Origin of the sequence: Labrenzia sp. R5_0 (assembly GCF_017743835.1) — a bacterium.
Taxonomy (GTDB): domain Bacteria; phylum Pseudomonadota; class Alphaproteobacteria; order Rhizobiales; family Stappiaceae; genus Roseibium; species Roseibium algicola.
Window position 1 is genome coordinate 226765 of record NZ_JAGHRK010000001.1, and the last position, 55329, is coordinate 282093.

Annotated in this window: 57 protein-coding genes, 1 tRNA gene and 1 riboswitch (2 of these 59 cut by a window edge); of the genes, 27 read left to right on the forward strand and 31 right to left on the reverse strand. The window is 59.3% G+C overall.

The genetic code is table 11. From position 1 onward, the window contains the following. The 4 genes from J7447_RS01040 to J7447_RS01055 all read left to right on the forward strand — a co-directional run. Positions 1–941: the 3' portion of an FAD-binding oxidoreductase gene (locus J7447_RS01040; protein WP_209168494.1), read on the forward strand. It extends 385 nt beyond the left edge of the window; the window shows 941 of its 1326 coding nt (coding positions 386–1326); its start codon lies beyond the left edge, outside the window; its stop codon occupies positions 939–941. A gap of 1 nt (position 942) precedes the next feature. Beyond that, entirely contained in the window at positions 943–2265 is a 1323-nt protein-coding gene (locus J7447_RS01045) for an FAD-binding oxidoreductase (protein ID WP_023001837.1), read from the forward strand. Between the two features lie 51 nt (positions 2266–2316). Beyond that, positions 2317–2949 carry a GNAT family N-acetyltransferase gene (locus J7447_RS01050; protein ID WP_286188853.1) on the forward strand — a complete coding sequence of 211 codons (633 nt, stop codon included), beginning with the start codon at positions 2317–2319 and terminating at the stop codon, positions 2947–2949. 69 nt (positions 2950–3018) lie between these two features. After that, on the forward strand, positions 3019–3564 hold the full coding sequence (locus J7447_RS01055; protein ID WP_209168495.1) for a ClbS/DfsB family four-helix bundle protein: 546 nt from the start codon (positions 3019–3021) through the stop codon (positions 3562–3564). Here J7447_RS01055 and J7447_RS01060 read toward each other — a convergent pair. The 5 genes from J7447_RS01060 to J7447_RS01080 all read right to left on the reverse strand — a co-directional run bounded on the left by J7447_RS01060 (position 3546) and on the right by J7447_RS01080 (position 6865). Next, the gene (locus J7447_RS01060; protein ID WP_286188854.1) at positions 3546–4274 is read right to left on the reverse strand and encodes a GNAT family N-acetyltransferase; all 729 of its coding nucleotides are present in this window, start codon (positions 4272–4274) and stop codon (positions 3546–3548) included. The two genes, J7447_RS01055 and J7447_RS01060, sit on opposite strands and share 19 nt — an antisense overlap. Next, positions 4255–4575, reverse strand: a complete 321-nt coding sequence (locus tag J7447_RS31200; RefSeq protein ID WP_075281439.1) for an antibiotic biosynthesis monooxygenase — start codon at positions 4573–4575, stop codon at positions 4255–4257. The genes J7447_RS01060 and J7447_RS31200 overlap by 20 nt, the downstream gene beginning before the upstream one ends. Next, complete coding sequence (locus J7447_RS01070) at positions 4572–5102, reverse strand: MarR family transcriptional regulator (RefSeq protein WP_152507432.1); 531 nt, start codon at positions 5100–5102, stop codon at positions 4572–4574. The genes J7447_RS31200 and J7447_RS01070 overlap by 4 nt, the downstream gene beginning before the upstream one ends. 174 nt (positions 5103–5276) lie before the next feature. Further along, positions 5277–6254: a J domain-containing protein gene (locus J7447_RS01075; protein WP_023001831.1), complete on the reverse strand. Its 978-nt coding sequence runs from the start codon at positions 6252–6254 to the stop codon at positions 5277–5279. Positions 6255–6451: 197 nt separating this feature from the next. Then, positions 6452–6865, reverse strand: coding sequence for an RT0821/Lpp0805 family surface protein (locus J7447_RS01080; RefSeq protein WP_023001830.1), 414 nt, complete (start codon positions 6863–6865; stop codon positions 6452–6454). A 134-nt stretch (positions 6866–6999) separates the two neighbouring features. Here J7447_RS01080 and pdxH point away from each other — a divergent pair, with 134 nt between their 5' ends. After that, a complete protein-coding gene (gene pdxH, locus J7447_RS01085) occupies positions 7000–7635 on the forward strand; it encodes a pyridoxamine 5'-phosphate oxidase (RefSeq protein ID WP_209168496.1) in 636 nt (211 codons plus the stop codon). A gap of 43 nt (positions 7636–7678) precedes the next feature. Here pdxH and J7447_RS01090 read toward each other — a convergent pair whose 3' ends face one another. From J7447_RS01090 to J7447_RS01100, 3 genes are all read right to left on the reverse strand, one after another. Next, positions 7679–8653 carry a magnesium transporter CorA family protein gene (locus tag J7447_RS01090; RefSeq protein WP_055658081.1) on the reverse strand — a complete coding sequence of 325 codons (975 nt, stop codon included), beginning with the start codon at positions 8651–8653 and terminating at the stop codon, positions 7679–7681. A 276-nt stretch (positions 8654–8929) separates the two neighbouring features. After that, positions 8930–9073 (reverse strand): hypothetical protein, encoded by a 144-nt coding sequence (locus tag J7447_RS01095; RefSeq protein ID WP_023001827.1) that lies wholly within the window; start codon positions 9071–9073, stop codon positions 8930–8932. A gap of 287 nt (positions 9074–9360) precedes the next feature. After that, positions 9361–9798: a hypothetical protein gene (locus J7447_RS01100; protein ID WP_023001825.1), complete on the reverse strand. Its 438-nt coding sequence runs from the start codon at positions 9796–9798 to the stop codon at positions 9361–9363. 189 nt (positions 9799–9987) lie between these two features. Here J7447_RS01100 and J7447_RS01105 point away from each other — a divergent pair, with 189 nt between their 5' ends. Beyond that, a complete protein-coding gene (locus tag J7447_RS01105) occupies positions 9988–10986 on the forward strand; it encodes a DUF1499 domain-containing protein (RefSeq protein WP_209168497.1) in 999 nt (332 codons plus the stop codon). Between the two features lie 12 nt (positions 10987–10998). Here J7447_RS01105 and J7447_RS01110 read toward each other — a convergent pair whose 3' ends face one another. After that, positions 10999–11901: an MBL fold metallo-hydrolase gene (locus J7447_RS01110; protein WP_152511717.1), complete on the reverse strand. Its 903-nt coding sequence runs from the start codon at positions 11899–11901 to the stop codon at positions 10999–11001. A 170-nt stretch (positions 11902–12071) separates the two neighbouring features. On the opposite strand from J7447_RS01110, the gene J7447_RS01115 reads away from it, so the two are divergent. The 9 genes from J7447_RS01115 to phoB all read left to right on the forward strand — a co-directional run bounded on the left by J7447_RS01115 (position 12072) and on the right by phoB (position 21911). After that, positions 12072–12557, forward strand: coding sequence for an SRPBCC family protein (locus tag J7447_RS01115; protein WP_209168498.1), 486 nt, complete (start codon positions 12072–12074; stop codon positions 12555–12557). A 244-nt stretch (positions 12558–12801) separates the two neighbouring features. Then, positions 12802–14157, forward strand: a complete 1356-nt coding sequence (locus tag J7447_RS01120) for an ATP-binding protein (protein WP_286188855.1) — start codon at positions 12802–12804, stop codon at positions 14155–14157. Positions 14158–14360: 203 nt separating this feature from the next. Then, positions 14361–15311 carry a substrate-binding domain-containing protein gene (locus tag J7447_RS01125; protein WP_228866124.1) on the forward strand — a complete coding sequence of 317 codons (951 nt, stop codon included), beginning with the start codon at positions 14361–14363 and terminating at the stop codon, positions 15309–15311. A gap of 354 nt (positions 15312–15665) precedes the next feature. Further along, positions 15666–16706: a substrate-binding domain-containing protein gene (locus J7447_RS01130; protein ID WP_023001818.1), complete on the forward strand. Its 1041-nt coding sequence runs from the start codon at positions 15666–15668 to the stop codon at positions 16704–16706. 65 nt (positions 16707–16771) lie between these two features. Further along, entirely contained in the window at positions 16772–18241 is a 1470-nt protein-coding gene (gene pstC, locus J7447_RS01135) for a phosphate ABC transporter permease subunit PstC (protein WP_023001817.1), read from the forward strand. Further along, complete coding sequence (pstA, locus tag J7447_RS01140; protein WP_075281429.1) at positions 18241–19593, forward strand: phosphate ABC transporter permease PstA; 1353 nt, start codon at positions 18241–18243, stop codon at positions 19591–19593. The genes pstC and pstA overlap by 1 nt, the downstream gene beginning before the upstream one ends. A gap of 47 nt (positions 19594–19640) precedes the next feature. Further along, positions 19641–20402 carry a phosphate ABC transporter ATP-binding protein PstB gene (gene pstB / locus J7447_RS01145; RefSeq protein ID WP_228148061.1) on the forward strand — a complete coding sequence of 254 codons (762 nt, stop codon included), beginning with the start codon at positions 19641–19643 and terminating at the stop codon, positions 20400–20402. Between the two features lie 31 nt (positions 20403–20433). Continuing rightward, the gene (gene phoU, locus J7447_RS01150) at positions 20434–21129 is read left to right on the forward strand and encodes a phosphate signaling complex protein PhoU (RefSeq protein WP_023001814.1); all 696 of its coding nucleotides are present in this window, start codon (positions 20434–20436) and stop codon (positions 21127–21129) included. 80 nt (positions 21130–21209) lie between these two features. Next, a complete protein-coding gene (gene phoB / locus J7447_RS01155; protein WP_209168499.1) occupies positions 21210–21911 on the forward strand; it encodes a phosphate regulon transcriptional regulator PhoB in 702 nt (233 codons plus the stop codon). Between the two features lie 326 nt (positions 21912–22237). Here phoB and J7447_RS01160 read toward each other — a convergent pair whose 3' ends face one another. Further along, positions 22238–22774, reverse strand: a complete 537-nt coding sequence (locus J7447_RS01160) for a GcrA family cell cycle regulator (RefSeq protein ID WP_023001812.1) — start codon at positions 22772–22774, stop codon at positions 22238–22240. A 441-nt stretch (positions 22775–23215) separates the two neighbouring features. Between J7447_RS01160 and J7447_RS01165 the strand changes: the two genes are divergently transcribed. Genes J7447_RS01165 through J7447_RS01175 form a run of 3 tightly spaced genes read left to right on the forward strand, consistent with a single transcriptional unit; the run spans position 23216 to position 26338 of the window. Further along, on the forward strand, positions 23216–24412 hold the full coding sequence (locus J7447_RS01165) for an aspartate aminotransferase family protein (RefSeq protein WP_075281428.1): 1197 nt from the start codon (positions 23216–23218) through the stop codon (positions 24410–24412). After that, positions 24412–25341 carry an ornithine carbamoyltransferase gene (argF, locus tag J7447_RS01170; RefSeq protein WP_023001810.1) on the forward strand — a complete coding sequence of 310 codons (930 nt, stop codon included), beginning with the start codon at positions 24412–24414 and terminating at the stop codon, positions 25339–25341. Before J7447_RS01165 ends, argF begins: the two co-directional genes overlap by 1 nt. A 10-nt stretch (positions 25342–25351) precedes the next feature. Continuing rightward, the gene (locus tag J7447_RS01175) at positions 25352–26338 is read left to right on the forward strand and encodes an Hsp33 family molecular chaperone (RefSeq protein ID WP_023001809.1); all 987 of its coding nucleotides are present in this window, start codon (positions 25352–25354) and stop codon (positions 26336–26338) included. Positions 26339–26455: 117 nt separating this feature from the next. Here J7447_RS01175 and J7447_RS01180 read toward each other — a convergent pair whose 3' ends face one another. Beyond that, positions 26456–27103 (reverse strand): alpha/beta family hydrolase, encoded by a 648-nt coding sequence (locus J7447_RS01180; RefSeq protein ID WP_209168500.1) that lies wholly within the window; start codon positions 27101–27103, stop codon positions 26456–26458. Positions 27104–27218: 115 nt separating this feature from the next. Between J7447_RS01180 and J7447_RS01185 the strand changes: the two genes are divergently transcribed. Next, positions 27219–28064, forward strand: coding sequence for a sterol desaturase family protein (locus J7447_RS01185; protein ID WP_209168501.1), 846 nt, complete (start codon positions 27219–27221; stop codon positions 28062–28064). A 31-nt stretch (positions 28065–28095) separates the two neighbouring features. On the opposite strand, the gene J7447_RS01190 is transcribed toward J7447_RS01185, so the two are convergent. Beyond that, complete coding sequence (locus tag J7447_RS01190; RefSeq protein ID WP_209168502.1) at positions 28096–28977, reverse strand: transporter substrate-binding domain-containing protein; 882 nt, start codon at positions 28975–28977, stop codon at positions 28096–28098. Positions 28978–29157: 180 nt separating this feature from the next. Next, on the reverse strand, positions 29158–29607 hold the full coding sequence (locus J7447_RS01195) for an Lrp/AsnC family transcriptional regulator (protein WP_031269661.1): 450 nt from the start codon (positions 29605–29607) through the stop codon (positions 29158–29160). 150 nt (positions 29608–29757) lie between these two features. Between J7447_RS01195 and J7447_RS01200 the strand changes: the two genes are divergently transcribed. Next, positions 29758–29964 (forward strand): DUF1127 domain-containing protein, encoded by a 207-nt coding sequence (locus J7447_RS01200; protein WP_055658103.1) that lies wholly within the window; start codon positions 29758–29760, stop codon positions 29962–29964. A gap of 40 nt (positions 29965–30004) precedes the next feature. On the opposite strand, the gene J7447_RS01205 is transcribed toward J7447_RS01200, so the two are convergent. Further along, positions 30005–30078: transfer RNA gene (locus J7447_RS01205), tRNA-Gly, on the reverse strand. A 169-nt stretch (positions 30079–30247) separates the two neighbouring features. Here J7447_RS01205 and J7447_RS01210 point away from each other — a divergent pair. Next, entirely contained in the window at positions 30248–31048 is an 801-nt protein-coding gene (locus J7447_RS01210) for an ion transporter (protein WP_031269660.1), read from the forward strand. A gap of 232 nt (positions 31049–31280) precedes the next feature. On the opposite strand, the gene J7447_RS01215 is transcribed toward J7447_RS01210, so the two are convergent. Both J7447_RS01215 and J7447_RS01220 read right to left on the reverse strand, forming a co-directional pair. Then, positions 31281–31829 (reverse strand): YigZ family protein, encoded by a 549-nt coding sequence (locus tag J7447_RS01215; protein WP_209168503.1) that lies wholly within the window; start codon positions 31827–31829, stop codon positions 31281–31283. Between the two features lie 6 nt (positions 31830–31835). Next, positions 31836–32972, reverse strand: coding sequence for a 2'-deoxycytidine 5'-triphosphate deaminase (locus tag J7447_RS01220; RefSeq protein WP_051990224.1), 1137 nt, complete (start codon positions 32970–32972; stop codon positions 31836–31838). 138 nt (positions 32973–33110) lie between these two features. Further along, a riboswitch (SAM riboswitch) is annotated at positions 33111–33190 on the forward strand. Positions 33191–33235: 45 nt separating this feature from the next. On the opposite strand from J7447_RS01220, the gene J7447_RS01225 reads away from it, so the two are divergent. Beyond that, on the forward strand, positions 33236–34435 hold the full coding sequence (locus tag J7447_RS01225) for an O-succinylhomoserine sulfhydrylase (RefSeq protein WP_168691215.1): 1200 nt from the start codon (positions 33236–33238) through the stop codon (positions 34433–34435). Here J7447_RS01225 and J7447_RS01230 read toward each other — a convergent pair. Further along, positions 34432–35049 carry a CDP-alcohol phosphatidyltransferase family protein gene (locus tag J7447_RS01230; protein WP_209168504.1) on the reverse strand — a complete coding sequence of 206 codons (618 nt, stop codon included), beginning with the start codon at positions 35047–35049 and terminating at the stop codon, positions 34432–34434. The genes J7447_RS01225 and J7447_RS01230 overlap by 4 nt on opposite strands. Positions 35050–35259: 210 nt before the next feature. Here J7447_RS01230 and apaG point away from each other — a divergent pair, with 210 nt between their 5' ends. Beyond that, on the forward strand, positions 35260–35661 hold the full coding sequence (gene apaG, locus J7447_RS01235; protein WP_023001798.1) for a Co2+/Mg2+ efflux protein ApaG: 402 nt from the start codon (positions 35260–35262) through the stop codon (positions 35659–35661). A gap of 13 nt (positions 35662–35674) precedes the next feature. On the opposite strand, the gene J7447_RS01240 is transcribed toward apaG, so the two are convergent. The 3 genes from J7447_RS01240 to J7447_RS01250 form a co-directional block, all read right to left on the reverse strand. After that, positions 35675–36079, reverse strand: a complete 405-nt coding sequence (locus tag J7447_RS01240; protein WP_023001797.1) for a hypothetical protein — start codon at positions 36077–36079, stop codon at positions 35675–35677. A 109-nt stretch (positions 36080–36188) separates the two neighbouring features. Continuing rightward, positions 36189–37289, reverse strand: coding sequence for an alpha/beta fold hydrolase (locus J7447_RS01245; RefSeq protein ID WP_209168505.1), 1101 nt, complete (start codon positions 37287–37289; stop codon positions 36189–36191). Positions 37290–37307: 18 nt separating this feature from the next. Then, positions 37308–37721 carry a tellurite resistance TerB family protein gene (locus tag J7447_RS01250; protein ID WP_023001795.1) on the reverse strand — a complete coding sequence of 138 codons (414 nt, stop codon included), beginning with the start codon at positions 37719–37721 and terminating at the stop codon, positions 37308–37310. Positions 37722–38043: 322 nt separating this feature from the next. Between J7447_RS01250 and J7447_RS01255 the strand changes: the two genes are divergently transcribed. Next, positions 38044–39702: a lysine--tRNA ligase gene (locus tag J7447_RS01255; RefSeq protein ID WP_023001794.1), complete on the forward strand. Its 1659-nt coding sequence runs from the start codon at positions 38044–38046 to the stop codon at positions 39700–39702. 82 nt (positions 39703–39784) lie between these two features. On the opposite strand, the gene J7447_RS01260 is transcribed toward J7447_RS01255, so the two are convergent. The 4 genes from J7447_RS01260 to J7447_RS01275 all read right to left on the reverse strand — a co-directional run bounded on the left by J7447_RS01260 (position 39785) and on the right by J7447_RS01275 (position 44661). Beyond that, a complete protein-coding gene (locus tag J7447_RS01260; RefSeq protein ID WP_023001793.1) occupies positions 39785–40588 on the reverse strand; it encodes a pyrroline-5-carboxylate reductase dimerization domain-containing protein in 804 nt (267 codons plus the stop codon). A 226-nt stretch (positions 40589–40814) separates the two neighbouring features. Continuing rightward, complete coding sequence (locus tag J7447_RS01265; protein WP_209168506.1) at positions 40815–42791, reverse strand: methyl-accepting chemotaxis protein; 1977 nt, start codon at positions 42789–42791, stop codon at positions 40815–40817. 226 nt (positions 42792–43017) lie between these two features. Beyond that, positions 43018–43959, reverse strand: a complete 942-nt coding sequence (locus tag J7447_RS01270; protein ID WP_209168507.1) for a thermonuclease family protein — start codon at positions 43957–43959, stop codon at positions 43018–43020. Between the two features lie 18 nt (positions 43960–43977). Continuing rightward, complete coding sequence (locus J7447_RS01275) at positions 43978–44661, reverse strand: helix-turn-helix transcriptional regulator (protein WP_062489987.1); 684 nt, start codon at positions 44659–44661, stop codon at positions 43978–43980. A 152-nt stretch (positions 44662–44813) separates the two neighbouring features. Here J7447_RS01275 and J7447_RS01280 point away from each other — a divergent pair, with 152 nt between their 5' ends. Together J7447_RS01280 and J7447_RS01285 are read left to right on the forward strand one after the other, a co-directional pair. Continuing rightward, positions 44814–45158 (forward strand): DUF952 domain-containing protein, encoded by a 345-nt coding sequence (locus J7447_RS01280; protein ID WP_209168508.1) that lies wholly within the window; start codon positions 44814–44816, stop codon positions 45156–45158. Further along, positions 45155–46249 carry a quinone-dependent dihydroorotate dehydrogenase gene (locus tag J7447_RS01285; protein ID WP_168686009.1) on the forward strand — a complete coding sequence of 365 codons (1095 nt, stop codon included), beginning with the start codon at positions 45155–45157 and terminating at the stop codon, positions 46247–46249. The genes J7447_RS01280 and J7447_RS01285 overlap by 4 nt, the downstream gene beginning before the upstream one ends. A gap of 12 nt (positions 46250–46261) precedes the next feature. On the opposite strand, the gene J7447_RS01290 is transcribed toward J7447_RS01285, so the two are convergent. Further along, a complete protein-coding gene (locus tag J7447_RS01290; RefSeq protein ID WP_209168509.1) occupies positions 46262–47614 on the reverse strand; it encodes an MATE family efflux transporter in 1353 nt (450 codons plus the stop codon). 182 nt (positions 47615–47796) lie between these two features. On the opposite strand from J7447_RS01290, the gene J7447_RS01295 reads away from it, so the two are divergent. Further along, positions 47797–48744 (forward strand): histone deacetylase, encoded by a 948-nt coding sequence (locus tag J7447_RS01295; RefSeq protein WP_209168510.1) that lies wholly within the window; start codon positions 47797–47799, stop codon positions 48742–48744. 11 nt (positions 48745–48755) lie between these two features. Here the strand turns inward: J7447_RS01295 and J7447_RS01300 are convergent, their stop codons facing one another. The 6 genes from J7447_RS01300 to J7447_RS01325 all read right to left on the reverse strand — a co-directional run. Beyond that, on the reverse strand, positions 48756–49802 hold the full coding sequence (locus J7447_RS01300; protein WP_209168511.1) for a hypothetical protein: 1047 nt from the start codon (positions 49800–49802) through the stop codon (positions 48756–48758). A 123-nt stretch (positions 49803–49925) separates the two neighbouring features. Continuing rightward, positions 49926–50201: a DUF6460 domain-containing protein gene (locus J7447_RS01305; protein WP_031269649.1), complete on the reverse strand. Its 276-nt coding sequence runs from the start codon at positions 50199–50201 to the stop codon at positions 49926–49928. Between the two features lie 560 nt (positions 50202–50761). Continuing rightward, on the reverse strand, positions 50762–51886 hold the full coding sequence (locus tag J7447_RS01310) for an AraC family transcriptional regulator (RefSeq protein ID WP_209168512.1): 1125 nt from the start codon (positions 51884–51886) through the stop codon (positions 50762–50764). 149 nt (positions 51887–52035) lie between these two features. Beyond that, positions 52036–54246: a 3-hydroxyacyl-CoA dehydrogenase NAD-binding domain-containing protein gene (locus J7447_RS01315; protein WP_209168513.1), complete on the reverse strand. Its 2211-nt coding sequence runs from the start codon at positions 54244–54246 to the stop codon at positions 52036–52038. Between the two features lie 18 nt (positions 54247–54264). Then, a complete protein-coding gene (locus J7447_RS01320) occupies positions 54265–54648 on the reverse strand; it encodes a cupin domain-containing protein (protein WP_023001781.1) in 384 nt (127 codons plus the stop codon). A 2-nt stretch (positions 54649–54650) separates the two neighbouring features. After that, positions 54651–55329, reverse strand: the 3' portion of a protein-coding gene (locus J7447_RS01325; protein ID WP_209168514.1) for an acetyl-CoA C-acetyltransferase. It continues 530 nt past the right edge of the window; the window shows 679 of its 1209 coding nt (coding positions 531–1209); the start codon falls outside the window, past its right edge — the gene reads right to left on this strand; its stop codon occupies positions 54651–54653.

Below are 55329 nucleotides of genomic sequence, written 5' to 3' on the forward strand. Positions count from 1 at the left end.
TCGCCTGCGACTACACGCCGGGGATACTGCATGCCGATCACCGCAAGAGTTTTGTCGAGGAAAGCCGGGACTATGTCGAGCATCTCAGGCTCGTCTACGGCTATGAGGACATTCGCTTTGTCGGTCCGGATGAAATCGGCGAACAGGTCGGCAGTCCCCGGTACTACGGCGGCTCTCTGGACACGGGCGCAGGCCATCTGCATCCACTCAATTTCGCACTGGGTCTCGGGCAGGCAGCCGAAGCGGCAGGGGCCAGGATTTTCGAGGAAACCAAGGTCACCGGCATTGACGGCCAGGGCACGGGACGGATCACCGTGAGGACGGGGCAGGGCGACGTTCGTGCAGAGCACGTCATTCTGGCGTGCAACGGTTATCTCGGCCGCCTCGACCGGCAGACCGCCGCGCACGTCATGCCGATCAACAATTTCATTGTCGCAACGGAGCCCTTTTCGGAAGACGAGGCGCAAAAGATCATCCGCAACAACGTTGCCGTGGCCGACAGCAAGTTCGTCATCAACTACTTCCGTCTGTCGGCAGACCGCCGGCTGCTTTTCGGTGGCGGTGAGAATTACGGCTATCGCTTTCCGGAAGACATCAAGGCCTTCGTGCGCGAACCGATGCTGGAAATCTTCCCCCAGCTCAGCGACGTGGCCATCGATTACGGCTGGGGCGGTACGCTGGCGATTACGCCCAAGCGCATGCCCTATTTCGCAAGGATTGCGCCCAACATGCTGACCGCAGGTGGGTACTCCGGCCACGGCGTTGCCATGGCAACCCTTGGTGGTCAGGTTCTGGCGGAAGCCGTGACGGGAACTGCGGGTCGCTTCGACGTCTTTGAAAAACTGAACGTACCGGCATTCCCCGGCGGTGACCGGCTGCGCTTCCCGCTTCTGGTACTTGCCATGACGTGGTTCTCTCTGCGGGACAGGCTCGGGTTCTGAGATGCCGCAGAGCCGTACAGAAGCGCGCCGGACGATCGGCAGTTACTGGGAAGCCAGCGTTCCGCAGGTCAAGCTGGACCGGCAGCTCATCGGCAACGCGCTTTTCGATGTTGCGATTATCGGCGCTGGGTTCGCCGGGCTGAGCGCAGCGCTACGGCTCGCGCAGGCAGGCGTTTCCGTGTGCGTTCTGGAAGCGGAACACGTTGGTTACGGCGCTTCGGGCCGCAACGGCGGATTTTGTTGCCTGGGTGGTACCAAACTCGATGAACGCCGCCTCATCAAGAAATTCGGCCTCGAGGAAGCGCGCCGTTTCGTTGCCTATCAGGTCGCGGGCGTCAATCTGGTTGCCCAGAGGCTCGACAGCTGGGGTGTTGACGCCGACCGCCATTCCAATGGCGAAATCTATCTTGCCCACCGGCGGAAGGATTTCGCCGGCTTTCAGGCGGAAGCAGCGTTCCTGAAGGAGAACTTCGGCATCAAGGCCCGGGTGCTTTCCAAGACGGACCTGGACGCGGAAGGCTATGGCGGGCCGACATTCCACGGCGGACTGCAGGTACCCTACGGCTTTGCACTCAATCCGATGGCCTATGTCCAGGCTCTGGCGGATCAGGTGCGCCGAGCCGGCGGCAAGATCTTCGGCAAGTCGCCGGTGACAGGGATGACCCGGGACAATGACCGCTGGCAACTGGAGACCGAACACGGCTTCATCCGGGCCCGGAAGGTTGTCCTGGCGGGTAATGGCTATGCACGCGAGGATGCACCCAAATGGCTGCACGGGCGTACGCTGCCGGTCATGTCGTCAATCCTGGTGACCCGCCCCCTGAGCGAGGGGGAACTTGCCGCACAGGGCTGGACCTCCGACACCATGGCTGCCGACACTCGTAACCTTTTGCATTATTTCCGCCTGTTGCCCGACCGGCGGTTCCTGTTCGGAACGCGCGGCGGCATCTTCGAAAATGCCCAGTCGCTCGCGGCAATGTACAAGCGTGCAAGGTCGGATTTCGACGAGATGTTTCCGGCCTGGGCGGGCATTGAGGCCGAACACAGCTGGTATGGACATGTGTGCCTGGCGCGAAATCTGACCCCCTTCGTTGGGGAAGTGCCCGGTCTCGGCGGCGTCTATGCCGCAATGGGGTGGCACGGCAGCGGCATAGCAATGGCATCGATCTCGGGGGAGAAGGTCGCCGGTCTGATCCTGGGCAAACTTCAGCCGGAAGATTTGCCGGTTGCCCTGCGCCGGCCTTTTGCAAGGTTTCCCCTGCCGTCACTGCGCAAACTCTATCTTCAGGGCGCTTACTGGTGGTACGGCTGGCAGGACAGGTAAACCGCAGATCTGCATTCGCCATGATCCGGGACCATTGAAGACAGAAATCGGATGCTTATGACTGATACCATGATCGTTCGGCAGGCCGAGCTTCGGGACCTGGAAGCCGTTTACGATATCTGCCTGAAAACCGGCCAGGCCGGGCGCGATGCGACGGATCTTTATTCTGACCCCGCATTGATCGGCCATATCTACGCAGGGCCCTATGTGGCTTTGAAAGGTCCCATCAGCTTTGTCGCTGAAGATGATCTCGGCGTGTTCGGCTATGCCGTCGGCGTGAGCGATACACGGGCTTTCGAGCACGAACTGGAGCGGGAATGGTGGCCGGCTTTGCGGGAACGTTACCCGGAACCGGTGCGGCAGGAAACCGAGCAGTCAGCCGATGATCAGCGGATCCGCACGATCCACAATCCGTCGCCCGTGCCACAGGCCGTCATCGATGAATATCCGGCGCATATTCACATGAACCTCTTGCCGCGTGCGCGCGGGAGGGGAGTTGGAACCAGGCTGCTGGACGCCTGGATTGCCGCTGCAAAACTGAAGGGGGTCTCGGCTGTTCATGCCGGGGTGAGCGCTGCCAACGAAGCCGGGCTCGCTTTCTGGACAGCACGGGAGTTCCATCCGGTTCTGACAGTCAGCAACAGCGGATCTCATGGCACCATCTGGTGCGGACGAAGCTTGTAGTCGCCACGGGCCAACAAGGCTTTAGCTCCGCATAGTTCGCACTGAATGTTGTGGTCACGGGAGAGCGGAATGCCTGCAACCACGAAAACGGAATTGCTCGCCGCAAGCGAGAGCGAGTTTTCAAAACTGCAAACGCTCCTCGATGACCTGCCCGCGATGCTGCGTCTTGAAAAGGATGCGGACGGCATATCGCCAAAGGATATCGTCGGTCACCGGGCCCACTGGATAGACCTGTTTCTGGGCTGGTACCGGGACGGCCAGGCCGGCAGACCGGTCTGGTTTCCGGCCCAAGGCTACAAGTGGAACGAGACACCCAGATACAATGCCGACTTGCGGCAAAAGCAATCCGGTCTTTCCTGGCGATCGGTGCGATCCCTTCTGGAGGGAAACCATGCCGAACTGCTCGCCCTCGTGGAAAGTCTGGAGAATGACGAACTCTACGGCGAACCGATGAAAGGCTCCAACAACAAGTGGACGACGGGACGCTGGGCGGAAGCCGCCGGTCCACGCCATTACCGGTCGGCTTCGAAATATCTTCGCCAACGTCTTTCTCAGTTTCAGGAGGAAAGAGACCGGCGCAATTCCGATGTAAGGGATCAGTCCGGGTCGATCTGAGCCTTGCGTCTGACAACGGCTACGTTGACCTCCCGCCATATCTCGAAACCCAGCTTGCGGTAGAGGGCAATTGCTCCGTGATTGTCCGCATAGGCGTGAAGGAACGGAATGTCGCCGCGGTTCCTGATGACTTCAGTCACATGAAGAGAGAGCTCGGATGCCAGGCCTCTGCCTCGGAAATCGGGATGAGTGCAGATCCCGCTGACTTCCGTATAGCCGTCGAGGTTGATCCTGCTACCCGCCATTGCAGCCAGACGGCCGTCCAGCCTGATGCCGAAGAAAGTGCCCAGCTCCGGCGTGCGCGCGGTGAACGGACCCGGTTTTGTAAGTGCTGCAAGCTCGACCATCTCCGGGACATCGGTTTCGTCCAGCTGCACGATTGAAGCCGATCGGGATGGGCCTTCTGACGGGGAAACTTCCACCATGAGGACACCCAGCGCGGTGATCTCTGCCTCAAGTTCATGAGGCAGTGCGATGTCATCCGCCTGCAGTATGAACGCCCGGTCGTCACCCGGTTGAATCAGCTCCGCCAGCGCAGCCAGAGCTTCGGGCGAGTTGTTCGCCGCTGCCGCAAAGGGGGAGATGGCCGGATCGAAACGGCGGGCAAGGTCGCCTCCCTGGCTGAATTGCGCATGCCGGGAGGTCAGGGCTGACCAGACAACCCGCTTCAGAAGGCTGTCCCGGCTCGGTTCATTCATAACTGCGTGCATCTTCGAGCTCATAGTGTTGTGAAATCAGATCCCATCGCTTCAACACGTCCCGGGCGGCATCGGGCACATAACAGCGCTCGTAATCCGGGCCTTGAAACGCGATGATGTCGTCAAGCGAGCGGAAACTCATGATGGTGATGAACTCCACCTCGGTTTCCAGGTTCCTTCGAAGGACCTCGATGCCGAGATATCCGGGAATGGCTTTCGCCTCGATGCCCGGAATGACCTGTGTCGTGAGAACATGGGCATAGGTGTCGGCCATGCCGGGATCCGTCCAGCCGTGCCAGATGCGCTTGATCATCGTTCAATCTCCGGGGGCGTTTGCAGAGAGTTCCAGTCCTGCAACGGCCTGTCCTTGCAGCGGACGGAAAGCGGCCTCGTGCAAAGGGCATCCTCAAGACCTGCAAGCTGGTCTAGCAAAGGACCTTCCAGACTGTTGCAGGCTTCGGCAACTGCCAGTGTGATCGCGGGCCAGAGCGTTTCTTTCAGATGGGCGACGAGGGCGACTCCCTTGTCGGTCAGGCCGATTGTCGTCACGCGACGGTCCTGTTGCGAGGGAACGGATTCAACCAGTCCATCCGACTTCATCTTGTTGATCGTTCTGGTAACGCCCGGTTGGCTCTGGCCAAGGGTCTTCGCCAGATCGCCGATACTCAGCGGGCCTTGCCGGTCGAGTGCGGCAAGAACGGGGTTGTGCGGCGTCGGCAGACTGGTGTCGGCAAGCTCGGCCGCAACGATCTGCGTTTGTGCCTGCAGCATTTCCCCGATCCGTTTCAGCCGGCTGCCCAGGGTGGCATAGCCAAGCGCGCGGACGACATCTTCGCTCATGGGTCACTCCATTTACATAACTTGATATATAACTAGTTATGTAAATTCACAAGGCCTGGTGGGTGAAGTAGTTGGAGACTGATCCGAGGCTGAGATGAGGAAAGTAAAAAAACGTCGCCCCACCAGTGGCACTGGCGGGGCGAGGTGACGGTCAACAGTTGACGAGGGGGCCGCCTAGTCGAATTCCGGTCCGCGTGCACGGTACGGAGTGATTTCCTTCCAGGCCCGCATCAGCGTGTCCAACTCGTCGTCGCCGTGCGGCGGCATTACGATCTGCAGCTTGACCAGAAGGTCGCCATGACCACCGGTCTTGGTCGGAAGGCCCTTGCCCTTCAACCGCATGGACTTGCCGCTGGAGGCGTTGGCCGGAATGGTCAGGTTGACGGCACCGGACAGGGTTGGCGTACGCACCTTTGCGCCCAGGACAGCTTCATAAAGTGTCAGAGGCAGGTCGAGGTGGAGGTCGGATCCCTTCACTTCGAAAAGCTTGTGGGGCTTGAAGCGGATCTCGACCAGGGCGTCGCCTGCAGGACCGCCGTTTTCCCCCGGGTGCCCCTGGCCCTTGAGCCGGATCTTTTCGCCTTCGACCACCCCCTTGGGCAGGGTAACATTCACCGTCTTGCCGCTTGGAAGCGTTACCTGGGTCTTGCCGGAGTTGACGATGTCTTCCAGCGAGGCGCGGGCAACGATTTCCGCGTTGGCGCCTTTTGTCTTGGGCGGTGCCTTCGCGCGGGCGCCGCCGCCGAAACCTGCACCGGGTCCAGCGCCTGCACCTGCGCCGGCGCGTGCACGGCCACCGCCGAAACTGCCGAAAATGTCGTTCAGAATATCGTCGAAACTGCCGCCGCCACCGGATGTCTTCTGGGTGCGTGCACCGCCGAAGTCTTCATATCCGGAAAAGCCGTCAAAACCATGCGCCTGATAGCGCTGCTTGCCCTCCGCATCGATTTCTCCGCGGTCGAACTTGGCACGTTTTTCCTTGTCGCCGACTATTTCATAGGCCTGATTTGCTTCGGAAAAACGCTGTGCGGCCGTCGGATCATCCTTGTTCTGATCCGGATGGTATTTTTTGGCCAGCTTCCGAAAGGCCTTCTTGATTTCGCTCTCGCTGGCAGATTTTGCCACCCCGAGAACGCTATAGGGATCACGCATTCGTCTCACCAGGTTCCTAAGATTTTCCGGCAGGCTGCCCCGCGCACTGCTCCGTTCGGCGAGCCGAACACAAGCGTGCAAGTTTAGCAGGTCATGCTTGACCGGACTTGTCCTCTATATCGGGATGGATAGGAAAAAATTCCAGACCCCGAATTCGTCTTGAGGACCTTCCGGTTTTAGCGGTTTTTTGACGGGGTTCAAGCTTCGGCGACAGTCAGGCTGGTGACCGCGAATTTTTGCGTGATGTCCCGGCAGGCCGTGCCGGAGTACAGCTTGATGCCGACGATGGTATTCGCCGTCGTCTGAAAGCCGAGACAGCCTGTCTCGCCGTAGGTGGAGGCATTGATGTTCGACAATGTGCCGGAATTGCCGCTGATCGCGTTGAGCCACGTCAGCGACAAGGCCTGCGTCGGCTTTCCGGCGGCAAGGTCCTGGCTGATAGTGTCGAGGTTCTGCGCGATCACAGACCGGTCGTCCTCGTTGATATCGGCATAGGCGACGTCGGACGCGGACGGAATGGAGCCGGTCAGGACTGTCGGGGAATCGATGTTGTTGCTGCCCACCGGAACGGACAACTGGCTACAGCCGCCAAGTGCGGTTGCAATGGCCATGCAAAGTGCGGCTAAGGGTTGGATCTTTATGTGCCCGGCAGTATATGAACGCATACGATACATTTTTCAGGCAGCCCCCCGGTCCGGCTTTTCGAGCCGCTTTAAAGGCTGTCGTTTCCTTCGACAGGTTACCGATGACAGACCTTAAAGATCCCCCTGAAGAGTTAACAAAAGGTGACTTTACAGAGGTAGTGAAGCCATTTGAGCTTTTTGCAGAATGGCTTGAGGACGCCAGGGCTTCGGAGTCCAACGATCCCAACGCACTGGCGCTGTCGACCGTCGACCCAGACGGCCTGCCGAATGTGCGGATGGTTCTGCTGAAGGACTTCGACGAACGCGGCTTTGTGTTTTACACAAATTTCGAAAGCGCCAAGGGGCAGGAGCTGCTCTCCGCCGGCAAGGCTGCCATGTGCTTCCATTGGAAGTCCTTGCGCCGGCAGGTTCGCATTCGTGGTCTTGTCGAACAGGTTTCGAACGAGGAAGCGGACGAGTACTACCGCTCCCGGCCGCGCGGCAGCCGGATCGGTGCCTGGGCGTCCAGGCAATCGCGGCCGCTGGAAAGCCGTTTCGCGCTGGAAAAGGAAGTGGCGAAATATACCGCCAAGTTCGGTATCGGCGACATTCCGCGGCCCGACCACTGGTCAGGCATGCGCCTGGTGCCGGTTTCCATCGAATTCTGGCATGACCGGCCGTTCCGACTTCATGACCGCGTGCAGTTCACCCGAACTGGCGCGGATCAGCCATGGTCCAAGGCGCGCCTGTATCCGTAACGCGCCTGCGACAGGGGTCGAAAGTTTCAAGATGCCGGACCGGTTATAGCAGGCGTTTCCAGCGGAAGAACAGGAACGTCAGCCCGACCGACGACACCATCAGGCCCAACGAGAACAGGAACCCGAGCTGCCAGTTGAGCTCGGGCATGTTGGCAAAGTTCATGCCGTAGATCGATGCGATCAAGGTCGGTGGCAGGAAGATCACGCTGACGACCGTAAAGATCTTCGAGATCTGGTTCTGCTCCAGCGTGACGAGGCCGACCGTTGCGTCCAGCAGGAAGGACAGCTTGTTGTCCAGTGCGTCGCCGTGTTCCTTGATGGAATGGATGTCCCTGCCGAACATCTTGCAGTCGGCTTCCTGCTCTTCGTTCAGGTTCAGACGTTTGGCATGTGTGCTGAGGTAAAGCATCATCCGCGACAGGCTGGTGCAGACATCGTGCATCTTGGACACATGCAGTCCGATCTGCCCCAGTTGCTTGATGGCGATCTGATAGCTTGCGGTCTTGCGCATGTTGAGGCCGTCGCCGAACACCTGCACTGCCAGCTTGTCATACCGCGCTGACGCGCTTTCCATTTCATCGGCACACCGGTCGACGATGATGTCGAGCATCGTGAAGAGAACAGCCGGCCCCTTGTGGGCGATAGTCGAATCGGCCTGAACCTTGCGCGACAGAAGGGCGATGGATTTCGGTTCGCCATAACGCACAGTCACCAGCCGCTTGGCATTGACGACAAATGTGACAGACGAAAGCGCCGGGTCGATCATCTGCGTGGCGATCGGAAGCTGCGCGGTCATCACCACGGCGCCGGGCTCCAGGTAAAGGCGTTCGGAGGTTTCGATGGAGGCGATCTCGTCCCGTGTCGGGATTTCCGCGCCCATCAGCTTTTCTGCTGCCTTTTGCTCTTCCTGCGTCGGGGCGATCAGGTCGATCCATACAGACGTGGTCGGAAGGGGGGCGCCGGAGGCAAGCTCAAGACGCTCCAGACCTTTGACGGTCGGGCAGTAGGCAATGATCATGCAGGCAATCTCCGCCGAAGGACACGGAGCGTGCCCTGTTCGGCGGCAGTTTGCCCAACAGATCGGAAGACGGCAACCGTCTGAAGAAAGTGATTTTGCGGCACCCCGACGGGGCTTGGCCGCTTCAGGATGGCGGACATTCAATCGTCACCGATTGTATGTCCGAACGCTATCCTGGACCGGTCACGCCGGCCGTCAAACAGCGTCTCGAAACAACATGGCAAGCTGGCCGTCACCAGCGGCTTGCCGCGTCTTCGGACGCTATAGCGCAGCGGCTCAGTTCTTCTTTTTGGCCACCGTGCCCGAATTCTTGCAAAGGGCAGCTGCATTGAGGGCTGCGATGCCGACGGGCTTATAGAGGTTCACCAGTTTCGCATCGGCGCTTTGCTTCGGGGCAGGGCGGGCAGATTGCTCAGACATTTGTCTCGTCCGTTGTCTTTTCCAGTGCCCGCTCTCTGGGTTAAAGTTTTCATGGCTCGCGGGCGGTGTGCATGTCGTATCCAATTGCGGCAAACGGAAGGCAGAAAACACGCCTTTCAGCCGGTTTTCGCAATGGATGTGAAAAAGCATGCGCTTATTGGCAGAAATCGGCCAGTCAAAAACAATAACAAGATGTAACGAATCCCGGCCGGATTTGAAGTAATACAGTAAGGATTTATTTACGAATTAGGCCTGCCAGTCATTTGAGCAAGTATATGACTGCCCATTCATATGAAATAGCTTCTGTGATTCCGTAGTGGAGAGCCTCGCAAGGCACTGCAGAATCCTAGCAGCGATCGCGCGTAGCTGAGCAGTACCGTCGTGGCACAAAGCCCCAGTCCGGCCAACATCAATGCAGAAGAGATCGAAGCTCCCAGAAGGATCATCAGGCCTCCTGTGCCGAGGCCTATGACCAAGAGGGCAATGGTTGTCCGCAGGTAGTGATAGTGGGCTTGCAGCCAGCGTCCGCCCGGTTCGGCATAGAGGATCGCAAATGCCAGGGCGATGGGCGACAGGAGTATCGTCAGAACCAGCAGGTGGCACAGGCAGATATTGGCAGAGCCTGGCCGAAACAAGCCAAATGGTGAAAACGCCTTTTGTTTTCCGTCACCGGCAGCGCGGTGTTCCTGTTCGCTCGCCGTATGACGGGACCGCAATCCGGTCATGCCTTACCCCGATTTGAAACTGTATTTCCAGCGTGTCTTGCTTGCACGTTTATCGTTTGCCCAGAAGGAATGTATGATGTGTTCGCTGTCGAAGTGAAGTTCATTTTTGACAAATTGGCTGTAAACGAAGAAACAATCAGGTGGACACCTTGCCGCGCCGATGCGGCAAGCCAGGCGAGATAGGATCTCATGAAGCGCTACGCCGTCTATAAAACAGCTTCGGCACCGGCCAGTCGCACGACCGGCTCCGTGGCGCTGGCGCTCGCGGCAATTGCCTTTCTGGCAAAGCGGTTCGGCCTGATCGACGCGGATGTGTTTGTCCTGTCTCTGATTGCAGCGGCTACGATTGCGCTCGCTGCCATCTTGCTTGCCCTGTTCGGCTTTAACCGGATCTGGACTTATGGCGGACCCGGCGTGCCGGCGGCGCTCACAGGTTTGTTCCTGGGGCTGCTGGCGCTTGCGACGCCTGTGCTTGTGGTCGGAATGCTGGTCATGCACGCGGGAGCGAGCGACCTGGCCACCAACCGAACCGATCCACCCGAACTTGAAACAAATGTGGCTTCAAGCGAACAGCCTTTTCTCAACTGGCTGAACACCGCGCTTGTTGAAGACGTCTGGCCGGCCGTTGCCGCTTATACGGGTGCCGCGCCGGGCATGACTGCTATGGCCAATTCGGCGGAGGACCGTCTTTACCCCGATATCGTTCCGCGCCGATACCGCATTTCAACCGCTCAACTGCATGCGGCGAGTGTCAAGGCGCTTGAAGGTCTGAACTGGCAGGTCGTTGATGAATTGCCGCCCGATCTCCTCGATGCACCGACCTATCTGCAGGCCGAGGGCACTTCGCAGATCCTGGGATTGAAACACGATATCGTACTGCGCGTCCGGCCGGATTCGGTGGGGGCCCTGCTTGACGTCCGTTCGCGTTCGCGCACACCGCTTAAGGACCTGACCGACAATGCGGACCGCATCCGTCTTGTCTTCAGCGAGATCGACCGTGTGCTTCTGGAAACATACGGCGATCTGGCGCGGCTTTCGGTCGACGAGACAGAGCTGGAAGAAGACCTTCCGGCCGAACCGGTTGAAGACTTGCGCGAAACCATTCCGTTGCCGAGCTTCAAACCCTATTTCGAGGACGAGGATGCGCCGGTTGCCGAAGGTCTGGATGCGGTCGATCTGGAAGGCTGATCGCTTGCAGGCTCAGCCGGTGAGGCGATAGCGGGCGGCAAGAGACAACTCCGGACTGGCCTCGACGCGGCCCCTGTCCGCAAGGTCCTCCAGGTGCGCGAATACGGACAGACCTGCCGCCGGGTGTAGCGCCGGATCAACCGCTGCATAGAGCACCGATACGATTTCCGGAATCGATCTTTCGCCTTTTGCCAGTTCATGAAGGATAGAGGCTTCCCGGTCGAGCCTGTGCTGCTTCAGGTCGCGGACGTAGTCGATGGCATTGCGAACAATACCGCCGTGTCCGGGTAGATAGACGGATTCGGAACGGGCCAGCAGTTTGTCTATCGAGGCCATGTAGTCCCGCATGCTGCCGTCGGGTGGGGCGACGACCGATGTCGACCAGCCCATGACGTGATCGGCGGACAGCAGAACCGGTTCCCCGGCAAGGGCAAAACACAGATGGTTGGACGTGTGGCCGGGGGTGGCGACGGCTTCAAGCGAAATGCCTGCGGCCTCGAACATCTCGCCATCTTCCAGCAACCTGTCGGGCGCGTAGTCCTTGTCGCCGCTGGCGTCGAGTGGATTGACCTCGTTTTCAAGAAGCGCTCGTGCCGGCCGGTGCGGCCCGCACCCGATGATCTCGGCACCGGTTCTTTCTTTCAAGAGCCGTGCGCCCGGCGAATGATCCACATGCGTGTGGGTGATCAGGATCGCCTCGATGACTGCGCCCTGTGCAGCCTTCAAGATGGTGTCGACCTGACCTTCCAGGGCAGGCCCGGGGTCAACGCAGATCAGACGACTGGTCCCCAGCAGATAGCTGTTGGTGCCATGAAAGGTGAAAGGCCCCGGGTTGTTAACCGTTAGCCGGCGCACGCCCGGCATCAGCTCGACGGCAGTTCCATATTGCGGATCGAACGCGCGATCGTGCTTCATGATGTCTCCAGTTGGTTCCGCCAGGGGCGACAGTTTCGGCAGGTTCTGCCTCGGTCTGTACGTCATGTATCTGACGTTTGAATCGGCTAGGGAAGCGGTACTTTGCCAAGCCGGGTCCAAATGTGAAACAGTGCGTTTGGGGTTGGAAAGAACGAATTTGACGGAAAATCATGACACATGACACCGAGTGCCGGGTTGAAGGCATGTTGAATCTGCCGCGGAGCCAGGCGTTTTCACTGGTTGTCGACCGGCTTGATCTGTGGTGGACATCGCCTTTCAAGGATGCGGGCGAGGGCAAGGTTCAGGCGGGTATCGATCCCTATGCGGGCGGTAGCTGTTATGAGATAGACAGTGAAGGCCAGCACAGGGTCTGGGGAACCGTCCTCTCACTGGAACCGCCGCTTTACATTCGTCTGGCCTGGCAGGTCAGCCGGGATGGCGAGGAAGTTGCGGATCCTGCGACGGCAAGTCGTGTCATGGTGAACTTCCGCGAGGCCGGGGACAGCACGCGCCTTGAAATCGTTCACAGTGAGTTTCTGAGACATGGCGAAGCGGGAGCGGAATATCTGGAACGCATGCGCCAGCCTGATGGCTGGCCGCGTATTCTGGACAACCTGAAATCCGCCGCCAGACATCCCTTGCCTCAAAATCGGTGATTGGTGCGGGTATTTGGTGCCGGTTCGGAAGTTTCGGTTCACCTGACGCGAAGAGCGTTGGTGGGTCGGAGCCCATTTTCAGGGGTGTATTTGACTGTCGCTTGGCTGACATGCTTTCCGTGTTAGGGGAGTGGTCCGATGCTGCCCCGATCTCCCTATTCCGGCCTTGCACATTTACTGAGACGTCGAAATAGTGTCTGCACTCGGGACACCTAACTGCTGAAACGAATTCGCTCGACCGTCCATGACCCAACCGCCTTCGCCAATCGAAGAACCTGCTGAAGACCGGCAGGCCGCATCGCCGCTGACCCGACTTGGCGAGGCCCGCTGGATTCTGCTGTTCGCGTTTGCTGCTGCCGCGGGCGCGGTCATCGTCCATGAAGTGCCGTTGACGACGGCGCTGCTCACCATGGCGGCAATTGTTGTCGTTGCCTGTTTCGTGCCGCGCAAGTCTTCGAGCCGCAGGGTCAAGCTGAATGCCCAGCGGGAAATCCGCAGGATGTGGCCGGGTACGGGCATGAAGGTCACTGTTGATGCGTTGCCGACACCCTGCTTCGTTGCCGACGGGCGGGGCATCACCCGCTATGTCAACAAGCAGGCGCTGTCGATTTATGAAGGCGTGAAACCGGGTGATCCTCTGTCCTTCTCGCTCCGGGCTCCTTCGCTGCTGGAAGCGTTCGACCGTGTCTGCACAACGGGTGAGGCCGAGAAGATCAGCTGGATCGAGAAGGTGCCGACCGAAACCTGGTACGAGGCTCATATCTCGCCGATCTACATGCCCGGAAGCGCGGGTCTGGAGAAGATGCCGAGCTTGCCGGACTTCATTCTGGTGGTCATTCAGGACCTGACAGAAAATCGCCGGCTTGAACGCATGCGCACGGACTTCGTCGCCAATGCCAGCCATGAACTGCGCACGCCTCTGGCCTCGCTCACCGGATTTATCGAGACCTTGCAAGGACCTGCGCGCAACGATCCGGAGGCGAGAGACAGGTTTTTGTCGATCATGCTGGATCAGGCGGGGCGCATGCGCCGGTTGATCGATGATATCCTGTCGCTGTCGCGGATCGAGCTGAAGGCGCACGTCCGGCCCGCAAATGCTGTCGATCTGTCAGAGATCGTCCGGCATACGACCGATGCGCTGTCTCCGCTGGCCTCCGACATGGGCGTCGAGATCCGGCTTCAGCTCCCGGACACCCCCGTGCGGATCAGGGGCGACAGGGACGAGCTCATCCAGGTGACGGAAAACCTGATCGAGAACGCGCTGAAATACGGCCATGACGGCAAGTTCGTCGACGTCGGTCTTGAAAGACCGCAGGCGCCGCAGGATGCACTGACCTGGCAACTTTCGGTACGCGACTACGGCGAGGGCATCCCGCGTGAGCATCTGCCGCGCCTGACGGAGAGGTTCTACCGGGTCGATGTCGAATCGAGCCGGGCGATGAAGGGGACGGGCCTCGGGCTTGCCATCGTGAAGCACATCCTGACACGCCACAGGGGCCGGCTGGAGGTGGACAGCGAGCCGGGGCAGGGGGCGACGTTCAAGGTCAGTTTGCCTGCCATGGAGAACGTTGAAGGTCTGCCCGAGAAGATCTCCGCCTGATGCCGGATTGGCGACTGTCGTATTCCTGAGACGCGAGACTGCTAGAGACTTGCCACTGCAAGATCGGAAAAGTCTTTTGTGACCGGTCAGGCGATCCGCCTAAAGGAAGGCCTGTCTTGCCGGATCGCGCCAGCATTTTGTCCAGGAGTTTTAACGTGCCGATGTATTTTTCAGCCCGCGCTGTGTTGTGTGGCGTTTTTTGTTTGGCATCCCTGACCGCCGAAGCCCGTGACCGGTTGCTTATCGTCGGCTCGTCAACGGTATTTCCGTTTGCGACCGCGGTCGCAGAAGCAGTCGGCAGCAACGGCGTAAAGTTCCCGATTGTCGAATCCACGGGCTCAGGCGCCGGTTTCAACCTGTTCTGCAAGGGCGTTGGTGAACACACGCCGGACATCACCAATGCATCCAGGCGCATGAAGCCTTCGGAACTGGACACCTGTCTCGCAAACGGCGTCACGCCGGTCGAAGTGGAAATCGGTTATGACGGCATCGTGCTGGCCAATTCGCGCAATGGCCCGAAATTCACCCTGACCGTGGAGCAGATTTTCGAGGCGCTGGCCGAGAAACTTCCGAAGGACGGACAGCTAGTCGACAATGGCAACCTCGCCTGGTCGGACATCGATGCGGGCTTGCCGAATGAGGAGATCGAGGTGCTTGGACCGCCTCCGACCTCCGGCACCCGTGATGCGTTCGAAGAACTTGTCATGGAAGAAGGCTGCAAGTCGGTCAAGGATCTGGAAAAAGACGGTTGCACGCGCATTCGCCGGGACGGCAGCTTTGTCGAAGCGGGCGAGAACGACGACCTGATCGTCGGTGCTCTGGAGGCCAATCCCGTGACGGTCGGCATCTTCGGTTATTCCTTCCTGATGCAGAACCGGGACAAGATCCAGAGCGTCGGCGTCAACGGGGTCGAGCCGACGTTCGAAAAGATCGCCTCCGGGGAATACCCGGTGTCCCGCCCGCTGTTTTTCTACATCAAGAAGGAACACGTCGGCCTTATTCCTGGCATGGAGGAGTATGTGGCTGCCTTCACCAGCGAAGAGGCCTGGGGCGACGATGGGTATCTGGCGAGCAAGGGACTGATTCCCCTGTCTGCCGAAAAACGCAGGCAAGAGGCGACCGACGCAATGGCGTTGCCGGCCTTGCAACTCTGATCGAGCCGAACCGGGCAATGCAAAACCCCGTTCGGCCGCTGCGGCAGGTGCCTGAAAGCCTCCCTGATCAGGCATAACGCTCGCCAGATGGATAAAAGGGTTTCCTGTCAGCTTTGCCGAGGCAAGCGAGAGCTGCACGATGTGCACCTCGAGACGGGTTTTTGTGACCCTTTGCGACATAAAACCGTCAAGGAACAGGTTTTCTTGAGTAATTTCAGTATCTTAAATTGTCACAAAACTGAAAAGGAACTGTCATAGAACTCTCATCCGTGGAGCCTAGGTTCCCCGCATCGCTCGTGCACATCCAAGCGCGGTGATCATCTAGAAACCTTGACATTCAAAGGGAGTGGTCAAGTGAAATTTACGACCCTCGTTAGCGCAACTGCTCTTGCCGTTGCTTCCACTGCATTCGTTGGTTCGGCTCAGGCTCGCGACCAGGTGCAGATTGCTGGTTCCTCCACGGTTCTTCCTTATGCTTCCATCGTTGCTGAAGCATTCGGCGAAAACACCGATTTCCCGACACCGGTCGTTGAATCCGGTGGCTCCTCTGCTGGTCTGAAGAAGTTCTGCACCGGCGTTGGCGAAAACACCATCGACATCGCAAACGCTTCCCGCGCTATCCGCGAGAAGGAAATCAAGGCTTGTGCCGAAGCTGGCGTGAAAGACATCATCGAAGTCCGCATCGGCTACGATGGCATCGTCTTCGCTTCCCAGAAAGACGGCCCGGCTTTCAACGAATTCACCCAGGTTCAGTGGTTCAACGCTCTGTCCCCGAAAGTCCTGAAGGACGGCCAGATCGTCGACAACCCGTACACCAAGTGGTCCGAAGTTGACGCTTCCCTGCCGGACGCGGAAATCGCTGCTTTCATCCCGGGCACCAAGCACGGCACCCGTGAAGTGTTCGAAGAAAAAGTTCTGGCTGTTGGCTGCGAAGAATCCGGCGCTCTGAAAGCCATGATCGACGGCGGCATGTCCGAAGACGACGCTGAAGACGCCTGCATCGCAGTCCGCACGGACGGCAAGTCGGTCGACATCGACGGCGACTACACCGAGACCCTGGCTCGCATCGACTCCAACCCGAACGGCGTTGGCGTTTTCGGCCTGGCGTTCTACGAGAACAACACCGACAAACTCAAAGTGGCAACGATGGCCGGTATCGCTCCGTCCACCGAAACCATCGCCAAGGGTGAGTACCCGGTTTCCCGTCCGCTGTTCTTCTACATCAAGAAGGCACACATCGGCGTTATCCCGGGCCTGAAAGAATACGCTCAGTTCTTCGTTTCTGACGAAATCGCTGGCCCGGACGGCCCGCTGGCCCAGTATGGCCTGGTTTCCGATCCGGAGCTTGCAGCTACGCAGGCTTCCATCGAAGCCGAAGAAACGATGGGCAACTAAGCACATCTTTCCGGAAGGGCGGCTTCGGCCGCCCTTTCTTTCTTCTTTGCCGGTTGGGTCGCCCTATGTCACTTCCATATATTCTTATTGCGCTGCTGGTTCTGGCTGTCGCCGGATACATAGTCGGCCGCGGAAAAGCCTTAAGTTCTGCCGGAGGGGATGTGCGTGAGCTCCATTCCCTGCCTGGTTATTACGGCTGGAACGTCGTTGTTTCGATATTGGTTCCTGCCCTCCTGCTGCTCATTGCGTGGCTGATCTTCCAGCCCATCATTCTTGACAGCCAGGTTTCCTCCAAGATTTCCGAAGAGACCATTGCCGCAAGTTCGCTCGACCTCGTAATGAGCGACGTCGTACGTGTTGCCGAGGGTCTCGACCTTGCCGTTTCTCAGGGCGCCATGTCGGCCGACATGGCGTCTTCCATCCGCACCGATCTGACCGACGTGCGCAGCCGTCTCGGCGAGATAGGTGTCGCGCTCGGTTCAGAAGTGACCGCCGAAACGTTGCGGGCCGCGCAGACATACCGCAGCATCTCGGGTACAGGCCTGCTGTTGCGGACAATCGGCGTTCTGGCGGTCGGCCTGATCGGTTTCGCTGTCGGTGTTCTGCGCACCAACAAGGATTTCCGTGCCCGCAACGTCGTGGAAACGGTCGTCCGCTATATCCTGATTGCAGCAGCCTCGATCGCCATCCTGACGACTGTCGGCATCGTGCTGTCGCTGATCTTCAACACGGTCGAGTTCTTCCGGCTCTATCCGGCCGCTGATTTCTTCTTCGGCCTGACCTGGGCGCCGAGCTTCGGCGGTGGATCGGAGCTGGGGATCGTGCCGCTGATCTGGGCGACCATGTATATCTCTCTGATCGCACTTGCCGTTGCCGTACCGATCGGTCTGTTCGCTGCCATCTACCTGTCTGAGTATGCAACGCCGCACGTACGCGCCGTCGCCAAGCCGCTGCTGGAGATCCTGGCCGGTATTCCAACCATCGTTTACGGTCTCTTCGCGCTGCTCACAGTCGGCCCGCTTCTGATGAACGTCTTCGGCTCCGGCGGTGCGCTTGGCGTAAGCTGGATGTCCGGTGCTTCCTCGGTGTTCACCGCGGGCGCTGTCATGGGCATCATGCTGATCCCTTTCGTGAGCTCGCTTTCCGACGACATCATCAACGCTGTGCCGCAGGCCATGCGTGACGGATCGCTCGGACTTGGTGCCACCCATTCGGAAACCGTGAAGCAGGTCATTCTGCCGGCGGCCCTGCCCGGGATCGTCGGGGCCATCCTGCTGGCGGCCTCTCGCGCCATCGGTGAAACCATGATCGTTGTGCTGGGGGCCGGCGCAGCTGCCCGCCTCAGCATGAACCCGCTCGAAGCGATGACCACCGTGACCGCGAAGATCGTCAGCCAGCTCACCGGCGACGCCGACTTTGCCTCCCCGGAAGCCCTTGTCGCCTTCGCACTCGGCATGACCCTGTTCGTCGTGACCCTGGGGCTCAACATCGTCGCGCTCTACATCGTGCGCAAATATCGGGAGCAGTACGACTAATGACCGACACGACCCTTACGCCACCGTCGGGCAAGACCAGTGCTCCGACCCCGCACAAGACCACGTCGATCCTCGAACTCGATCCGCTGACCAGAAAGCGCAACGCCGCTGAAGCGCGCTTCAAGCTCTACGGCATCATTGCCATCGGCATCGGCCTGTTCTTCCTCGTTGCGCTGCTGTGGGCAATCCTTTCCAACGGCCTTGGCGCCTTCAGCCAGACCTTCCTGAAGGTGGATGTCCCACTCAATCAGGAGCAGATTGCCGAAGCGGAAAAGTCGGTGGTCAAGACGTCCAAGTACCGGGCCATCATCGACGACGCCTTTGCCAAGGAACTCGCCGGTGCCAACATCACCACAGACATGTCGGCAAAGGACCTGCAGAAGCTGTTCTCCTCAGGGGCTGCCGCGACGGTCCGTGACTTTGCGCTTGCCAACCCGGACAAGATCGGCACGACGGTAACCTTCGAGCTGATCGCCTCATCCCGTGTCGACGGCTACCTGAAGGGCCGCGTCAAGCGCGAGGATCTTGCCGAAGACAAGAACCTGGATGCCGCACACCTGGATCTGGCGGACCAGATGCAGTCCGCCGGCATTCTGGAGAAGCGCTTCAACTGGGCCTTCATCACCGGGACCGATGCTTCCGACAGCCGTCCGGAGCAGGCCGGCATCGGAGCGTCCATGATCGGGTCGCTGTTCATGATGCTGGTGGTGCTGTTCCTGTCGCTGCCGATCGGCGTGGCCGCTTCCATCTACCTGGAAGAGTTCGCTCCGCAGAACAAGTTCACCGATCTGATCGAGGTGAATATCTCCAACCTGGCCGCCGTTCCGTCCATCGTGTTCGGTATTCTCGGTCTGGCGGTGTTCATCCAGTTCATGCATCTGCCGCAATCCGCACCACTGGTGGGTGGTCTGGTACTGACGTTGATGACACTGCCCACGATCATCATATCCACCCGCGCCTCCTTGAAGGCCGTTCCGCCGAGCATCCGCGATGCGGCCCTTGGCATTGGCGCCTCCAAGATGCAGTCTATCTTCCACCATGTCCTGCCGCTGGCAATGCCTGGCATTCTAACCGGCACGATCATCGGTCTGGCACAGGCGCTTGGGGAAACCGCTCCGCTGCTGCTAATCGGGATGGTCGGTTTCATCGCCTCCAATTTCCCGGACGGTGTGGCTGCCGGTTTCTTCTCTCCGAACTCGGCCATGCCGGCCCAGATCTACGAGTGGGCGAAACGCGCCGACCCGGCTTTCTATGAACGCGCTTGGGGCGGGATCATCGTGCTGCTGGTCTTCCTCATGACCATGAACATTATCGCTATCATCCTGCGCCGCAGGTTTGAACGCCGCTGGTAAGGATTGCTCCGATGAACGAGATGCCGAATTTTGAACAGGCGAAAACCATGACCGACAGCAAAATTTCCGCGAACAAGGTGCAGGTCTATTATGGCGATACCCACGCCATCAAGGACGTGGACATCGAGATTCAGCCGCGGTCCGTGACTGCCTTCATCGGTCCCTCCGGATGTGGCAAGTCGACGTTCCTGCGGACGATCAACCGCATGAACGACACCATCGACATCTGCCGTGTGGAAGGGTCGATCAAGATCGACGGTGAAGACATCTACGATCCCAAGGTCGATCCCGTACAGCTGCGCGCCAAGGTTGGCATGGTTTTCCAGAAGCCGAACCCGTTTCCCAAGTCGATCTACGACAACATTGCGTACGGTCCGCGGATCCATGGTCTGGCCCGCAACAAGTCCGAGCTTGATGAAATCGTTGCCTCCAGCCTGCAGAAGGCCGGGCTTTGGGAAGAAGTCAAGAACCGTCTGGACGAGCCGGGCACCGGCATGTCGGGCGGTCAGCAGCAGCGTCTGTGCATTGCCCGTGCGATTGCCGTCAGCCCGGAAGTGATCCTGATGGACGAACCGTGCTCGGCGCTCGACCCCATCGCTACCGCGAAGGTGGAAGAGCTGATCGACGAACTGCGGGAAAACTTCACCATCGTGATCGTGACCCACTCGATGCAGCAGGCTGCCCGTGTGTCTCAGCGTACCGCGTTCTTTCACCTGGGTGTTTTGGTGGAGGAAGGTCTGACGGAGGACATCTTTACCAATCCGAAGGACAAGCGTACGCAGGACTATATTACGGGCCGCTTCGGCTAAGCATTTTTTAGGTTTCTGAAGGGGACACAGGATGTCTGAACATACAGTCTCGGCTTACGATGACGAACTGACGGCCATGGCCGGCAAGGTTGCCGAAATGGGTGGTATTGCCGAAAAGGCTTTCGCCGATGCGGTGTCCGCGCTGGTGTCGCAGGATCTGGAGCTTGCCAAGGCGACGATCAAGGGCGATGTCCGTCTGGACAGCCTTTACAACGAACTTGAAGTGAAGCTGATCGAGCTGATCGTCCGCCGCCAGCCGATGGGGCAGGACCTGCGTGAAATCACTGCCGCAACGCGCATTGCCAATGACCTGGAGCGTGTTGGCGATCTTGCCAAGAACGTTGCCAAGCGCGTCATCGCCATCGACAGCGACTTGCAGTCCAAGAAGCTCGCGATCGGTGTGGAGCACATGACGGAACTCGCTCTTTCGCAGCTCAAGCAGGTGCTGGATGCCTACGCCCGAAAGGATGCGGAAGCCGCCCGCCGGGTTCAGGAAGCCGACGCCGAGGTCGACGCGATCTACACGTCGATCTTTCGCGAACTCCTGACCTACATGATGGAAGACCCGCGGGTCATTACCCAGTGCGTCCATCTCTTGTTCTGCGCAAAGAACATCGAGCGCATCGGCGATCACGCGACGAACATCGCCGAGAACGTCTACTACATGGTCACTGGCGAGCGTTTGCCGGAAGACCGGGCAAAGGTCGACGAAACAGGCGCGGTCTGACCCGCCGGTAATCGTCGGATTTGCTGAAGATCTTAACGGCCGGCGCTTCGGCGCCGGTTGCGGTAATTGGAGCGAGATGTATGCCGAAGGTGCTCATCGTTGAAGACGAAGAACCGCTCAGCCTTCTATTGAGATACAATTTGGAAGCGGAAGGGTACTCGGTCGAGTCCTGTGTCCGGGGTGACGAGGCGGAAATCCGCCTGCGGGAAAGCCTGCCGGATCTGTTGCTGCTCGACTGGATGCTGCCGGGCCTGTCCGGAATTGAACTGTGCCGCCGCCTGCGGGCGCGCGAGGACACCGAGCGCCTGCCGGTCATCATGCTGACGGCACGCGGTGAGGAAGCAGAGCGCATCCGCGGCCTGGCGACCGGTGCCGACGACTACGTGGTCAAGCCCTTCTCGGTACCGGAATTGATGGCCCGCGTGCGCGCCATCCTGCGCCGGGCAAGCCCGGAAGTGGTGTCCAGCATGTTGCGGTCCGGCGATATCGAACTGGATCGCGAAACGCACCGCGTTCGCCGCAACACCAAGGAAATACACCTGGGGCCGACGGAATTCCGCCTGCTGGAATTCCTGATGACATCGCCTGGCCGTGTCTTCTCCCGCGAACAACTGTTGGATGGGGTCTGGGGTCACGATGTCTACGTGGACGAACGCACTGTCGATGTTCACGTCGGTCGCTTGCGCAAGGCTCTGAACAAGGGCAAGGCGAAGGATCCTATCCGTACCGTCCGTGGTGCCGGATACGCCTTCAATGACCAGTTCACCTCTGCCACTGCCTGAGGGCAACTTGCAGAATGGAATTAAGGAGCCCGCTTTCAAGCGGGCTTTTTGTTTCTCAGCGGTTATGTGCCTTTCGCGGAGCAAGGTTCTCTTCTGCGACCACCCCATCAGTTGTGTCGGTGTCGGGGCTGATCCTGCGGTCCCTGTCGTGGCGGAGCGGTCAAACAAGGTTTGATTTGATGGGGCGGAAACGGCATGGAGCGGTGCCAAGAACAAGCCGTGGGAGGTCACTGTTCGGGGTCGGGCATCTGGTCAATGGAAGGCCCAAACAAAAAAAGCCCGCCAAATCGGCGGGCTTTCTCATGAATTGGTTAGGTGCGAGGCTATCAGCCTGCCTGAGCCATCGTCTTGCGATCGCGGCGGCGGTCGGCGACCGGCTGATACGCGATCTTGCAGTGATGAGCGCAGTAGGGGACGCCGGCATCGGATTGGCGGCCGCAGAAGTAGAAGTCGTCGGTCGCCGGGTCGCCAATCGGCCATTTGCAGGTCCGCTCGGTCAGCGTCAGGATGGTAGCCCGCTGCGAGATCGGAACAAGTTCTGCAATCGGCTCTACGCGCGGCTTGGCAGCCACCACTGGAGCCGGCGAGATGTCTGCTTTCAGGGCCGTTGCGCCGATCGACTGCGGATGTGACGTCGTCGGTTTCTTCGGCGCTGCCCCCGTTGCAGGAGCTGCGGTGCGCGGCCGGCGCGGCTTGGCGCTTGAAGAGGTGGACTTGGCGCGGCCGGACAGGCCAAGGCGGTGCACCTTGCCGATCACGGCGTTACGGGTAACACCACCCAGTTCGCCTGCGATCTGGCTTGCGCTCAAGCCGTCGCCCCAAAGCTTTTTGAGAAGCTCAACTCGTTCGTTTGTCCAACTCATTGCCGCACCCTTTAGTTTGACCGTCCTGCGGCCATTAACCCCGTGTTAAGCATGCGCAAGCACGCTTAATGCTGGCAGATCTAGTGCCTCTTGGTGATTTGCCTCACGAGATCTCGTGTCTGATTGCTGAGAGGTTACAATAACGTTAATTTGTCAGGCAACCACTCGACCCAAACCAGTTGGGGATGAAACGACTTTTCCCCAATTATGGCGAGGTCATTGAGAATTTTATGAAATCCGCCCTCCGCGGCACATGAAATGTCTTGTGCGCCATTTCCATTGACAGTGCATGGTACCGGCAGTGTATAAGAAAGCCGCTGCGTGCCGCCTCATCGGGGCGGCACGTTGCGTTTTGGCCCTTCGGCATCTTTTCAAGGTGACGGCCCGGCGTCGGGGCGACGCAGGGGACAGCAGGGGCGTTTAAAGGAGACAAACGAGGTTATGTCCGCGACTGCACTATTCGGAAATTACGCAAGATCGAACCTGTCTTTCGATCATGGGGAAGGCGTCTGGCTGGTTACCACCGATGGCCGACGATTCCTCGATTGCGGTTCCGGCATCGCGGTCAACGCACTCGGTCATGCCCATCCGCATCTGGTCAAGGCGTTGCAGGATCAGGCAGCCAAGCTGTGGCATACCTCCAACCTGCACCAGATCCCGGATGGCGAACGGCTGGCGCAGCGCCTGTGCGCGGAAACCTTTGCCGACAAGGTGCTGTTCGTGAATTCCGGCGCGGAAGCGATGGAAGCTGCCATCAAATGCGCGCGCCGTTATCATTATGACAACGGCAACCCCGAGCGGTTCCACATCGTGACCTTCGAAGGCGCCTTCCATGGCCGGACCATCGCGACCATCGCGGCTGGCGGCCAGGCGAAATATCTTGAAGGCTTTGGCCCGAAGGCTCCCGGTTTTGACCAGGTGCCGGCAGGAGACCTGGATGCGCTGAAAGATGCCATCGGTCCGCAAACGGCCGCGATCGCGATCGAGCCCGTGCAGGGCGAGGGCGGTATCCGCGAAATTCCGGCCGATTTCCTGCGTGCGCTGCGCAAGATCTGTGATGACAACGGCATTCTGCTGATCTTCGACGAGATCCAGACCGGTGTCGGACGGACCGGCAAGCTGTTCGCTCACCAGTGGACGGGCGTGGAACCGGACCTGATGGCAATCGCCAAGGGTATCGGCGGCGGGTTCCCGATGGGCGCATGTCTTGCAACGGCAGAAACGGCAGCGGCGCTGTCCCCCGGGACCCACGGCACCACCTTTGGCGGTAATCCGCTGGCCATGGCAGTCGGCAATGCCGTTCTGGACGTCGTTCTGGAAGACGGGTTCCTGGAAGGTGTCCGTCAGAAGGGGCTCAGCTTCAAGCAGAAGCTGGCCGGACTGGTGGACGGCCATCCGGACGTTCTGGCCGAAGTGCGCGGCAACGGCCTGATGCTCGGTCTGAAATGCGTGGTGCCGGTTGCAGATTATGTGCTTGCAGCCCGTGAAGCCGGTCTGCTGGCAGTTCCTGCCGGCGATAACGTGGTGCGCATCATGCCGCCGCTGACCATGAGCGAAGAGGAAATTTCCATTGCTGTCGAGCGCCTGGAACAGGCTGCTGTCGCCATGGAAGCGAAATTGGCGGAAGGAGCGGCCTGATGACCGCAAACGGAACCTACCGGAACTTTCTGGATCTGACGGACTTCGAAGGCGACGAATTGCGCGCCATCCTGGACACCAGCCGGAAGATCAAGTCGAGCCGCAACGGCGTGCATCGCGGCCAGGGTCCTCTGGCCGGCAAGGTGCTGGCCATGATCTTCGAACAACCGTCGACCCGTACGCGCATTTCCTTTGACGTCGGCATGCGCGAGCTTGGCGGCGAGACCTTGATGCTGACCGGTGCGGAAATGCAGCTCGGCCGCGGAGAGACAATCGCCGATACGGCGCAGGTTCTGTCGCGCTTCGTCGACGCGATCATGATCCGCATCCTCGATCACAACGACCTGCGTGAACTTGCAGAAAATGCGACAGTGCCGGTGATCAACGGCCTGACCAAGCTCTCGCATCCCTGTCAGATCATGGCGGATCTGTTGACCTTTGAAGAGCATCGCGGTTCGATCAAGGGCAAGAGCGTTGCCTGGACCGGTGACAGCAACAACGTGCTGGCTTCCTGGATTCATGCCGCGCCGCGCTTCGATTTCGAATTGCGCATCGCGACGCCGGGTGAACTGGCGCCGCCGATGGACCTGATTGAAACTGCTCGTGCCAAGGGTGGTTCCATTCAGGTCACGACGGACCCATATGAGGCAGTCAAGGGGACCGACTGTGTCGTGACCGACTGCTGGGTGTCCATGGGTGATGACGATGCGGAATCGCGTCACAACCTCCTCAGCGCCTATCAGGTCAACAAACGCCTGATGGCTGAGGCAAACCAGGACGCCCTGTTCATGCATTGCCTGCCGGCCCACCGGGGTGAGGAAGTCACCTCGGACGTCATGGACGGTCCCAACTCCGTTGTGTTTGACGAAGCCGAAAACCGGCTCCATGCCCAAAAGGGCATTCTGGCCTGGTGCTTCGGCGCAGCATAAGGCAAGCCAAGTGGCACTTAATCTTGATGAACTGGGCATTACGCCTGCAGGGCTGGACGCTGTCCGGCCCTTTGCCGTGGAAGGGCTCGATGTGCGCGGCCGTGCGGTCGCGCTTGGTCCTGTCCTGGAAAAAATTCTGGACCGGCATGCCTATCCGGAACCGGTCTCGCGACTGCTGGCGGAAGCGATCGTTCTGACCAGCCTTCTGGGCACGTCGCTGAAATTCGACGGTCGCTTCACGCTGCAGACGCAGACGAAGGGGCCGGTGTCCATGCTGGTGGTCGACTTCAAGTCACCCGACGCAATCCGCGCCTGCGCAACCTTCGATGCTGCTGAAGTCGCAGCGCTGATGGCTGACGGCAAGGCAACGCAGGAGGCCCTTCTCGGGCACGGACATCTGGCGATGACCATCGACCAGGGAATGCACATGCAGCGCTACCAGGGACTGGTGGAGCTGGATGGTGTGTCGCTGGAAGAAGTCGCACGCCGGTACTTCGAGCGATCCGAGCAGATCCCGACAGAAGTTCGTCTTGGTGTTGGTGAACTGTTCACCCGCCAGGAAGGCGAGGGGCACGTGAAAACCTGGACAGCCGGCGGGATCCTGATCCAATTCCTGCCGGAAGCGCCGGAACGCATGCGCCAGGCTGACATTGATCCGGGCAATGCCCCGGAAGGCACGAGCCCGCACGAGATTGACGAGGACGATGCCTGGGTGGAAGCCAAGGTACTGGTCGAGACGGTCAAGGATGTCGAACTGACTGATCCGGAAGTCAGCGTGGAAATGCTGCTCTTCCGGCTGTTTCACGAACGCGGCGTCCGCCTTTTCGAGCCGCAGCCGCTGGTCGACAAGTGCAGCTGCTCTCGCGAGAAGATCGAGAATGTTCTCGCCGGGTTCAGCGACGACGATGTCGACCACATGACTGTCGACGGCAAGATCATCGTCACCTGCGAGTTCTGCAGCACCAGCTACGAATTCGACGGCAAGCCCGGCCAGTAAGCCGGACTGTCGTGAAATTCAAAAAGCCCGGATCGGAAACGGTCCGGGCTTTTTTCCTTGCTGCCTTGCGCGAGAGCCCTGGACTTGCGCTGCGCTTGTCGGGGTATGTAGTGGGCCTTAACTCGTGAGCCGATCCACGAATGCCCTGACTGCTTCGGCTGCCAGTTTGATGTTGCCGTCGAGTGTCGCCGGCGACTTGCCGCGCGGTCCGAAGTCGTGGTTGCCGTCTTCCAGATAAGTAAGGCTGACATGAGCTGGCAAGGTGACTTCATCGAGTTCCGCCTTCGAGCCGAACGGATCCCGGTCGCCCTGGAGTACCAGAACCGGCCGTTTGGCGTCCTGCAGCGGCTGGAGCCGCCACTCGGCATCGGCCTTGCCGGTCGGGTGGAAAGGGTAGCCGAAACAGGCAACGCCCTTGGCGCGGCCGGGCAGCGAGCCGCCGCCCGCCAGCATCGCGGCGACCCTACCACCCATCGATTTGCCGCCGATCAGCAGAGGGCTGTCGCTCTGGCTGAGGACAGATTGCAGGGCGGTCTGGAACTCGGCAATCAGCTTGTCGGCCCGGGGCGGCGGCTTTTTCGGGCCTCCCGTCCGGCGACCGGCCATATAGGCAAATTCAAAACGTGCGGCTGCAATGCCTTGGCTCGCGAGGGCTGCCGCGAGCTTGTTCATGAAGGTTGAGTCCATGGCTGCGCCAGCGCCATGGGCCAGCAGCAGTGTTGCCACAGGTGGCGTTTCGGGGCGGTTCCAGAGAAAGTCGGTCATGATGATGTGATCTGTCGCAGCGGCAAGGAATGATATCAGGAGTATTGTCGTATCGCCCTATCGTGCCATCGGGACCGTGGCAAGCAGCATTAGTCAGGACGTTTCAAAAGACCCCATGTTTGACCAGATCGACATCAACCAGGTTCGCATGGCCTGTTTCGGCGGCATCTTTCTGATAATGGCGCTGTTGGAGGCGGGTTTGCCACGGCGGCGCCTGAAGAGCAGCCGTTTGAAGCGCTGGCCGACCAACTGGGGCATTGTTCTGCTTGATGCCCTTCTGGTGCGGCTGATCTTCCCCATCGGCGGCGTCGGCCTTGCAATGCTGGCACAGGAAAAGGTTTGGGGCCTCTTTGCATTGCTCGGCTGGTCGGGTGTTGTGGCTGGTCTGATCACCTTCGTCGTGCTCGATCTTGCGGTGTGGTTCCAACACCTGGTGTCGCACAAGGTTCCCCTGTTCTGGCGCATTCACCGCATGCACCACGCAGATAGTGAGGTGGACGCTACAACCGCGCTCAGGTTCCACCCGATTGAAATTCTGCTGTCATTCCTCTGGAAAGGGCTGGTCATCATCGCCCTCGGCGGTCCTGTTGAAGCCGTGCTGATCTTCGAGATCGTTCTCAACGGCTCTGCGGTTTTCAGCCACGCCAATGTCCGCTTGCCGCTTTGGCTGGACCGCCCCTTGCGGTTTCTGATCGTCACTCCGGACATGCACCGCATTCATCACTCGGTGCTACCGCACGAGACGGATTCCAACTACGGGTTCTATCTTTCGGTCTGGGACCGCCTGTTCGGAACCTACGTGGAAGATCCCGAGCAGGGACAAGAGACGATGGAAATCGGGCTCGGTGCCGCGCTCACGCCGCGTGCGCATTCGTTTCCCTTCAGCCTGGCGATCCCGTTCCTGAAAAATCCGGACCGCCGGAAGGCGGCGCGTGTCGAGGACGCGAAAGGCAAAAGCTGACCTGGTTCTTTGTCGGGAATGGCCGGAAAGGTCAGAAGAAGCTCATGGGAAAATAGCGCAGGTAAAGCTCGCGGTAGATGCCCTTCTGGTGAAGCTGGCGCAAGGCATATGTAAGGGCCGCAGCCCGTTCCGGATCGTCCTGGCGGGTCGCAATGGCCATGCCTTCATCAAAATAGCCCGGCTCCAGCCACGGGCCACCGGCAAAGGCACAGCAGCCATCTGCAGCTTCGCTCGGCAGCCAGAAGGACAGGTTCAGGCCGTCGCCGAACAGAGCATCGGCCGAACCGCCCTTGACCGCCTCGCGTGTCGCCTCTGCGGTTTCCAGACTGATGATCTCGGCATCGGGAAAGAAGCGCTTGGCAAACGCCTCGTAGCGGGATCCGGCTTCAACGGCTATCCGCTTGCCGGTGAGCGCCTGCTCGTTGAAATCGGACGCGTTGTACGCCCGAACCACAAACCGCGCCGGCAGCTTCAGATAGTCCTCGGTGAAGTTGAGGCGGCGCGTGGAGGGGAGGCTGCGCGACAGGCCGGAGATAATCGCGTCACCTTCTTCTTCGTCCAGTGCAGGCAGAAGAACCTCGAAGTCCTTGATGCGCAGGGCGCAGGAACTTCCGAGCTCCTGGCAGAGAGCCCGCGCAAGATCGACATTGAAGCCGGTAAGACGGCCATGCTGGTCACGGAACACGAAGGGCGGATATCCGTCGGTTGCCAGAAACTGGATCTTGTCCGGAATGGCATTTGGCCGGTCGTGGACGGCTTTCGGATCCCAGAAATTGGGAACGCGGACCGAAGCTTCCTGGGCTGAAACCGACAGGATGCCGAGCGCCAAAGTACCAAGCCCCAAAGTGCCAAGCGTCAGCAGCCCGGCTGCAACGCGGCAGATAGTCTTGAGAAGTGGCAGTGAAGCTGGCACGCGGACGTCTCGTTCCGTATCAAGTCATGGTCGGCAATACGCGCCGGGAATCGCGCAGACAGAATATCGCGAACCGGCAGCGCTTGTCAGCCCGCTCCGTCGAAGATGTCACGAGGCATTCCGAAAACAAACACGTGTACTCTGATACGCACAGCGTCGGCTGAATTCCGCGGAGTGCAGTCAGGTCTCCGGTTCCGGATCGTATGAGCGCAGGACGACGATCGTATCGAAGCCCTTGATGTCGTCTTCATAGAAATGCGCTTCGGTGAAAGTTGCATAGGCTTCCATGGAAGAACACTGCACGGTGAGTACCAGATCGGCCGGGCCCGTGACGTGGTAGATCTTTTTCACTTCCCGAAGCTTCAGCAACTTCTGCCGCAACTTCGCCATACGTTCCGGCTGTCCACGCGACAGCATCAGCATCACGAGCAAGGTAACGGAGGCGCCCGTTGCCTCCGGTGACACGATGGCCACTTCCCGCTCGATCGCCCCGACTTCTCTCAGGCGTTGCACCCTGCGCAGGCAGGCGGCAGAAGACAGGCCAACTTTCTCGGAAAGCTCCTTGCCGGTCTGGCGGGCATCGAGACTGAGGAGATGCAGCAGCTGATGATCGAAATCGTCCAGATCCATGTTGAAAAGTCCTGTTCGGCGTAATTGTGCGGTAGTTTATCTCAAAATCGGAATTTTTGCGAATTTATCGCTCAATTTTGAGAATTTTGCGCACTGCCCGTAGAGGCTTTTTCTAAACTTACTCCTGTCCGTTGGAAAGGAGCAAAACAGATGACCGATCACCTTGTACCTCTGCACCTGGCGCGCGTCCGTAGAGCCGGTCTCGTTGCTGCCGTCTTGCATTTCGCGCTGAAGTGCCTGCGCCGTCGGCGCGACATGGCGCACTTGGCGGATCTGCCCGACTATCTCTTGAAGGATGTTGGCCTCAGCCGCGCTGATGTCCGGAAAACCCCGCAGGTCGGCGAAACGCTGCGCTGAAGAAAAGCCAATGGGAAATTCAGGAATTGGATTGGTTGTTTGGAGCGGGTGAGGGGAATCGAACCCCCGTCTTAAGCTTGGGAAGCTTCTGCTCTACCATTGAGCTACACCCGCCGAACCTGATGAGCTTTCTGCGCCGACTTGCCCGACCTGTCAAGCACGCTTGTCTGATGGGTAGATGCTTTTCCAAAGCGCTGCGATCTTGCGCTGCGACGCTGAAATCGCCATGTTCCGGCCCGGGCAGTGCGGTACGCACGAAAAGACATCAAACCGGGTCATATATATGCGAAATCAGGTCAGGGCGCTGGTCACCTCACGCAACTGGGAAGTCTGCATCATCGGCGTTATCGTTTTGAATGCGGTGACGCTCGGTCTGGAGACCAGTCCTGCTGTCATGGCAGAGGTAGGCAGTTTCCTCAGGCTGGTCGATCAGGTGATCCTGGGCATTTTCGTCGTTGAACTGGCTCTGCGGCTCTATGCTCATGGCCTGAAGTTCTTCAAGGACCCCTGGAGCCTCTTCGACTTCAGCATCGTTGCAATCTCGCTGATGCCGGCAACAGGCAACCTGTCCGTTCTGCGGTCGCTTCGAATTTTGAGGGCTCTGCGCCTCATTTCCGTCGTACCGTCCCTGCGCCGTGTTATCGGCGGGTTGGTGGCCGCCCTGCCGGGCATGGGCTCCATCGTCGTGTTGATGGCGCTGGTCTTTTACGTCTTCGCCGTCATGGCAACCAAGCTCTATGGAGAAGCCTTTCCGGAATGGTTCGGCAATCTCGGCGCATCGCTCTACACGCTGTTCCAGGTCATGACCCTGGAAAGCTGGTCCATGGGCATCGTGCGTCCGGTCATGGATGTCTATCCCTATTCCTGGCTGTTCTTTGTCCCCTTCATCCTGTGCACGGCCTTCACGGTGCTGAACCTCTTTATCGGTATCATCGTCTCCGCCATGCAGGAGGAACACGAGGCTGAAGCCGACGCCAACCGTCAGGCCATCCATGACGACACAGGGCTGATCCTGGAAGAGGTCAGGGCGCTTCGTGCAGAACTGAAAGAGCTGAAGGCGGAAGCCGGCAAGACGCGGACGTAAGGCGGCGCGGCGGACTGAAACAGTGGCGTCAGCGGATGCACCAAGAGCTACTCACGATCTGAGGCGTCGTCCCATGGCTGAACCGTGGGAACCAGGACGCTCCGTTTCCTGAGCCAATTGTCTCTTTGTGACCGAGATCCAAGTATGGATTGCGGGATCAAGTCCGGCAATGACGACTGGGGGAGGGGCCGGCCCTAGTGACTTGGAAGGAGTGACGGGACGTCGACGCTCTCTAAAGTTCAGCCAGAACCTCTTCCGGCCCTTCGACGGTCAGCGTCACTCCGTCTTCGGTGTAGTCGCGCGCCATGACGGTGAGGCCGAGGGTCTCGATCCGCCGTTCCAGTTCCGATCCGGACGCAAAATCGGCGCGAACTGTTTTCGACAGTATCTTTTGAAACGGTACCAGGTCGGCGTTATTGATCGCATCCTGCGCTGCGCCGGAATAGGCTCGGGCCAGGCCCCCACCGCCGAGTTTCGTGCCGCCGAAATAACGCACGATCAGAACAGCGCAGTTGATCAGGTCTGCCCCTTGCAGCACGCGCAATGTCGGCATGCCGGAGGTGCCAGCCGGTTCACCGTCGTCCTTGCCGCTCTCCTCAATCCGGTCGTCTTCCAGAAGTCTCCGGTGCGCCGTGACGATGTGATTGGCCTTCTTGTGTTCCTTGCGCAGCTCGTCCATCCGCTGGTCGAACATGTCCACCGGCACCAGATGCGCCAGAAAGCGGGACTTCCGGTCTTCCAGAAATCCTTCAAACTCACGGGTGACGGTTTTCAGGGCCATCGGCGGTCAGGCGGGTGCCTTGAAGTGCTTGGACAGCTTGAGTGCCTGGCCCTGATAGTTGGAGCCGATGCCTTCACCGTAGAGTGTCGCCGGGCGCTCCGCCATGTGTTCATAGACCAGTCGCCCGATGGTCTGGCCGTGTTCCACGATGAACGGGACATCATGTGAGCGGACTTCAAGAACCGCGCGCGAGCCGACACCACCGGCACTGGCGTGGCCAAAACCGGGATCGAAGAAGCCTGCATAATGGACGCGGAATTCGCCGACGAGCGGATCGAACGGCACCATTTCGGCCGCATAGTCCGGCGGCACATGCACAGCTTCCTGGCTGACCAGAATATAGAATGCATCTGGATCGAGGATAAGTTCCGCCCGCTGGCGGCGATAGATAGGTTCCCAGAAATCCAGAACGTCCTGCGCGCCGACGACATCCACATCGATCAGTCCGGAGTGTTGCTTGGCGCGATATCCGATCAGGCTGTTGGGTCCGGTCCCTTCCAGATCGATGGAGAGCTGCACACCGTTGCCGATGCGCTCGTTGCCACCGCTCATCAGCGTGTGGGCCTTGTGCACCTCTTCCAGCTCCGCATCGGGAATGAGCGATTGACCGCGCCGGAAGCGGATCTGGCTGAGGCGGGACCCGGACCGCACGAGGATCGGAAAGGTCAGCGGCGAGATTTCGGCATAAAGCGGACCGGTGTAGCCGGCCGGAATGGTGTCGAAGGCAAGGCCGTTGTCTGTGATGACGCGGGTGAAGACGTCCAGGCGGCCGGTCGAGCTTTTCGGGTTGGCGGTTGCCGAAATGTCGGGAGCCAGGGCGAGGCTTTCCTGCAGCGGCACGATATAGACGCAGCCTGTTTCAAGGACGGCACCTTCGCTCAGGTCGACCGTGTGCAGTTTCATCTGCTCAAGCCGAGCTGCTACCTGGATGTCGGGGCCCGGCAGGAAGCTGGCACGCACCCGGTAGGCTTCCTTGCCCAGACGCAGGTCGAGGCTGGCAGGCTGTATCTGACCGGTGACAGGCGGCGCGTCCGCTGAAATCTCTCCGGCGGCGAACATGGCCTGGATTACCCGTTCCGGCAAAATGCCGTTTGCTGTGAGAAGTGCGCTTCCGTTCAAGACCTGACCCGCTGTGACGTTCATGAAGATGTTCCGCATTATGCTGGTCTATGGTCATTAAAGGATCGGGCCGCCCGCGCCAACAGGCATTCTGGCAGAACGGGGCTTTTGAGAGGATCGTGCGCAAGACAATTGACCTGTGCCTGCTTTTCCCGTAGGACAGGCTCACTTCGTGGTGATTTGGGCCGGCCGGCTTGCAGCCACGTTAAACAAGTTGCTAAAAAGGCCGGAGGTGAGAACCCCGGTCTTGAGGCTGGGGTTTTTTGCGTTTGGAGCGAATGAAAGACATGACTGAGACCACCAAGACCGGAAACAAGAACTGGCGCCCTGCAACCACTCTGGTTCATGGCGGCACCATGCGGTCACCGTTTGGTGAAACCTCGGAGACCATCTACCTGACCCAGGGCTTTACCTACAGCGGTGCCGAAGCTGCCGAGGCCAGATTCAATGGCGAGGACCCGGGTTATGTCTATTCGCGCTATGCCAACCCGACCGTCACCATGTTCGAGGACCGCATCAAGGCACTGGAAGGGGCTGAGGCCGCGCGGGCAACCGCCAGCGGCATGGCGGCCGTCAATCTGGCGCTGATGGCAGCGGTAAGGGCAGGCGATCACGTGATTGCCGCCAAGGCCCTGTTCGGCTCCTGCCGCTATATTTGCGAAACACTGTTGCCGCGCTTCGGCGTTGAAAGCACGCTGGTAGACGGAACGGACATTGAGCAGTGGAAGGCGGCTGTCCGGCCGAACACCAAGGCCCTGTTCCTGGAAAGCCCGACCAACCCGACGCTGGAAGTCATCGACATCGAGGCCGTGGCACAGATCGCCAAGGAAGCCGGTGCCCGTCTGATCGTCGACAACGTGTTTGCGACCCCGCTGTATCAGTCGCCGTTTCAGCTCGGTGCCGATGTGGTCGTCTATTCGGCCACCAAGCACATCGATGGTCAGGGCCGGTGCCTCGGTGGTGTGATCCTGTCGGACGAGGAATGGATCAACGACGAGGTCATGCCTTTCATCAAGCATACCGGTCCGCACATGAGCCCGTTCAGTGCCTGGGTCCTGTTGAAGGGCCTGGAAACGCTGCCGCTGCGCGTTGCGCGCCAGACGGAAACGGCGGGCAGGATTGCCGACTATCTGGCAAGCCAGTCCAGGGTCGCGCGGCTGATCTATCCGGGCCGGGACGACCACCCGCAGGCCGATGTTGCCAAACGCCAGATGAGCGGCGGATCCACCATGTTGGCGATGGAAATCGAGGGCGGCAAGGAAGCCGCGTTCCGTTTCACAAACGCGCTGGAAATCGTCAAGATCTCCAACAACCTGGGCGACGCCAAGAGCCTGATCACTCATCCGGCGACGACCACGCACCAGTCGATTGGCGAGGAAGCGCGCGCGGAACTCGGTATCACCGATGGTATCCTGCGGCTTTCAATCGGTCTGGAGGATCCGCAGGATCTGCTGGAAGATATCGAGAAGGCGCTCCAGGCGATCTAACGGCCGGTCTGCCGCAGCGCCTTCACGCCAATGAGCACGCGGGCGCCGGCGGACACGACGCATATCGCGGCAAAACCGTAGGCAAGCGCAGGAAACCAGGCGGGAACCAGGGCCATCAGCAGGAATAGAGCGATGGTCTCGGTACCTTCGGCCAGCCCGCCTATGTAATAGAGCGATTTGGAGCCCTGAGCGTCGGTGGTCAGCTTGTTCTTCTCCGCCATGATGGCAAAGGCCAGAAAGGCCGAGCCGTTGGCGTAGAAGCTGGCAAGAAGTGCCGCCGCCGGCAAAGCGTTGCGGGCCGGGTCCTGTATGGCAAAGGCCAGAGGGATTGCGCTGTAGAAGAAGAAATCCAGTGTGATGTCGAGGTAGCCGCCGAGATCCGTCTTGGCCGTTGCCCGGGCCAACGCGCCATCGAGACCGTCTGCAAATCGGTTGACCGCGATCAGGAACAAGCCGATCAGGGTATGACCCGTTGCGATAGCGATGGCTGCCCCCATGCCGGCAGCAAAGCCCGCCAGCGTCACGCTGTTGGCAGTAAGCCCCGTGCCGGCAAGGATCAGGCCCAGCCGGTTCAACGGCGGATCGATCAGCGGGCGCAGGTAGGCATCGAACATGAAGAGATCACTGTTTTGGGTCTGACAGATGGTGTTCTTGCAAAATCCGGCCTCAAATCTCAAGCAATTCCGGCCTCATATGTCACAACCCTCTTTCACGCTTGCGTCATTCGCCCTATAAGCCCCTCCTGAACGAGCGGGCACCACCCGTGGAAGTCGCTTCGGACCGGTCTATTTCAAGGTTCGCAGTTCTGAAATTAAGGAAAAGCCGTGTCTGGCAGTTACACCGCCATCACCCAAGGGATCGAAGTCTCCGTCGAGCCGTTTTATCTGGACGATGAATCGCGTCCGGAAGAGAGCGAGTATATCTGGGCGTATATGGTCGAGATCCACAACGGTGGCAGCGAACCGGTGCAGCTGAAGACGCGATACTGGCAGATAACCGATGCCAGAGGGCGCCAGGAAGAAGTCAGCGGCGAGGGCGTGGTCGGCGAACAGCCGGTGATAGAGCCTGGCGAGACCTATGAGTATTCGTCGCACTGCCCGCTTTCGACCGACAGCGGCATCATGGCCGGGTCCTACTCGATGGAACGTCCGGACGGCTCCATGTTCGACGTCGTCATTCCGGCGTTTTCACTCGATCTGCCGGATGCGATCCACAGCCTGAATTGAGGCTATCAGCCGATCAGATACTCAGCAGTCCGCCGACAAAGCCGATCAGCAGCCACAAGATCCACTTGCGGCGGTTGAAGGCCGTCAGCAACGTGACCGCTAGTATTCCGAAGATCAGATAGAGGATATGGCCGGCAAAGCCGGTGCCGAGCACCCATGCGAAAAGATCCGGATCCCGGTTCTTTGCCAGATGGAAATGGTCTTCGGCAAACATCACCAGCGCGTCGGCTGCAAGTCCGCAGACGAAGCCTGCAAAGGCAATCATCATTCGCGTGCCCCAGTTCGCCTGCTTTGGAGCGGTGCGAACCTGCACGTACCGGACAGCATAAGGCATGGGGCGCTGTACGCGCAGCCTCTGGCGGCGCCGCCTCAGTGGATAGCGCACACTTGTCCGCTCTCCGATTGCCTGATTGCTCATGTCCCTGTCTCCGCACTGAAGGACCCAAGGGTCCCGGCAGCCCACAAGCGTGCTGTCCCCGCACCGGTGATAAGGTGCGGCGGATTGAAGGACCGAAAACAAAAAGGGTTCAATTTGATCGATCTGGTGAAGTTGAAAGGCTGTTTGCTGTTGAGGCCTGTTCCTTGATCCAGATTGTTATGGTGTCCAGTGCGCCCGGTGCGTAGGCACGGCGCCCCAGGACCATGAACAAGGCCTTCGACCAGGAAGGCATTTGCCCCTCGAGCTGGTAGTTGAAGGCTTCCGCCCGCAACAGCGCATGGGTTGCTTCCGGGACGATCACGAAGCGGTTGGCGGGATTGTTGTCCGTCAGCAACTTTCGATAGATGCCGGAATTGAAATGAGGATCGACATTGAGGTCCTCTGCTCCGTGCAGTGTCAGAACGGGCGAGGAGATACGGGCAAGGGAGGCGGTGGAGTCGGAGGCCGCATTCCGGCGCGCGAAGGTGAAGCGATCTTCCGGCATCGGAACCCTGTCCATGCCGCTGTCGAGATAGTCCTGATAGGAAAAATCCCGGTCTAGAAACTTTTGTCCGTCTTTTGCGTCCTGCGCGAGAGCCTTGTCGATCGCCTTGCTGTCTGCACCTGCAAGGTCCAGCCTGCGCCGGGTATAATAACCAGCCTGCCGCAGCCAGTTGACAGCTCCGCCGACAATCACGAAGAAATCGCCCTGCGCTGGCGCTTCCGCCAGAATGGGCAAAACCCACCCCGCCTGCGAAAAGCCGAGAAATCCGGCTGGAGACGTCTTCAATTCGGGCTGTTCTTTGGCGGCCGCAAGGGCCGTTGCCGCGAGGCGGGCTCGCTCATCCATGGAAAAGGACAGCCAGTTGCCCTGGCTTTCGCCGACGCCAGGCTTGTCCCAGGAATAGACGGCAAGACCGCTGTCCAGAAGACGGCTGATGAGAGGCATGTACCCACCGCCGGAATAGCGGTCCGCTGGCCCGTCCCCGTGAACGATCAGGACCAGAGGCGGGTTTGCGTGCCCAGGATCTTGCAGGCGGGGCAGATGCAACGTTCCGGCGACGGAATGTCCGTCGAACGAAAAGGTAATCAGCCGGCTTTCGTATTCAGAAAGATCGAAATCCTGAAGGCCCTGGAAGATCAGGAAAACACCTGCCAGGACGGCTATTGATACCGCCCCGGCCCAGGCGAGGGCCTTCGTTGCTTTCAAATACCTGCTCCGAGAGGATCAGATGGTCCGGTGACGGGCAATCGCACCGCGCTCGATTGCGGCAACGGTCAGTTTGTCGAGTTTGAAGCGGTCACGCAGAAGCTGAAGGATGCGCAATTCTTCCTTCTCGACGTGGAGATCGGCAGCCGCGACTTCAACCCCAAGCGCATATGCGGTGTCGTAAAGCTTTGCCGGCAGGACGTCGCCAACCAGCTCCAGCACCAGCTGCAAGCCGTTGTCTTCCTGCAGGATGTCGCCGCAGCGCTGGGCTGCCGGGATGATCCGGTTGCCGTCATAGCCATTGAAAACGGGCAGCATCTTGATCATGTCGCCGATGGTGGCCAGTTCGTTGTCGGTCATCTGGTTGTCCGACGCCGAGACGATAACCATCACGTAGATAAGGGCTTCCTGTACGCTGATCGGCTCGTTCATAGACACTATTCATTCTCCCGTAGCGCCAAAAGACGGAAAATTTCTTCTTGATCGTGCGCCCGATGTAACGGGTTGGAAGACAAGCTTCAAGTCACCGCTACGAGGCAATCGATTGACCGGAGTTATCCGCTTTTTTCCGGTGCGATATGTCCGCAGGCGGAAAGAGTTCGCAAAGCCCGAGATTTCGGTCAACTTAGCTGTGTTCATGTGATTGCACATAGAGGCGCGTTGATCTAGTGTCGCGCCGCAGCAACCGGCCGAAAAGTCAAAAAACCGACCGGGTTGCATTCCATCCATTCTCATGAACAGAACGACTTGAAAAATGACCGATCAATCCCTGCCTCCGCTTGACCTTTCGCAAGAGTTTGTCGAGGCGGCCACGAAATCGAAAGCGTGGCCGTTCGAAGAAGCGCGAAAACTGGTCAAACGGATCGAGAAACGGGGAACGGACAAACCGGTTCTGTTCGAAACGGGCTATGGCCCGTCCGGCCTGCCGCACATCGGCACCTTCGGCGAAGTTCTGCGCACCACCATGGTGCGCACGGCGTTTCGGCTGCTGACCGAAGACAAGATCCCGACGCGGTTGCTGTGCTTCTCCGACGACATGGACGGCATGCGCAAGATCCCGGAAAACGTGCCGGACCGCGCAGCGCTTGAGCCATATCTGCAGATGCCTCTGACGGCGGTGCCGAACCCCTTCGGCGGCGACTATGAAAGCTTCGCCGAGCACAACAACGCCATGCTGCGCCGGTTCCTGGATACCTTCGGCTTCGATTATGAATTCGCCAGCGCGACCGAATACTACAAGGCCGGCAAGTTCGATGACGTGCTGATCCGGGCGACCGAGAAGTACCAGAAGATCATGGACGTGATGCTGCCGACGCTCGGCGCGGAACGTCAGGCGACCTATTCGCCCTTCCTGCCGATCTCGCCGACGTCCGGCCGCGTGCTCTATGTGCCCATGAAGGACGTCAATTCGAAGGACGGCACCATCACCTTTGCGGACGAGACGGGCGAGGACATCACGCTGCCGGTCACCGGCGGCAAGGTGAAGCTGCAGTGGAAGCCCGACTTCGGCATGCGCTGGGCTGCGCTTGACGTCGATTTCGAGATGTTCGGCAAGGATCATATGACCAATGCGCCGATCTACGACAAGATCTGCAACATCCTGGGCGGGACCGCTCCGGAACACTTCGTCTACGAACTGTTCCTGGACGAAAAGGGCGAGAAGATCTCCAAGTCCAAGGGTAACGGTCTGACCATTGACGAGTGGTTGACCTACGCTGCACCGGAGAGCCTTGCGCTCTACAATTTCCAGAAGCCGAAGACGGCCAAGAAGCTCTATTTCGACGTCATTCCGAAGGCGGTCGACGAATATTATACCTTCGTCCAGAAGTACGAACAGATGCCGGTCGAGCAGAAGCTTCAGAACCCGGTCTGGCACATCCATTCGGGCAACATTCCGAAGATCGACATGCCGGTGCCCTTCGCCATGCTGCTGAACCTTGTGTCCGCCTCCAACGCGGAAAACAAGGACGTGCTGTGGGCATTCATCTCCCGCTACGCTCCGGGCGTGACGGCGTCGACCCATCCGGAACTGGATGCGCTTGTCGGCTATGCGATCCGCTACTTCGACGATTTCGTCAAACCGACCAAGTCGTTCAAGGTGCCGGACGATGTCGAGCGCACTGCGCTGGAAAAACTGGACGAAACGCTGGCCGCCCTGCCGGCCGATGCGGATGGCAGTGCCATCCAGGATGCGGTGCTGGACGTCGCCCGGTCCATCGAGCGTTATCAGGACCCGTCCAAAAAGGGTCCCGATGGTGGGCCTGGCGTGTCCGTCGTCTGGTTCTCTGCGCTTTACCAGCTTCTGCTCGGGCAGGAAAAGGGACCGCGCTTCGGGTCTTTCGTTGCTCTTTACGGCATTGCCGAAACGCGTGAGATGATCCGCAAGGCACTGGCTGGCGAACTGACAGCCTGATTATCAGACTTCAGGAAAAAGCGGCGCACCAGCGCCGCTTTTTTTGTTTTTAGCTGTGCTCTCCGGCAGAAGAAGCGCGGTATCAGTCTTTGCCGGCAATCGTTCTGACGCGCTCCGTACTGGCGTCCAGCCCTTCACTGATCAGATCCGAAACACCCAGTTCCTTCAGCTTGACGAGACCGGCGGCAGTCGTTCCTGCGTAGTCGACCATCTCCTGAACATGTTCCGCCGGAGATCTGGTGTCACCGGCCATGATTTGCCCAGCCGACAGGATCAGCTGTTTTGCGGCGCGTTCGGCAATATGCCTGTCGACACCGTTTGACCTTGCATAGTCAACAATGCAGTCGGCGAAGAACGCGGCAAATCCCGGTACCGGACCGGTTATGGCGGTGAAGACCTCGATCTGCTGTTCGTCCTGGACTTCATCACTCGGGCCGCAGGCCGACAACAACGACTGGACGAGGTCCCTGTCTTCCTGCGAAAGCGGCGAAGCCGCACACCAGGGGGAGTAGGCCAGCTGCTTGCCCGCCGCCGGGCTCGACATGGCACGAACGACCTTTTCCGAGCCTGTGAGGGTTTTGAGCCTCTCACGTGAGACACCCGCCATGACCGAGAGCACCAGTTTTCCGGGCGCCGAAATGCTGACCGTTTCGACAAGCGCTGGCGGAACCGACAGAAGGATGACATTGCAGGCGTCAGCCAGAAGCTGATTGGATGCGGTGAAGGTGATTTCCGGCCAGCTTTCGAAGCCTGCGGCGGTTCCGGATCGATTGGATATCCAGAGCTGACGAGGTTTGACACAGCCGCTTTCCAGCCAAGCCGTCGCAATGGCGCTGCCGAGTTGCCCGGTTCCACCGATGATACCGACCTTGATTTCTCCAGTCATGAATACTCCAGATCCGGGACTTCCGAAGTCCGGAGCCTAATACCAATCAGGAAAAATAAGAAACCGGCGGATCACAATTGAGCAGAGGTTTGTCAGCAAGTCTGCCTGCATCCAGTGGTGTGAATGGCTGTAGCAGCCGTTCATTCAAACGTGCATGCGATAAAGCTGGATAAGGTGCCCTTTGGGGCACCTTATCAGGGTTGTCAGCAGGCGTTTCCCGCGAAGTTTATTTGTCTTCGTCGAAGAACTGGACGCCCGCCCTGGTGCCGTCCACCCAGATGATATGGCCAAGGCGCTCCTTGCCATCGCTACGGATGCAAACGGTTTTGCCCGCCTTTGCATCTTTTACGCCCTTCAGGCCGACACCCGTTACGGACACGTTTTCAAGCTCCACGGTCTGGATGGCGCCGTCCAGCAGAACTTCGGCCTTCTTGCCGACGTCCTGTCTTGGCGACTTGCGGGGTTCCGCGTCTTTCAGATCGGTTTCCATGGCGGCGGCAAGTTCCGTCAGGCCATTCAGGACTTCCTTGCTGGCCTTGTCCAGATCGACGAGAGCAGCGAAGGCTTCCGTGGAATTGCCTTGCTCGGCGGCATGCAGGGCTCTGTGGCCTGCATCATGAACTGCCTTGTGCGGAGTGACCAGGTTGCGGAAGACCGGGTGTGTCTTGATCTTCTCGTTCTTGATGGCGTCGTACCACTTGCCAAGACGGCAATGATGATGGTCGGGCATGCCGGAGGACGCCCAGTCGTCGTGTCCGGTCACTGTGTCGACGACACGCTTCTTGAACAGGACATGATCAATCTTCGCCATCTCCAACAGCGACTTGTCGGAATTGGCGTCGAAGAAGTTTTTGGCCGAGCCGCTGAAACTGTCGTTGCTCTGTTTCAGAACACGCTGCATGGCGCCGAGCTGCTGATCCGTATTCCGATTCGATTCAGCGACATTGGCGACGTTGCGAGCGATTTCGTGGCTGGCTTCTTTCTGCTGATGAAGGATGTCCGTAATCTGGGTGACCCGTTCGGAAACATTGCCAACCATCCCGTCGATGGATTGCATGAGTTCATTGGCGGCCGCGATGGCATCCTCGCCATTCTGGATGGCGCCTTCGGAGCTCTGGATGGCTGTCTGGATCGTTTCCATGCCGGCAGTCAGTGCTTCGATCCGCTGCGCGATGTCTTCCGTCGCCTTGCCGGTCTGCGAGGCGAGGGTTTTGACTTCCGAAGCAACGACGGCAAAGCCTTTGCCGGCTTCCCCTGCACGGGCGGCTTCAATGGTGGCATTCAGCGCCAGAAGATTGGTCTGGTCTGCGATGGATTGAATGACCGACAGGAATTCGCCGATCTGCGATGCAGCTTCGCTGAGGTCTGACAGGCTCTGCGCGGTTTGCCGGGACGTTGAGGAAATATCGCCGATAGCACTCGACACGGCCGACATCTTGTCCAGGCCATCCTTGGCGGCGTTGTTTGTTTGAACGGCTTCGTTGGCCGCGCCTTCGCTGTTTTCGGAAATCTGGCCGATGGAGGCGACAAGCTGGTCCGCCGCGGCGGAAATCGACTGGCCGTTCGCGTTGGCTTCCTGGGTATTGCGCGACAACAACGCCATCGACATGACGATTTCGTTCAGCTCGCTGATGGTGTTTGCGGTCGTGCGCAGGTTCTCCAGCCCGATCGTATCCCGCATTTCAGCGTCTTCAATGCGGCGCTGTTCCGTTTCGAACGCACGTTGTGCAAGGATCATGTCCAGAAAGAACCGTGTCACCACGGCCTGCATCTCGGCAATCATGGCCTTTTGCGAAAACCGGTGCTTCTTGACAATGACAGGAAGGATTTCGTTCAACAGCCGGCCAAACGCGGACATCAGCCATTCGGCCTTCAGCCCGATCTTTACGTGAGCCTGACCGATACGCGCAGCCTGTCCGATGAACTCCAGGTCCGGGTCGTGATTGAAGATATATTCCCAGTGTTTGGTTTGCGCATTTTTGAGAGGAACGGTGTTCTTCTCGTGGGCGCCCATTTTCTGGCGCAACTCTTCGTGCGAAACGAGTTCCTTGTAGAAGCGGTCCAGTATGTCGGGCAGGTGTTTTTGAAGGGAGTTCCATGCCGTCTGAGCGGAAGACGTGTCGCTTCCCGTTGAGGACATGAACTTGATGTACTTCGTGATATTGTCAGTTTCGACAGTGTTCTTGGGGGCAGGTGCGCTCATATTTCTTTGGTCCTCGTCACGGACTGATAATGTTGAGCCACTTTCCCTTATGGGCGTAAACATTGAACTAATTGTACTGATTGATTTGTCTATGTATTAACCCTATTCGCCGAAGGTATGAGCTGCTTCGAGGCGCTCGCAAGGATTTTTCAGCAGCAGTGAGAGGCGGTCGGTTGACGAGGAGAAACAAAGGCTTGCTTCAACGCGAAGCGGTGCCGCTCCAGCCCTACTGCACCGGCCGTTCTACTTGCGGGTAATCCTCGATTGCCAGTTGACCGTCCTCCGGCTGTTCCGGTTCGGTCCTCAGGCTCCATTCGACGATTTCCGGGGCAAGTTCCTCAAGGCCTGGCAAGGCAGACGGCACTTCTGTTTCCAGTTCGCTCGTCGGCAACTCGTTCAGCCATTCCGATTGCCACTTGCCGACTTTTCTGTCTCTGGCCTTTTCGGCAAGTTCCATGAAATCGGCAGGTGCGTCCGGCGCCGGATCCGCCCAGCCATAGCGTACAAGACGCTTGCTCAGGTCCATCGATCCGCGGGTGCAGGTTGCCAGAATCTGTTGCGGTCCGGTCTCCTCGATCTTTTCGCATACCACCTTCAATTGCCGCACCAGCCCTCTCAGGAAAGTGCGCGCCCTTGCGCCGCAAGGCCAGGTGCCTCCGAGACGGGAAACACAGGTTTCGTCCGATTTCAGCGGAACGATATGGGCAAGCGTTACTGTCAACCGGTCCGACTTGATGCGCCCGCCATCAAGAACCTGCACGCGCATCAGCTCCAGTGGGCCATCCGGAACCGGTTCAATCGGTGGATCCTTCAGTTCCAGGTAGCGTTTGGACGGTTCGATACGCTTCAGGTCACCTTGTACCTGCGGTGCCGATACCCCCTCCGGCGAAACGTTGCGAATGTCGTTCGGCAGCGGCGCAGCGGCGACGACGACGGGTTCACTTTGTGTCTGTGCCGGTTTCTGCGTCTGAGCTTGGGGAGGGGACGATTGCGGAGCGGGCTCGGGCATCTTTGCCGGCTCGCTTGTTTCCTCGGCGGCGCTGGTGATGCCCTCTGCCGCCAATTGCTCGTCCTGTACGGACGGCGGGTCTGCCAGGAGCAGCCAGGCGAGCAGACCACCTGCGGTGGTCAGCACGATTGCTGGCGTTATGAGAGGCCGAAGCTTCATCAAATGTGTGCTCGCAGGTTATTGGCTCGCCCAGATAATACGGGCTGTCCACTCGATTGCCGAGTGCTGAAAGCGCACTGACTGTGAATTGTCCCCGATTGTGCAAACCGCCAGGTCTTCGTCGCCTGTCTCCTGCAACGTGTAAAGCGACAACCGGCCACTGTTGAGCTTGATGGCAAGCCTGTCACCGGTGCGAAGGGGCGCGCCGGGAGCAACCACGACGATATCGCCGTTTCTGTAAAGGGGATGGAAGTCTTCGGTGCTGACCTGCAGCGCAAAAGCAGCGCCGATTTGGGGAAAGCTGAGACTTTGCCACGTCGCGCCGGCTGGCCGGCCGGCACTGTCGAAGGCGTTTCGCTCCGAGGCAGCATCAAATCCTGCAAGGGGCACCAAAGCTGGCGCAGCGTCGGTTGGCCCGCCCGGGGTTTCGACCCTGGCGGCAAACGTGTTCAAGGCTTCGCCGGTGGCGGCCAGCACCTTGGCAAGCGACTCTGTCGATGGCCACCGTGGGCGTCCGTCGCCCGCAACGCGTTTCGACGGGTTGAAAGCGGTCGGATCCAGTCCGGCACGCCGAGCCAGGCCGGACGGCGAAAGCCCGTTCTGCGAGGCGAGGGCATCAATGGCCGCCCAGACCTTTTCATGTGAGAGCACGGCTGCCGTTTCTCCGTATTGGCGCGACAGGAATAAATACCTTTCGCTCATATGGGTTTTCCCGATCAAAATTCAAAAGAAACAGGCTGGAGTCACTTGTGTCGCTTGTTCGCTACGGTTCGGATGAGTAGTGTCCCGACCGGCTGAGCATGCGCCGGGCCTTTGCCTGCCATGCCATCCCCGGCAAGAGGCAAGGCAGACAGATGACCCTGATTTTCAAGATCGTCCCGAAATCCATGTGGCAGGAGGCAACCGACCAAGGCGTCTTCAAGGGCGCGCCGGTGGACCTTCAGGACGGCTTCATTCATTTTTCCGCCGAGGATCAGGTCCGGGAAACCGCTGCAAAGCATTTCGCGGGCCAGCAGGATCTGTTGCTGGCCGCCTTTGATGCTGATGGGTTTGGCGACTTGTTGAAATGGGAAACTTCCCGGGGCGGGGCCCTGTTTCCCCATCTCTATGGCTCGCTGGACCCGAAGGCCGCACTTTGGGTGAAGGAACTGCCGCTTTCATCGGACGGGTCACATGACTTTCCGGAGCTGGATCAATGATACCGCCTTTCCTTGAAAACGTTGCGCTGAGAGGCCTGCAGTGCCTGGACGCCGAAACTGCGCACCGTGCGACTGTTGTGGCTTTGAAATCCGGTTTGATGCCGCCGCGCCGGAAAGTGTCTGACCCGCGCCTTGCAGTGAAGCTCTGGGATCTGACCTTTCCCAATCCGCTCGGAATGGCTGCAGGGTTCGACAAGAACGGCGAAGTGCCCGATGCGCTGCTGAAGTTGGGGTTCGGATATACCGAGGCAGGGTCGGTCACCCCGAAGCCGCAGCCCGGCAATCCGCGGCCGAGGGTGTTCCGCTTGCCCGCAGACGAAGGCGTGATCAACCGCTATGGATTCAACAACGAAGGCCACGCAGCCTTGCGCCAGCGGCTTGAAGCCCGCCGGCGGTTGACAGGAATCGTCGGCATCAATGTTGGTGCCAACAAGGATGCAACCGACCGGATTGCCGACTACGTCGCCGGGATCACCGCATTCGCCGATATGGCGTCTTATTTTACCGTCAACATTTCTTCGCCCAACACACCGGGACTGCGCGACCTGCAGGCCCGGTCCGCACTTGCCGATCTGCTGACTGCCGTGATCACGGCACGGGACGAGTGCACGCAGACGTTTGGGCGCAAGGTTCCTGTGCTCTTGAAGATCGCGCCGGACGTTGCTGATGAGGACCTGCAGGATATCGTCGAGGAAGTGCTCGCCAAGAGCGTCGACGGCCTGATCGTCTCCAACACGACGATCGGACGAGACGGCCTGAGCGGCAAGGGGCCGGCACAGGAAACCGGAGGCTTGTCGGGCAAGCCCCTGTTCCGGAAATCGACCATCATGCTGGCGCGCGCACGCAAACTGGCCGGACCGGACCTGCCGATCATCGGTGTCGGCGGCATCGACAGTGCGGAAACCGCCTGGACCAAGATCACGGCGGGGGCGGACCTGTTGCAGCTCTACTCGGCTCTAGTGTTCAAGGGCGCGGGGCTGATTGACGAGATCCTGAGCGGCCTTTCTGCAAAACTGGACCAGCACGGGATTGCGTCGCTGCGCGACGCGCGGGATGCCAATGTCGATGCCTGGGCATCGGAAACGGCTTAGATACAGCTGTTCTTATGTTTTGCCGAACGTCTCGGCTGCCCGCTTTCTGCAGGCGGCCAGCAATGTCAGGCCACGCGTTCCGAAGAACAGCAGGAAGGCGAGCCAAAGACCGTGGTTCCCCAGGATAGGAAACAGAAGGTAATAGGCAGCCAGGTAAACGACGAGCGACAACAGCATCATGTTGCGCATGGTCGATGACCACGTAGCGCCGATAAAGACCCCGTCCATCTGGAATGCCAGCACGCCGAAGACTGGGGTCAGTATCGCCCACACAAGATAGGTCGACGTTACCTGACGGACATCTTCTGCCGTCGTCATGAAATCGATCATGTACTGCCCGAAAAACCAGAACAGCGTCGACAGGATCCCCGCCAGGGCGAAGCTCCACAGTGCTGTCAGTTTCAATGCGCGGTCGAAGGCGGGCCGGTATCTTGCCCCGACCGCGCGGCCCGCAAGCTGTTCCGCCGCAGTTGCCAGGCCATCCAGAAAGAATGCAGCCAGCATGATGAACTTCTCAAGCAAAGCGTTTGCGGCCAATACGGTATCACCCTGGTCTGCCGAACGCGCCGTGAAAAACGCGAAGGCGAAGAGAAGGGTGAAGGAGCGGATCATGATGTCCCGGTTGACGGCCATCATGCGCACCAGCAGGCGGCGGTCGAAAATCACCTGAAAAGCCGGCCAGGACGTCTTGCCGGTGGTGAAGACGACCAGGCAGACGCCCAGTGCCGTTGCCGCGATTTCACTCAGGACAGTTGCCAGCGCGACACCTTCCACGCTCCAGCCGAAACCGGTGACGAACCAGACACTGAGTCCGATGTTGAGCCCGTTCAGAACAAGCTGAAGCACCAGCCCTGTTCCTGCGCGCCCGAGGCCGATGAACCAGCCGAGCATGGCATAGTTGGCAAGGAGAAAAGGGGCACTGTAGACGCGGATGTCAAAATAGCGGCTCGTTGCGGCCTGCACATCCGCACTGCCTCCCAGGAACCAGAGCCCGATTTCACGCAAGGGGGCTTGCAAGAGGATGACCAGGAGACCGCCGATAGCCGCAATCACGAAGGCGCGCAGCAGTGTTGCCCTGACTTCTTCTTCGTTCTGGGCGCCGAAAGCCTGGGCTGTCAGGCCGGTCGTCCCGGACCTCAAGAAGTTGAAGGTCGTAAACACCAGGTCGAAGATGATCCCGCCTATGGCGATCCCGCCAAGCAGCGCCGGGTCGCCAAGGCGGCCGATCACGGCCATGTCGACGATGCCGAGCAGGGGCGTCGACAGATAGGCGAGTGTCATCGGAATGGCGATGGCAAGAACAGTGCGGTGGGTAACCGCAAACGCCAGTTTCGGCCGCTCGCCGGTTGCTGAAAGTTGGGACATCGATGGCTCGCTTCGAGAGGAAGACCTTCATGTCTGCCTTGCCTCGGCACGTCAATTCATTTCGGCACATACCGGGTATTCACGGACATGGCTGCCGAATTTGCACTGAACCGTAAAATTCGGATCTGCTGTGTCGTTCAAAGGGGTGCCCGTAGCGTCGGCGCGCCTTATATTGCGCACAGATGACCCTGCCTATCGTTCACCATCCGGCCTACTGCGCCGATCTTCCCGCCAATCACCGGTTCCCGATGGACAAGTTCCGTGCCGTCGCCGAGTTGATACGACAGGAAGGGCTTCTCGGCGACAGCGCCTTTTTCAGGCCTCGTCCCGCCCCCTTCGAGTGGGTCGCACTCGCACATGATCCTGCCTATGTGGATCAAGTCTTCAATGCCCGGGTGCCGGAAAAGGTGGCGCGGGAAATCGGTTTTCCGATGCGCGAGGACATCGCCCTGCGGGCGCGCTGTGCAACGGGCGGGACTGTGTTGACGGGATATCTGGCGCTGGAGCACGGCATTGCCTGCAACACCGCCGGCGGCAGTCATCATGCCCGGCGTGCACACGGAGCCGGGTTCTGCGTCTTCAATGACGTCGCAGTTGCCATCAAGGTGTTGCAGGCGGACGGCGCCATCCGTAAGGCGCTGGTGGTCGACCTGGACGTGCATCAGGGAGACGGCACCGCGGACATCTTTCAGGGCGACCCGGATGTCTTCACTTTCTCGCTTCACTCGGAAAAGAACTACCCCGTGCGCAAGGTCCCCTCCCATCTCGATATAGGTCTTGCCGATGGGACGAGTGACGAAGTCTATCTTGCTGTTCTGGAAGAGGTTCTGCCTGATCTGCTGCGCCAGGGGCCCTGGGACATCGTTTTCTTCAATGCCGGCGTCGATCCGTATTCTGGTGATCGTCTCGGCAGACTGTCGCTGTCACGCGACGGTCTTTGCAGGCGTGACCGCTATGTCATCGAAACGGTGCGAAAGGCGGGCGTGCCGCTGGCGGGTGTTCTGGGCGGAGGCTATTCGACGGATATCGACGAATTGGCCGATCGCCATGTGACACTGCATCGAACAGCCAAGGCCGTTATGGCTGAAGATTTCACTATGGTTGCCGCCAATGAACAGGTGGCCGGCTAAAGCCAGCCGGTTCACACCAGGATATCGGACACCTGCAGGGAGACCGATGTCGAACCGGTTGCGGTCGAAACCCCGTCCGTACCCGCAGGGCTTGCGGTGGAAGCCGGGTCTGGCTGCGCGCTGAAATCTGAGGCCCTCAGTGCCTTGACGCCGTCCTTGAGATCGGCACGGACGTCTTTCAGATCTTTTTTTGTGTCGCGCTCATCGCGCTTGAGCAAGCGCTCTATCTGTTGGGCAAGAGACTTGATGTCCTCAGCCATCTTGGCGAGGGCTTCCTTGTCGCCCTGCAGCCCGGACCTGCGGCTTGCGGCGAGTGCCTTGTTCGTTTCCTGTTGCTGTTCTGTGTAGGTCAGGACAGCCGCTTTCAGGTCTTCCCGCCAGCTGTCCGGATCCTGTGCGCCTGCGGAAGAACCATCCTGCTCCACTCCGGTCTGAGCCTGACCCGTCGCCTGGCTCTCCGGTCCCGAAGTCGCAGCACCCATTTCAGATCCGGATACCGGAATTTGTGTCTCGGGACTGCTCGCTGCCGCAGACACCGTCTCGACCAATGCGGAGGTTGCATTAACCTGCGTCCCGGCACCGGTTATGATATCTGCTGTGGCGGCGATGTTTGAAGCGCCTGAAAGAACACCCGTGCCGACGCTTCCACCGCTCAAGCTCTGACCTGCCGACTTGAGGTCCTGGGAGGCGGACTTGAACTCCTTGGAGATCTGTTTCAGCTCCTTGAGCAGACGCTTGGCCTGCTCCGGCGTTGCGAACCGCAGCATTTCCTTGAGCCGTTCGATGCGCTTCTGGACCATCTCGATCTTTTGCCTGCGCATCGCATCCTTGTTGTTCTCTACCGAGCGGGCGAGGCCGTCGCTGAGCTCAACAGAATCCTTGTAGGTTTCGAAGAGGGATTTTGCCTTGTCCTCTTCGTCGGCCGAACCGTTGGCCCCCAGAAACGTGGTGAGCGTTTGTGCGGCAGCAAGCGAACCTGAGCGATTGCCCGCACCAGAACCCGCGCGGGCGTAGGCCTGGTAGGAGGCAGCAAATTTCGATGTTGCGATGGCGGACATGCAAGGGCCCCTTAAGGCTCGGGGAGGTTCCGCCAGTTTCAGTTAATTATGATTAAGAAAGGGTTAATTTCCCGCAAGGGTTGCGTGCTTGCCTTAAGTGACAAACGCAGGCCTCTGCCGGGACTAGCGGTTTCGACCCATGGCCAGAATGCGAGTAACCAGCCAGATCGGGACAACCACCATTGCGCCGATAACCAGATACTTGCCCAGGCGTCCAAGGGCGTTGAAACCCATGTTCCACAGGCGTTCGACAAAATCGATCGACATGGTGATCAGGTCGAGCGGGTCGAGGTTCAGCGCGGACAGGATAATGCCGACAACAAAGGACAGGAACACAAGCCGCAAAAGCACCTGGGCTGGTGAACCTCCCAGAAATCGGCTCAGGCCGGTGTCGGACATATGTGTCTCCTGCATGACGTTGCTTACCATTCCTGGCCAGAAGTTAGGAATATTCGGTGTCGATTACAATGAGGCCTGGCAAGCACGGCGGCAACTCCAGTTCGTGCGAAGGCCGTTTGTAAAATTTCTTATTAATTAAGTTTGGTGTCGTAATTCGTAAAGTTCTGTTCGCTTCCTGCCAAAGACGCAGCGGCCCTGTTGGCGTATTAAACTTTCAGGAATGTGCATCTAGATTGTTTGCGGCCACCCACAACCGCGACGGTCTGCCTTCCTCTACCTGCGGTGAAAGACAGCCGCCGGACCGGCACAAGTGTTGAACCGGCAAAAAAGCGCGCACACTGCAGGATGGGCCAGCCGCCATCGACCCGTCCTGTTCTTCATGCAAATGAAAGAGCAGCCGAAAGCGGTATTGGCGGGTTCAGTCGAGTGTTCTCTACGGAACCGCCGGCAACAAGAATGATCTCTGGCACGGTGGTGACAAGCCCGTAACCGCCGTGCCGCAATTCTCAAACCATCACAGCTTCGCGGTGACCAAGCCCTGTCAAAGGCTGGAGACGAAATCATTTTGTGGCAGCGGATTGCCGAACAGCGGAGGGTGTCGCCACCGTGACCCTGGAGCGCTGCATCGGTTGCTTGCGCCCCGTCGTGGAATTAGCAGCAGCAGCAGGAGATCTGGAGCGGGGTGCATCCCGAACCTTCTTGGGGGAGACGCCAAACCATGTCTTCACGGCGCGCGAAAAGGTGCTCAGTTCCGAAAAGCCGAGGAGATAGGCGATCTCCTTCATCGGAAGGTCCGTTCCCAGAAGATATCGTTCGGCTGCGGAACGTCGTACTTCCTCGCTTAGCTGACGGAAGCTGGTGCCTTCCTTTTCCAGAAGCCTCTGCACCGCGCGCTGCGACATGCCAAGTTTTGCTGAAATGAGCGGCAGGGTGCATGTCCCGGTCGACAGACTGGCGGAAACTTCATTGGCAATGCGCGACAGCGGAGATTCAAACTGGCCGAACCTTTCCAGTTCCGAATTCGCAGACGTCAGGATGATCTCGTAAAGGTGGGCGTCGTGGCGCCGGAGTGGTCGGGAGAGCAGCGTTTTCGGAAACGAAATCCTGTTGCGGGTCGCGCCGAACTTGATCCGGCCCTGATATTTCTTCTGAAAATTGGACGTGCAATTTGGTTGTGAGGTCGCAAGCTCGATAAGGATTGGCGGCGCTTTCATGTCGAGTGCATGTTCAATCTGCTGGGTCGCCCAACCGATGCGTCCGAACACGTTCTGTCGCCATTCACCGCGTCCTTCAAGGATAGGCCATTCCACGAAGCCGCCGGTCTCGTCTTCCTCGAAAATTACCCGATAGGCATTGGTTCTGATCGGACTGAACTTCGCCCAGGCCTGACAGGCCTCCCGAAGTGACGGAGCGCAGGCAAACAGATAGTCGAAGATTGAAAAACAGCCGATGTCGATCGTGTTGAACAGATCGAACATGACGGCGTCATCGCCCAGGACATTGGCGATATGTTCAAAAACGGCATGCCAAGCGGCTATCGGCACGGTGCCCTGAGGGTCGTCCAGGCTGGCGAGATCGAATTCATAATCCCTGGCCATTTGAGGCCAGTCCAGATTGGCGTTTGAACAGATGTCGCGCAGAACGCGGAAGACATCCGAGCGCGCCCATTCGCCATCTAGCGGCATTCGTATCTCCAGCCTGCCCATGCTTAATTCCAAGCAGAACTGTGCATGACAAGTCACGCCGGATCAAGTTTTGTCGTAAAATGCTAACAATTGCTGGCGAATGCGATAGGGCGATGCCGCTCCCGTTCGGAAGCGGCATCGGTTGTCGATCAGGCTGCGTCCTTGACCTTCGCTTCGGCTTTCGGCGGGAATTTGCCGTAGAACGTCTCGTTTTCCTTGGCCATATCCTTCAGCAGCTTGTTCGGCTTGAAGCGCGGTCCCCACTTGCGGGTGAACTTCTTGCACAAGTCGACAAACGCCGGCGTGCCCATCATGTCGATATAGCTGAGCGTACCGCCGGTATAGGGTGCGAAGCCGAAACCAAGGATGGAGCCGACATCGGCTTCACGCACATCCGTCAGGCATTTTTCCTCGAAGATGCGGGCGGTTTCGAGAGCCTGCATCACCAGGAGACGCTGCTTGAGTTCCTCGATGTTGAAGCTCTCTGCGGGTTTCGGCTGACCGGTGACTTCCGGAATGCCGGGCCACAGGCTCTTGTCCTTGCCCTTGTAGTCGTAAAAGCCCTTGCCGTTCTTGCGGCCGAAACGCTCCTGCTTCACCACCATCTCTTCCAGGATGTTGTCGAGCGGGCCTTCGACATATTTGACGCCGAGGTCCTTGCGGGTGGCGGAAACAATCTTCCAGGCAAGATCCAGCGCCACTTCATCGCCAAGCGACAGCGGTCCGACCGGCATGCCGGCCATCTTGCCCGCATTCTCGATCATGGCCGCCGGAACGCCGTCCGCAAGCATCATCAGACCTTCGCGGATATAGGTCATGACGACACGCGAGGTATAGAAGCCGCGGCTGTCATTGACGACGATCGGGGTCTTCTTGATGGCCTTGATATAGTCGAGCGCCATGGCAAGTGCGCGGTCGGAGGTGCGTTTGCCGAGGATCACTTCCACCAGCATCATCTTGTCGACCGGCGAGAAGAAGTGAATGCCGATGAAGTTCTTCGGCCGCTTGGACGCCTGCGCCAGGGAGGTGATCGGCAGGGTCGAGGTGTTGGAAGCATAGATGGCACGAGACTTCATCACCGCCTCCGCCTTCTCCGTCACCGCCTTCTTGATATCGCGATCTTCGAAGACGGCTTCGATCACCAGATCGCAATCTGCCAGGGCTTCATAATCGACGGTGGCGGTGATCTTCGACAGAAGCTTATCCTTCTGTTCTTCGCTCGCCCGGCCACGCTTGATCGCCTTGGTGATCAGCTCTTCGGAATGAGCCTTGCCCTTGTCGGCAGCTTCCTGGTCGCGGTCGATCAGCACGACGTCGATGCCCGCCTGTGCCGTGACATAGGCAATGCCTGCACCCATGAAGCCTGCGCCGAGAATGCCGATCTTGCGGATCTTGTTTGGACGCTGATCCACCGGGCGGCGAGCCAGCTTGTTCAGCTCCTGCATGGAGACGAACAGCGAGCGGATCATGTTGGCGGCTTCCGGGGCCTGCAGCACCTTGGCGAAGTAGCGGCTTTCCACCTGAAGCGCGAGATCCATCGGCAGCTGCAGACCTTCGACGACGGAGCGCAGCAGGTAGCGGGCACCCGGATAGTTGTCATAGGTCTCGCGGCGGTAGATCGCATTGGCGGCCGGCCAGAACTGGAAACCAGCGGGGGAATAGACCTTGCCGTTTGGCAGCTTGTAACCCTTCTTGTCCCAGTCCTTGACCGGGTCGAGGCCTGCCTTCAGCATCTTCTTGGCGGCGGCGACCAGTTTCTTGGTCGGGGCGACTTCATCCACCAGTTTCATCTGTTTGGCCTGGGGTGCCCGCAGGGTGCGGCCCTGGAGCAGGAACTGCATGCCCTGCTGTCCGTCCGTCATGCGCATGACACGCTGGGTGCCACCGGCGCCCGGAAAGAGGCCTACCTTGACTTCCGGCAGACCCATCTTCAGGCCTTCGTCAACGACGCGGCCGTGACAGGCCAGTGCCAGTTCGGTACCGCCGCCCATGCAGGTGTCGGCAACGGCGGCGACGAAGGGTTTGCCGCAGGTTTCCAGCTTGCGGTAGACCTGAGACAGCTTGCGCGATCCTTCGAACAGAGCCTTGGCCGCAGCTTCCGCGTCGTTACCGCGCTTGATGTGGAAGTCCTTCAGAAGCCCTTCCAGCATGGTCAGGTCGGCACCACCGGAAAAGGCGGACTTGCCGGACGTGATCACGGCCCCCTTGATGGCGTCGTCACTTGCCACCTGGTCGACAATCGCATCCAGCTCGTCCATGACCGACAGATCGATGACGTTCATCGATTTTTCCGGCATGTCCCAGGTGATCAGGGCAAAACCGTCCTCATCGGTTTCAACGGTGAAATTCTTGTAGCTCATTTGATGGTCCTCCTCGGGTCAGGCGCCGGTCGACTGCAGATGGGCGCGCTGTTGCGCAGCCGTCTTCGTGCCGTCGACGACAACGTCGCCGGTGTGTTTGGTCTCTGCGGGTTCGAACAGCATCACCCAGCATTCGTCTTCTGCGAGCGGATTGTGCTCGACGCCCTTGGGCACGACGTGCATGTCGCCGGCGTTCAGGACGACATCGTCCCGGTCGCGGTAGCGGATGGTGAGGCTGCCCTTGATGATGAAGAAGAGCTCGTCCTCGTCCTGGTGGTCGTGCCAGACGAACTCGCCTTTCAGCTTCGCAAGCTTGACGCTCTGGTCGTTGACGTCGGCCACCACACGCGGCGACCAGTAGTCAGTGATCTGGGCGAATTCCCTGTCGATGTTGCTGATCATGATCAGACCCGCTCGATGATGGTCGCTGTTCCCATGCCCGCGCCGATGCACAGCGTGACGAGAGCGGTGTTGAGATCGCGGCGTTCCAGTTCGTCGAGCACGGTGCCAAGGATCATGGCGCCGGTGGCTCCAAGAGGATGGCCCATGGCAATCGCACCGCCGTTGACGTTGACCGTTGCCGGATCAAGATCGAAGGCTTGCTGGTAACGCAGGACGACGGAGGCAAAGGCTTCGTTGATCTCGATGAGATCAATGTCCTTGATGTCCATCTTGGCGTTTTTCAAAAGCTTTTCGGTAACATCCACCGGACCGGTCAACATCAGGGCCGGTTCGGAACCGATATTGGCGAAAGCCTTGATGCGGGCACGCGGCTTCAGGCCGGAGGAACGGCCTGCGGTGCTGGAACCGATCAGAACGGCGGCAGCTCCATCGACAATGCCGGAGGAGTTGCCGGCGTGGTGCACATGGGTGATCTTTTCGATTTCCGGATGCGCCTGGATGCCGACCGCATCGAAACCGCCCATGTTGCCCATCATTTCGAAGGAGGGGTTGAGCGCGGCGAGCGACTGCATGTCGGTTTCCGGCCGCATGTGCTCGTCCCGGTCAAGAATGGTGATGCCGTTGACGTCCTTCACCGGCACGACGGATCCGGAGAACCGGCCATCTTCCCAGGACTTGCCC

What these genes read in the sequence shown, in the direction of transcription:
- J7447_RS01110 (WP_152511717.1), bottom strand. Translation starts at nt 11,901, where the DNA reads ATGAAGCACGATCGCGCGTTCGATCCGCAATATGGAACTGCCGTCGAG.
- J7447_RS01075 (WP_023001831.1), bottom strand. Translation starts at nt 6,254, where the DNA reads ATGCGTGATCCCTATAGCGTTCTCGGGGTGGCAAAATCTGCCAGCGAG.
- J7447_RS01230 (WP_209168504.1), bottom strand. Translation starts at nt 35,049, where the DNA reads ATGTTCGATGCCTACCTGCGCCCGCTGATCGATCCGCCGTTGAACCGG.
- J7447_RS01305 (WP_031269649.1), bottom strand. Translation starts at nt 50,201, where the DNA reads ATGTCCGACACCGGCCTGAGCCGATTTCTGGGAGGTTCACCAGCCCAG.
- J7447_RS01080 (WP_023001830.1), bottom strand. Translation starts at nt 6,865, where the DNA reads ATGGCCATTGCAACCGCACTTGGCGGCTGTAGCCAGTTGTCCGTTCCG.
- J7447_RS01115 (WP_209168498.1), top strand. Translation starts at nt 12,072, where the DNA reads ATGACACATGACACCGAGTGCCGGGTTGAAGGCATGTTGAATCTGCCG.
- J7447_RS01200 (WP_055658103.1), top strand. Translation starts at nt 29,758, where the DNA reads ATGACCGATCACCTTGTACCTCTGCACCTGGCGCGCGTCCGTAGAGCC.
- pstC (WP_023001817.1), top strand. Translation starts at nt 16,772, where the DNA reads ATGTCACTTCCATATATTCTTATTGCGCTGCTGGTTCTGGCTGTCGCC.
- J7447_RS01045 (WP_023001837.1), top strand. Translation starts at nt 943, where the DNA reads ATGCCGCAGAGCCGTACAGAAGCGCGCCGGACGATCGGCAGTTACTGG.
- J7447_RS01055 (WP_209168495.1), top strand. Translation starts at nt 3,019, where the DNA reads ATGCCTGCAACCACGAAAACGGAATTGCTCGCCGCAAGCGAGAGCGAG.
- phoU (WP_023001814.1), top strand. Translation starts at nt 20,434, where the DNA reads ATGTCTGAACATACAGTCTCGGCTTACGATGACGAACTGACGGCCATG.
- J7447_RS01180 (WP_209168500.1), bottom strand. Translation starts at nt 27,103, where the DNA reads ATGACCGACTTTCTCTGGAACCGCCCCGAAACGCCACCTGTGGCAACA.
- J7447_RS01105 (WP_209168497.1), top strand. Translation starts at nt 9,988, where the DNA reads ATGAAGCGCTACGCCGTCTATAAAACAGCTTCGGCACCGGCCAGTCGC.
- J7447_RS01265 (WP_209168506.1), bottom strand. Translation starts at nt 42,791, where the DNA reads ATGAGCGCACCTGCCCCCAAGAACACTGTCGAAACTGACAATATCACG.
- J7447_RS01315 (WP_209168513.1), bottom strand. Translation starts at nt 54,246, where the DNA reads ATGAGCTACAAGAATTTCACCGTTGAAACCGATGAGGACGGTTTTGCC.
- J7447_RS01070 (WP_152507432.1), bottom strand. Translation starts at nt 5,102, where the DNA reads ATGAGCGAAGATGTCGTCCGCGCGCTTGGCTATGCCACCCTGGGCAGC.
- phoB (WP_209168499.1), top strand. Translation starts at nt 21,210, where the DNA reads ATGCCGAAGGTGCTCATCGTTGAAGACGAAGAACCGCTCAGCCTTCTA.
- pstB (WP_228148061.1), top strand. Translation starts at nt 19,641, where the DNA reads ATGACCGACAGCAAAATTTCCGCGAACAAGGTGCAGGTCTATTATGGC.
- J7447_RS31200 (WP_075281439.1), bottom strand. Translation starts at nt 4,575, where the DNA reads ATGATCAAGCGCATCTGGCACGGCTGGACGGATCCCGGCATGGCCGAC.
- J7447_RS01225 (WP_168691215.1), top strand. Translation starts at nt 33,236, where the DNA reads ATGACTGAGACCACCAAGACCGGAAACAAGAACTGGCGCCCTGCAACC.
- J7447_RS01160 (WP_023001812.1), bottom strand. Translation starts at nt 22,774, where the DNA reads ATGAGTTGGACAAACGAACGAGTTGAGCTTCTCAAAAAGCTTTGGGGC.
- J7447_RS01185 (WP_209168501.1), top strand. Translation starts at nt 27,219, where the DNA reads ATGTTTGACCAGATCGACATCAACCAGGTTCGCATGGCCTGTTTCGGC.
- J7447_RS01165 (WP_075281428.1), top strand. Translation starts at nt 23,216, where the DNA reads ATGTCCGCGACTGCACTATTCGGAAATTACGCAAGATCGAACCTGTCT.
- J7447_RS01290 (WP_209168509.1), bottom strand. Translation starts at nt 47,614, where the DNA reads ATGTCCCAACTTTCAGCAACCGGCGAGCGGCCGAAACTGGCGTTTGCG.
- J7447_RS01095 (WP_023001827.1), bottom strand. Translation starts at nt 9,073, where the DNA reads ATGTCTGAGCAATCTGCCCGCCCTGCCCCGAAGCAAAGCGCCGATGCG.
- pstA (WP_075281429.1), top strand. Translation starts at nt 18,241, where the DNA reads ATGACCGACACGACCCTTACGCCACCGTCGGGCAAGACCAGTGCTCCG.
- J7447_RS01295 (WP_209168510.1), top strand. Translation starts at nt 47,797, where the DNA reads ATGACCCTGCCTATCGTTCACCATCCGGCCTACTGCGCCGATCTTCCC.
- J7447_RS01240 (WP_023001797.1), bottom strand. Translation starts at nt 36,079, where the DNA reads ATGAGCAATCAGGCAATCGGAGAGCGGACAAGTGTGCGCTATCCACTG.
- J7447_RS01220 (WP_051990224.1), bottom strand. Translation starts at nt 32,972, where the DNA reads ATGAACGTCACAGCGGGTCAGGTCTTGAACGGAAGCGCACTTCTCACA.
- J7447_RS01120 (WP_286188855.1), top strand. Translation starts at nt 12,802, where the DNA reads ATGACCCAACCGCCTTCGCCAATCGAAGAACCTGCTGAAGACCGGCAG.
- J7447_RS01050 (WP_286188853.1), top strand. Translation starts at nt 2,317, where the DNA reads ATGCTTATGACTGATACCATGATCGTTCGGCAGGCCGAGCTTCGGGAC.
- J7447_RS01270 (WP_209168507.1), bottom strand. Translation starts at nt 43,959, where the DNA reads ATGAAGCTTCGGCCTCTCATAACGCCAGCAATCGTGCTGACCACCGCA.
- J7447_RS01090 (WP_055658081.1), bottom strand. Translation starts at nt 8,653, where the DNA reads ATGATCATTGCCTACTGCCCGACCGTCAAAGGTCTGGAGCGTCTTGAG.
- J7447_RS01275 (WP_062489987.1), bottom strand. Translation starts at nt 44,661, where the DNA reads ATGAGCGAAAGGTATTTATTCCTGTCGCGCCAATACGGAGAAACGGCA.
- pdxH (WP_209168496.1), top strand. Translation starts at nt 7,000, where the DNA reads ATGACAGACCTTAAAGATCCCCCTGAAGAGTTAACAAAAGGTGACTTT.
- J7447_RS01285 (WP_168686009.1), top strand. Translation starts at nt 45,155, where the DNA reads ATGATACCGCCTTTCCTTGAAAACGTTGCGCTGAGAGGCCTGCAGTGC.
- J7447_RS01100 (WP_023001825.1), bottom strand. Translation starts at nt 9,798, where the DNA reads ATGACCGGATTGCGGTCCCGTCATACGGCGAGCGAACAGGAACACCGC.
- argF (WP_023001810.1), top strand. Translation starts at nt 24,412, where the DNA reads ATGACCGCAAACGGAACCTACCGGAACTTTCTGGATCTGACGGACTTC.
- J7447_RS01280 (WP_209168508.1), top strand. Translation starts at nt 44,814, where the DNA reads ATGACCCTGATTTTCAAGATCGTCCCGAAATCCATGTGGCAGGAGGCA.
- J7447_RS01255 (WP_023001794.1), top strand. Translation starts at nt 38,044, where the DNA reads ATGACCGATCAATCCCTGCCTCCGCTTGACCTTTCGCAAGAGTTTGTC.
- J7447_RS01310 (WP_209168512.1), bottom strand. Translation starts at nt 51,886, where the DNA reads ATGCCGCTAGATGGCGAATGGGCGCGCTCGGATGTCTTCCGCGTTCTG.
- J7447_RS01195 (WP_031269661.1), bottom strand. Translation starts at nt 29,607, where the DNA reads ATGGATCTGGACGATTTCGATCATCAGCTGCTGCATCTCCTCAGTCTC.
- J7447_RS01260 (WP_023001793.1), bottom strand. Translation starts at nt 40,588, where the DNA reads ATGACTGGAGAAATCAAGGTCGGTATCATCGGTGGAACCGGGCAACTC.
- J7447_RS01210 (WP_031269660.1), top strand. Translation starts at nt 30,248, where the DNA reads ATGCGAAATCAGGTCAGGGCGCTGGTCACCTCACGCAACTGGGAAGTC.
- J7447_RS01060 (WP_286188854.1), bottom strand. Translation starts at nt 4,274, where the DNA reads ATGCACGCAGTTATGAATGAACCGAGCCGGGACAGCCTTCTGAAGCGG.
- J7447_RS01215 (WP_209168503.1), bottom strand. Translation starts at nt 31,829, where the DNA reads ATGGCCCTGAAAACCGTCACCCGTGAGTTTGAAGGATTTCTGGAAGAC.
- J7447_RS01250 (WP_023001795.1), bottom strand. Translation starts at nt 37,721, where the DNA reads ATGAACGAGCCGATCAGCGTACAGGAAGCCCTTATCTACGTGATGGTT.
- J7447_RS01320 (WP_023001781.1), bottom strand. Translation starts at nt 54,648, where the DNA reads ATGATCAGCAACATCGACAGGGAATTCGCCCAGATCACTGACTACTGG.
- J7447_RS01300 (WP_209168511.1), bottom strand. Translation starts at nt 49,802, where the DNA reads ATGTCCGCCATCGCAACATCGAAATTTGCTGCCTCCTACCAGGCCTAC.